The sequence below is a fragment of the Niastella sp. OAS944 genome (assembly GCA_024809215.1).
GTDB lineage: Bacteria > Bacteroidota > Bacteroidia > Chitinophagales > Chitinophagaceae > Niastella.
In genome coordinates, this window is sequence record JANUBW010000010.1 from 230,686 (window position 1) to 288,356 (window position 57,671).

Sequence of the window (57,671 nt, forward strand, 5' to 3'; positions counted from 1 at the left end):
ATAAAATCAATTGAAAAATACATAATCAACCGAAAATGAATTATTAATAAAGGGTATATGTATAGCTTTTTTTATGATACTATTTTCTTTGTTGTGGCAATTATTCCTGCCATTTCAATCCATGACGATGTAATTCTTTTTCGTATAATTAATTCAACTTTATAGAAATGAAATCATTTATCAAAAATCCTATTAGCTACCTTACCTGTTTCATCTTATTTTCGTTATGTTCTGTTGCTCAACAGCAACTTAGTAGTGTTACTGAATTTAAAGCACCTTCGAAACCAAATCTCGATACCAGTATGTTTGGTAAATGGCCGGCTCTTGGCCCAAAAGCGGTTATAAGTAATGATGGTAGGTATGTTGCCTACACCATCAATAACCCACTGTCATATGAAAGTACCTTATTCATTCAGAGTTTAGACCATTCCTTTCAAAAGCAATTTGCAGGTGCAAATGAGTCTTTCTTTTTTTGCACTGACAGCCGGCGGTTGATATTTCAGCGGGGCGATTCTTTAATGTTTGTAACATTTGACGGAGGAAGAGTAAACTCTATAGGAAATGTTGAATCTTTTCAGGTTCCCGTTGCTAATGTTGGGGAATGGATAGCGTATCGGTTGAAAGGCGATGAAAACAAACTTGTGTTATTGAATTTAATGTCGGGAAAAACCAATAGTATTTCTTTTGTTACTGATTACTTCTTTGATAAGGGAGGAAATACATTAGTTGTCAAATGTTCTAAAAGATCAGGCCAAGGCTCTGTTGATCAAATTCAATGGATGAACTTAAAAGATAGAATTTTCCACCAGATCTGGGAGAGAAAGCAGCTCGGAAATTCTTCTTTTCAGATCAGTAAGTTCATATATGATGATAGTGGCAAGCAATGTGCTTTTACTTTCAATGATTCTCAAGGTGTTCAAATTTGCTACTTTAAGAAAGGAATGGATAGTGCTGTGTTGAAGGTGCATAACGGATCTCCGGGAATAAACGCGAAGATGTTGGTATACAGCCTACATAGTTTCAGCAAAAACGGAAAGTATTTATTTTTTTATTTGCAAGAAAAGGAAAAGGTAAAGGAAAGATTACCCAATATCACTTATGCACAAGTAAATATATGGAGTTATAATGATATTGAGATTCAACCTGCCCAGAGAAATGATTTGGGTAATCTAAATACCTTTCTTTCTGTGGTCACTTGTCTTGATAACAATAGCCAGGTACTACAATTGCAGGATGAGGATGATGCCCCTGCACATCATCTTAACTACATAACCGGAGATTACGTTGTAATGACAAATAATCATAGAGGTAAATTACCTTACTGGTGGTCGAATTGTGAAAAGCCATCAACGTATTGTATTTCTTTAATAGATGGAAAGAAAAGACTGATTTGTGAAGGGGCAAGATTTGGGTATTTTTCTCCTTTAGGAAAATACTTTATCTATTGGAATAGCGATTCGCTTGCATTTATGTGTTTTAACATGAATACAAAGATGCTAAACAATATTACTCAATCCATTCCCGATAAACTTACTGAAGATTATGTGAAGCGGCTGGAACCGCAGCCTGTTTCAAGTGTTGTTGCCGCTTGGTACGAAAACGACAAATCTTTAATTGTATATGGGAAATATGATATTTGGAAAATTGACCCGGAGGGAAAGAATAAATTTATTAATCTGACCCATGGTTATGGAAGGAAACACAAAGTTATGTTACGGCTAATTAATGGAGATGATGGACAAGGAATTCCTTCTGTTTATTCAGATAAGAGTTCTTTGTTATTAACTGGAGTATCTGATCTGACTAAAGATAACGGGTTTTTCATAGCCGACTTAGATGGAAGTCATGATCCAACATTGTTGACCATGGGGAGATATGTCTATTATAAAGACTTTTCTCATCTTTTATCGGGTGGCGCCAGTATTGGTATGAAACCTATCAAAGCAAATAATGCTGCGTGTTGGATTATACGGAGGGAAAGCGCAAATGAATATCCAAATTATTTTGTTACGAGAGATTTTAAAACATTTACAGCCATCACCGATTTGCATCCTCAAAAACAATATAATTGGTTGACAAGTGAATTAATTACATGGAAAATGTTCGATGGGGAGACTAACCAAGGGACATTATATAAGCCTGAAAATTTTAATCCTCAAAAAAAGTATCCTATTATATTTCAGTTCTATGAAACTCGCGCGGAACGATTGAATGATTTTATTACTCCTTACTATTCGATGGCAGAAATTGACATTCCCTGGTTCTTGAGTAACGGCTACCTTGTTTTTACCCCAGACGTTCGCTTTGATATTGCCGCTAAAACGGGTAAACCTTTCGGTGAGTATACTTATAATTCTGTTGTGTCTGCTGCTGAGTTTTTGTCTAAAATGCCTTTTATTAATGGCGACAAAATGGCAATACATGGAGCTAGTTTTGGAGGAGCACAAGCATCCTATCTTGTAACACATACTAATATTTTTGCAGCGGCATGTGAGGCTGCAGGTTTTACTGATCCTGTTAGCGGTTACTTAAAACTATCAGCTAAAGGCCTGTATGATAAATTCGCGTCACGTGAGTCAACAGGGGGGTATGTTGTGGGACGTACAAGGTATGGAGCTACTCTATGGGAAAGACCTGATCTTTATATCAAGAATTCCGCTGTTTTGAATGTAGATAAAGCAACTTCACCGCTGTTAATCATGCACTGTCCATTAGATGATAATGTTCGTATGGAAGATGGTATTGCACTATATTTGGCCTTCCGGAGACTAGGTAAAAGATGCTGGATGTTGGAATATGATGAGGGAGGACATGCTGTTCAAGGTAATGATGCTGTTGACTATAACACTCGTTTAACTCAATTCTATAATCATTATTTGAAAGAAGAACCACCACCATTGTGGATGACAAAAGGAATACCAGCGAAATTAAAAGGAATAGAAACTGGTTTTGAACTAGATCCACAAGGTAGTTGTGGTTTAGATTGTAAAATATGCAAGTATAAACACTATGCTCATATAAATTGAGATAGTTTAAAAAAATACTACTGCGACATTGCGCTTAATTAATTTTTAAAAAAATGTCCCGTCGCTAAAAAGGTCAATTGAATGCTGCTGGGCCCAGCAACATTCAATTGACCTTTTATTTGTTTAACTACAGTAGTTAGCTTATGGCACGTCAACTACTGTTTCAAATATAAATTTGCAATCAGTTGCTGGAACTGCTGTTGGACAATTTAAAATTGGCCTAGTAGTAGCAAATTGGAATTTTGTCCCAGGGACAGTCGTTTCAATTGTTGCTACCTTAGGACATGTAAATGCTGTAGTTGTGTTCGTTGTATAGAGACAATATACTGGAGATTTGGCTTTAAATGCCAAAGCGCCGCCAACAACTGCCAACACAACCAGAGATGTCAAAATTACTTTTGCTCTTTTCATAATAATGGTTGCTTTTTTTGTTAAAAGCTAAACTTTATTATTTGATTAAAATATACCTACTCTTTTGTATGGTTTTCGGCTACCCCATTTTCAAACAAAATATAGTTCAGGTGGATCCTTGCCTTCCCTTTTACTTTGCTTGCTTCATATTCATTGCAACGAATATCTAATAAATAGAATTAAACAACTAAGGTTCATCAGTAACTATATTGAATGTAAATGTGCAATGTGATGTTGGAACTGCTGTTGGACAATTCAAAACTGTTCTGGTAGTTGCCCATTTAATATTCGAACCTAGTTCAGTAGTTTCAATAGTAAGATATCTAGGACACGTCGTAGTCCCGATTACAGTGTTCTTGGTATATAGACAATATATTGGCGCTTTGGTTTTGAATGCTAATGCGCCGCCAACAATCGAAAATACAATAAGAAATATTAAAATTATTTTTGCCTTTTTCATTATAATTATTTTTAAAAAAGAGATATTTATTTGTACACCAATACAATACCACATTATACCCAAAAAATATCTGTTCCTTCCACTTTGCGTTCATAATAATGTAAATGAACCTCTAACAATTAGAATTATGTTACTAATGTTTATTCATCAACAATTGTATTAAATGTAAATGTGCAATGTGATTTTGGAACAGCTGTTGGACAATTTAAAATCTGCCTAGTAGTGGCCCATTGAATTTGTGTGCCAGGTAATGTATTTTCAATTGTCGCTACTCTTGGACAAGTTACTGCTCCAACTGGATTAGTTAAATAAAGACAATATGCTGGCAGTTTAGATTTAAATGCCAACGCACCGCCAACAACAGCTAGCAGAATAAGGGATGTCAAAATTACTTTTGCTCTTTTCATAGTATTGTTGTCTTTTATCAAAAGACTAAGTTTTAATATTTGAGTAAATACGCCTACTCTTTTTTAATGGTTTTCGGCCACCCCATTACCTTTCAAAGCAATTAGTTTGAGTGTATCCGCATCCTTTCCTTTGTTTGCCGGATTTACATTCTTTGCAGTAAAAATCTAGACAGAAATATTCTACTCAGATTGATCTATAAGTACATTAAACGTATAAGTACAGTCTGATGTTGGAACCGCTGTTGGACATGCCAAAACCGGCCTTGTAGTAGCCCAGGATGTTGCGGCACCAGGTAGCGTTGTTTCAATGATTGCTACTCTAGGGCAAGTAATTGCCCCAACTGGGTTGTTCAATTTAAAAAGACAATACACTGGTAGTTTAGCTTTAAATGCTAATCCTCCACCAACCACTGCCAATACTAGAAGAGTCGTCAAAATTACTTTTGCTTTTTTCATAAAAATGGTTGCTTTTTTAATTTAAAAAGCTAAATCTGATTATTAAATAATATGCCTACTCATTTATTATGGTTTTCGGCAACTCCATTTCGTAACATAACGTCAGTTCGGGCAGATACTATCCCACCTGTCTATTATGCAGGAATTATAAACTTTGCAATGAATATTCAATAGAATAAACGTTTACTACTACTGTTCATAAATGATTATGTCGTAAGTAAATGTGCAAATTCATGTTGGACTCGATGTTGGACAATTTAAAATCGGTTTGGCAGTTTATCCATTCTTTGATGTGCCAGATTTCGTATTTTCAATAGTAAGGTTTAGGACAAGTCGTGGTCACTATATTATAATTGCTTTTGCTTTTCATAGCATTGTTACCTTTTTATAATAAGCCCAAATCTTACTATATGAGAAAATGCGCATACTCTTCTAAATTGTTTTCGACTACCTCATCTAATTTCAATACATAGGTTTACAGCGGTTCCTTTCTCCTTTCTTCCTCTTCGAAAGTTTTTTCATTTCAATAAAGAAATAAATAACAACACTATATTTACTATTCATCTACAATTGAGTTAAATGTATATACACAAAATGATGGTTGGAAAAGCTGATGGACAATTCAAAATAGGTATAGTGAAAGCCGATTTAAAATTTGAGCCAGCCAAAGTACTTTCGATGGTTCCTGCTCTAACACAAGTACCATTGACGGTATTCAGGTATAGAGACATTATACAGGCAGTTTGGTTTTAAATGCCAGTACACCTCCGACAAGTGATAATGTAATAAGGGATGCTATAACTACTTTTGCTTTTTTCATAGTATTTATTTTTCTATATAAACGTTGATGTTATTATTTGACTAAATATTCCAAATCGTTTAATATGAATTTAATGGTACATACCATATCAATCAGCAATCGATAACCTATTTCTGTAAAGCGTTATTTTTCTGCTACTTCTTTTATTTGTCTGCTGTAGATTTTGCCGACAAAGGCGCCACGCATTTTTTTATCCTTTCCATATATAACGGTGTATGGCACTCCAGGTACTGCGAAATATTCATCAAAGGAGTTCTTATAATCTAGACCAATTACGATATTAGGATATTTATTTAGCTGATAATGAGTATAAAATTGTTTCATTTGATTAAATGGAGATATCGTAAGAATATAAAACTGAATATTTTTTAAGTTGTCTATATCTTCAATTATTTCCTGCATTTGTGCATGAGAATAGGGGCAACTAGGTCCGAAAAAAAATAAAACTATTGGTTTACCCTCTACAGTATTACCGGTATTAACATGAGTAACGCTATCAACCGAAAGGAAATCGTATGATGGTAAGGCTTTTCCTTCTAAACCGGTTTTTTCTGGATTTCGACTATAACAACCCGCAATTAAAATTATTAATGCTACGGCGATAAGAGATTTCATATAAAATAAATTTAATTATACTATTGAGTTTTTTAATCTGTTCTTTATTTTTGCCATGGTTAGCACTGCTGTTATGATGAAATATTTAACTGTTTTGTGATATTTTCCATTGATGATGCCTTTGTTTCTCGTTGCATTGCCATTGTGGCTATATATTCAATATATAAACAAGCGAAGGTTATTGAAGTAATTATCGGAAAGAGCTGAAAACGCAAAGCAATTGGTGAGGCAAAAACACTAAAGCAAAAGTTTATCGACCATAAGGCCATTATTAACCATAAACCCTTTCGATATATTATTTCCTTGTACCCATTCAGTAAAAGAAATCCGATTATTCCAAACAGAAACACAACATTCAGAGAACCTGCGAGAATAGGAAGAAAGCCAAGGACCTCTACTTTAAACGTTCCGGTGCGGTTACTGATCTTTAGGCTTTTGTAGCCAAACCATGCTTTCGCTATCTGGTTCACACTATCTTTTCCGGTACTGTATTGTTCAAGAAACTCGACTGGAGGCGCATAGTATTTAACTGTGTTGGGCCATATATAATACCTAATAAAAGTTAGGGGATATTGCTTTATTAAAAACCAACCATAGTCGGCGTATAACGGCCCCAATGATGCCCATTGTTTCAGTTCAGTTGATGTACTGTCATTTTTAAACCTATTGGATTTGTATTTTTGAAGGGGCATATACCAGGTCCACATATATGCTGTACCGGCTTGGATCTGTTCCTCGGGGTATTTTCTTGGATTTCTGGTTGAATCAAAATATGTAGTTATCATTTTATCGATTACTTGGAATCTTGCAGGTACAGGTTTTCGATCTGCGCTGTCTACATACCGATAGGCATACATCGCATTATTAGCCATTTGCCATCCACTAAAAGGTGTAAACTGTCTAATTCCGGTAAGTCTTTTATATTTATTGCCTGAATGGATTATGAATAGCCCAATTAAAAAGATTCCTAAAGATGTACCAAATAGCTTAAGCAAAAGCTTTTGTTGCGATAACATAAATGCTAACGCAGTTACCAAAGGATAAAACAAGGCATTATAACGTACTGTAAAAGCCAAGTACATCACAACACCCTGAAAAATCACAATTTTTAATGTTGATCGATGGACTATCCATAATAATAGTGTGAACCATATCATACTTAGAGTTAAGAATAGTGTATCGCTGGAGACATAATTTGCGAGATACAAGAATACAGGGTTCAGTAGAAAAAAAACAAGTAAAATTATTTGTACAGATTTGCCGGGACGATAAAAATAGAAAATGGTGAATAGAAAAAATAGTATCGAAGTATGTAATGAAATATACTGGAAACCTACCAAAGCTGTATCTGATTTCGTAAACACACTGAAGAGTCGCAAAAACATGGAATAGCCGATTGGATATGTATTGATTGATAGATTATGATATGCTGTCTCTAAATACACATAAGAGTCGCCATTGATGAAACTGGCAAATGGATACAGATATTTAAATATGGCGAATTGAATTAATATAGCTGCTGCACTAATTAATAAGTAAATTCTGTTACGCTTATTGTGAAATATATAGTCCTTAAATGTCTCAGGCCCATTCAATATAGCTGGCTTAGGTGATATAGAATGCTCATCAGCTTCATTTATTTTATCCAATTGTCTTTCTTTTGTTTGTGATTCAGGTTGACCAGTTGAACCAGTCTTCGTTTCATGATACTCCTGTTCTGTATTTATTGACCAAATATTCTCTTTGCTCGTAACACCTTCACAAATGTTGTCAACCGCCACCATTGCTGTTAACATACTATGGTCGCTATTGTTATACTTATGCATTCCATTTCTACCCACAAGGAACAAATTTTCAAATTGATCCACATAATTGCGGATAGTATCAAATTGATTATAAGTGCCAAAATACGCGGGATATGTTTTTTCCATGCGCTGTACAGTGCTATCTAAAACATCTTCTACTTTTGCCAATCCCATTTTTGTCAATTCGATAATTGCAATGCGCTCTATTTCTTCATTGGTCAAACTCCAGAATTCATCCCCCTCGTTACAAAAGTATTCCATACCCAACCAAACTGTATTTTGGTCTTTAACCATGTAGGGGCTCCAGTTATTAAAGATTTGTAACCTTCCAACTTTTACATCTCTTTCCTGAATATAGATCCATGTGTCGGGTAGGGTCTTTTGATTATCTATTGGCGTTAATTTTTTCAACAATATACCTATGGTAATAAAATCACGATATTGTAAACCTGCCGCTATTTCTTTTACATCTGCAGGTACTTGGCCATTCATGCCCGCTATTAATTCCTGTACAGGCATTGTGCTAAAAAAGTAGTCTCCTTTGTATTCGGTCTGTTCGCCAGTTTCTTTATTTTCGGTGATAACGCCTGTCACTTCTTTATTAGTGGCGAGGATTTCTTTAACACTTTCGTGCATGATGATCGTTCCACCCATTTCTTGTACCTGTCGCGCTACTTCTTCCCACAACTGACCTGGGCCCAATGCCGGATATAAAAATTGTTCTATCAAACTCGTTTCCGTATCTTTCTGTGATATATCACTGCTCTTCTTTTTCTTCATAATAGTCTGTGTCGCATGTTGTATCGCCTTACTTATAGATACACCTTTTATCCGTTGAGCACCCCATTCTGCTGAGATCTCATTACAGGGTACTCCCCATACTTTCTCTGTATAGTCTTTAAAGAACAGTAAGTATAATTTAACACCAAATCGATTGATTAAAAAGTCCTCCAGGCTCTTTTCGGGTTTGCGTGGAAATAGTTGTGCTTTAATATAAGAAGTAAGTATGCCAAGCGTTCTTAGTGCTCCGAGTTTTCTTAGGGTGTCTATTGATAGCTGAATTGGGTAGGTGAAGAACTTACGTAAGAAATATATACGTGATAAACGTTTACGTATAAGCATCATCCTTCTCTCATCTTCCGGATTTACCTTTGAATGTGTTTCTTCCTGTTTTATGGTACGTTGATTGCGTTGATAGGTTATTGTAGTGTAGGTATCACCAGTTGGTTGGGTAGGCATGATATTACACCACCAGTTCATTACCCGGTCGCTCTTGGAAAAAAAGCGATGCCCGCCAATATCCATTCGGTTTCCTTTATAATTGATGGTTTTTGAAATGCCGCCTATGTCGCCTGACTTTTCTAAAACAATGGGTATTATATCAGTTCTTTGTAACAACTCGAATGCAGCTGTTAGTCCCGCTGGGCCTGCACCTATTATAATTGCTTTCTTTTTCATAATAGTCAATTGTGAATTATAAATTGGTCAATAGTGAATCCCCGAACTACGTTCTTAGTGAAATGTGCGTTATAGCTAAGTCGCTAAATGAAAAACCTCGAGCATAATTTTTGATTTAAGATTACTTTTCTTATTATTATGGAATAGGTGCAGGTGCTGCAGAAGCCATAGGCTCTCGTGCCGATTTTCGTTTCTGCTTTGCAATTCTATGAGTTGCTTTAATTAATGGCTGTTCAACCCATTTATAAAATCTTATCGATATAGTGGTAGCAATTGCTACTTGTACAATGATTGCCAGATCGGCCGGCATAAAAAAGCCTGCATATTTATACAGTATCCTGAATAATTCAAATACTGTTAGATGTATCAGGTAAATTGAGTAAGAGGCGTCACCACAAAGAAGGAGCCATTTGTTATTCCAGATCTTTCCAAAAAGATTGTTTTTTTCCATGAATATGCAGCCAAATGCAATGCATGCACTTGGCAACCCAAATAACAAAACACGTTTCATGCTTAACGTCCCGCTTAATACTCCTCCTAACTCAGAAACCAATCCAAATCCAAAAATGATGAGTAATATATAGCTCGCTAGTCCAATCGTTAAGAACGTGAGCGCGAGCGTGTTAGAAACTTTCGTGCCATTTAAATAAAGCTTGCAAATACAAACTCCTATTAAAAACTCTAACATAATAGAGTTGGTAATAAATAAATATCTGAAATCTGACCCTTGTAAAGAATATCCTAGCGCGACTAATGCCATAATTATGACAACAAATAGGAGAGCTTTATTTTTAGCCTTTGTCACAATAGCCAGGAAGAAAAGAATATAGAAAAACCATTCAAATGCCAGACTCCATCCAATTATCAAAAATGGAGAGTATGATAGTGGTAAGCCACTAAGCGGCAGAATGAAAACCGTATCAATTAATGAACTAATTAAATTTTGTAGCGAAATATTCGCCGCCTCGCCTTGCAATAATATCGGTATAACAATTACACCTAAGTAAATAAAACTGGCAATATAGTACACAGGATTAATTCGTCTAAACCGTTTTGCCAAAAAGTAAACACCGTCTTCTTTCCCTTTGTAATTATTAGCAACAAGTGTTATGATAAATCCAGATATTATAAAAAAAAGGTCTACACCTATTGCCCCAAAGTTTTGAAGATGATAGAAATTTTGCTGCTTGGAAACACCAAATTCCATTTGTACATCAATCGAGTGGACATAAACTACCAGGAGGGCTGCAACTGCGCGCAGGCATTGAATAGAATTGAGTTTCATTTTACGTTGAGTTAGTTGTTGCCTAATTTTAGTCTGATGGGATAGTGTGTTGAATGCTGTTAGAATGAATTTAATCGGTTTGGTAGACGACAATATTTTTTCTGTAAAGTATAATTCCGATTATGATTAATATAATGTACGAGATGTTAAATATTAAATGATCTTTCCAAGAAAGTAATTCAATTATACCTCCGCAACTACACGGCAGGTTTGTTTCGAAAATCATTAGGACGGCAACGTAGAGTGTAAATATTATCATCAAGAAAAGAGAAGCATATAGTCCTTTTAATCTATATCGAGGTGTTATCAGCAACAGTGAAATAATAAATTCTAAAAGTGGTAATCCCCATGCAATTAAAGGAGCGATTGGCTCTAAGATTGGGGATTCACCAATCTGCTTTCTAAAAATCGAAATATCTATTAATTTACTTAATCCGGTATATAGAAAGAGTATAACAACAAGTATAGAAATTATTTCAGTTATATTGGATTTTGATAGTATACTTTGCTTAAAGCCTTGCCCCATTCTTTTGTCTCTTTGAACAAATGATTTTTCCATCTTTAATAGTTGATAATGGTTAATGGTTGTTTAAGTCGCACCCGGAGGCGAAAGCTGGTGAAAAATGGTAGCGTCCATTTCTCCATTAAGTCGGAAACAGTTAATAAAAATTTCACTGACCCTCATTTAGTCAACAAACTGTCTCACCGGCTTTCAGCCAGGGTGTTATATTATGGCTTATCATGATTTTGGTTTGTACCTGCCGTCTTGGCCCCGGCTTAAAAGCCAGCGCGTACCGGCGGAAACCTTATCCGTTAAAGGATAGAAATTTGTAGCTACCTTTCGGTAGGGAGTTATAGTAATTTGTGTGCTTAGCTTCTTAGTAATTAAAATTCATTGCCAGAAAGTGATTATATCATAAGAATAGGGCCTTAACCAGTTTTTGCAATCTTCCGGAGGCAATCATCCGGAGCATCATTCATTCTGTATGCAAGTTACATAGCCTTATTGTCTATTTTTGTAAGATTGTTGTCGAAAAATGTTGAATTGTTGTAGAAATATGTGATATTCATGACCGTTATAATGAATATGTCGACTGCCATTTTGAAGGCGTCATTTTAACTCTTTCTTGTTAGCGGGGTGATTTTATCAGCTTTATGTGACCAGGTTACCAGTTTTCCCATAATCAGGAATTATATAGACAAACAGTCAGGATAGACCAGAAATTGCTACGTCAATTTTAAGAGAATGTTGCATTTATTGGGATGTGCTGTTCCTAAAAAAAGTTTCTTTTTTTTTAGGAGTAATTAGAGATTCGGTTTTAAAAAGTTGTTTTACGTTATGAGAACTTGGTCAAATTGGCCTTTATCAAAAATTATCGGAAAAGGAATGGTTAGACCCTATGCTTACTTCTATAATAAAAGAAGGTTTATATTATGAGATTTCTCAGAAGTCCTCAAGCAAAATTGAATAGATAATATGATCTCATCATAAAAATTCCTTAGTTGGATAATTGTAGTGTTGTGTTATGGTGTTGTATATTAGTAGACCGTGGGCATATTTAAAATGAAAAACTGATTATAATGCTTTATCGAATTTATGGGCCGATGGGGGTTTGTTTTTGCCTCCTAAATTGTCTTTTTGCGTTTGCTCAAACAATTAAAAATGGTGCAGATGTTGAGCTTTATAACGATAAGAAGGCTTTAAGTATCAATTCTTTTACTAAAGATTATTCTCAATTGCCGATCAAACCAGAACGTACTATTAAATTTACTACTAACGAAGGCTCGTACATGAATATTGACGTATCACCCAATGGTAAGCAGTTGTTGTTCGATCTGGTAGGTGATATTCATCTGGTATCGTCTAAGGGGGGGAAGACACGTCAATTAACTCATGGGTTAGGAGTAAAATCAAAACCTGTCTGGTCGCATGATGGTAAGGCTTTCTACTATATAAGCGATGACAATGGAGAGTTACGCATGTACAAACAATCAATCAGTGGAGAGATAATTACGATGTTGTCGTCTTCAGATATTTCAATTAAGGAAAGAACTGATCTCAGGTCTCCTAATGGGCGCTACTTTGCCTATGTAAGAGATACCAATAATACAAAAGTCCTGATTTTATATGATTCTGTAAAAGATTGTAAGAAGATCCTGATTAGCTCACTATTATCAAAACCTTATTCCTATACGAAGTATACAATTTTATCTCAGTTTGCCTTTTCTCCTGATTCAAAAAGTATTTATATCGGATATGGTGGAAAAATTCATCAAGTATTCATACAGGATGGAAAAAACCATATTATTCCATTTTCTGCAAATGTTAAATCGGATTTAGGAGCATTTGTATATAATAAGTTTCGCATTTCTTATGACAGTTTTGAATTGAAATATATGCGTTCAATAAATCGCCGCGCCGATGGTAAACAATTGGTTTTCTCAGGACTAGGAAAAGTTTTTGTCATGGATTTGCTAAAGGGTACCCCTAAACTTATTGCTCAGCAGGACGCAATGCAATTTCAACCAATATATTCTTTTGATGGCCAGTGGATTGCGTATGTCACTTGGAACGACAAATATGGCGGCCAGCTTTGGAAGGTCAATAGCGCTGGTGGTCCACCTGAACAGTTGACAAAAATTCCCGGTCATTATCAACGACCGGCCTGGTCACCAGATGGCAAGTGGATAGCGATTTTAAGGGGTAAACCTACATTAAATGACCGCGATGAACCCGGAACTGGAACTCTTGAACTGATACCGACAAGCGATGGTGAGCCAATAGTGATAGAGGATTCAGTTCCTTTATGGAACTGTATTTCTTTTTCGAGTGACAGTAAGAAAGTGATTTTCCAACCTAAGTTTAGAACTAAGGATGATCATAAAAACTGTGATATGTTAGTTGCAAAAAGTATCGATGGTTCATTATTAGAGGTGATTGCTGAAGGTCTCGAAGACCGTTATATTCAACAGCGGACATTGTCTTCAGATGGAAAATATCTCGTATATTCTGCAAGGGAAGACATATATTTACTTCCAATTGAAGCTGGTAAGGTATTGCAATTATCCACTAATAATCCTCAAGCAATAAAGATTGGCCCAGGAGTGGATCCAGTTTGGGAATCAAATGGTCGAAAACTTTGCTGGACCTACAGTAATCATTTTTATAGTATAGACTGCGAGCAAATAAAAAAGGATGAAAAAAGTATTAAAGCGACTGAAGATATAAAACTTTCCTTTGAGGTTCCTTCCAACTATGGTAAAGGTGTTGTTGCGATTAAGGGTGCAAGAATAATTACTCTGAAAGGTAAAGAAGTAATTGAAGATGGAACCATTTTAGTTAAAAATGGAAGAATTATAAATATAGGTAAAGTTGACGAGGTATTTATACCTGAAGGAATCACAATTCTTGACGCGAAAGGAAAAACAATTATGCCTGGAATTATCGATCTCCACTTGCATATGCGGTTATCTCCTGATATTTTTCCCCAACAATCGTGGATGTTTTTGGCTAATCTCGCTTATGGTGTAACTACCGCCCGGGATCCTTCACTTAATTTTGATTCGTTTGGCTATACTGAATTATTACATTCTGGAAAAATGCTTGGTCCAAGATTATATTCTGTAGGAAGGGCAGCTAGGATTGGCGACGGACTAATTAAGTTGGATAATTTGGAAGATGCACGGGCCTTTGCTAAAAAGCGTTCAGCCTTAGGTGGTACTGTTGTAAAACAATACATGCTTCATGATCGCCGACAAAAGCAATTGCTTTTGATCGCCTGTAGGGAAGCCGGTTTGAATATGACCAATGAAGGCCCATTAGATCCTTTGGATCAAATAGCTATGATAAAGGATGGAAGTACTGGCATTGAACACAATCCAGTATGGGGTGAAGTTTATAATGATGTGCTTCAATTGATTGCCCATTCTGGAGTTTTTTTCACGCCTACAATTCAAGTAACCTTAGGTCCCGAAGAACCAGCTAAAGAATATTTTAAGTATAAATTCTGGAGAGTGCCAGATGATAAAATGAAACAGTTTATAAAGAGCGACTCTGACCGTTTGTTTTGGTCAGGCAGTGGTGCTGAGTCTTTAGAGAATATTCAAAATACTGTTGCAAAGGATACGATCGGTATGACTTTCCTTGCACCCGCACGCATTAACGCGCGCATGACAAAAATTGGCGTAAAAGTAGGATTAGGAAGTCATGGAAATGATCAGGGTATTGGTGCGCACAATGAGTTATGGGCACTTCAAATGGGGGGGCTTACAAATCTTGAGGCATTAAGAGCTGCAACACTAACAGGTGCCGAAGCCTTAGGCATACAAGAAGATGTCGGATCATTAGAGGTGAGTAAAATTGCTGATCTAATTATACTCAATAAAAACCCATTAGATGACATTCATAATAGCCGAGAAATACAGTATATAATGAAAGACGGTATATTGTATGATGGTAACACCTTAAATGAAGTTTGGCCAAAAAAAAATAAGTTCTTAGGTTTTGGGAGATGAAACACTGAACTTATAAAAATAGCATCATGAGTACCTAAGTAATCAACTCTAAGGTCCGCTAATTTTGTTCACCCCCCCCTGTTTTAAGTAACAATTTAATGCAGGTATTTAATTATTCCGTGAGGCTGCCTCAACTGCTAATTACTATTTGTTAGTGTCATGCTGGTAAGTTGACCCACCTCAGGTAATAGCTGTTAAGTGCTAAAAAGTGATTTTTGCTTTCTCAAACAGATTAGAATGCATGTCCCAAAAACCTTTAGCGATGGAGCAGTTAAAACAAATTCTTCAACTCAGAGATGTTGGTGTTAAAATCCGGGGAGATTGTTCGGCGCACAGGCATCAGCCGCAATACGGTACGTAAATATCTTCAATCGATTGAAAATAATAATATACCATCTGAACTGCAACTTACCCATAAAGTATATTGCAGTGATGTATATGAACACGATCTGCAGCGATATACTCAGTTACAATTATATTTTAATCAAAGCGCTTCGGAGTTGTCGAAGACGGGTGTTATTGACCAGGCAAGCGGCGAACAATTACCTGCCAAGTATTTATTGCCCTACTTCCTTAAAGTGGATTATTTTTTTGTAAGGCGGTTCACTCACTGCAAACGACATAGATTATTGATAGTATTAACAGCATGCTGATTTATTTTACAGGCGCTCCTGCAAAGCGAAAATTTAAAGTCGGGCAATTCTCTTGGACGGTTAATTCACCCTGGTATTAAAAGGCGAACTGCAAGCTACTTAACTCAGTACTTGCAGTTCTGAAATGAGCCAATGATTATTACTCAGTTACTGTTTCAAATATAAATTTGCAATCAGTTGCTGGAACTGCTGTTGGACAGTTTAAAATTGGCCTAGTAGTAGCAAATTGGAATTTTGTCCCAGGGATAGTAGTTTCAATTGTTGCTACTTTAGGGCATGTAAATGCTGTAGTTGTGTTCGTTGTATAGAGACAATATACTGGAGATTTGGCTTTAAATGCCAAAGCGCCGCCAACAACTGCTAACACAACCAGAGATGTCAAAATTACTTTTGCTCTTTTCATAGTAATAGTTGCTTTTTTTGTTAAAAGCTAAACTTAATTATTTGATTAAAATTTACCTACTCTTTTGTATGGTTTTCGGTTACCCCATTTTCTAACAAAATATTAGTTCAGGTGGACCCTTGCCTTCCCTTTTATTTTGCTTAATTCATATCATTGCAACGAATATCTAATAAATAGAATTAAACAACTAAGGTTCATCAGTAACTATATTGAATGTGAATGTGCAATGTGATGTTGGAACTGCTGTTGGACAATTCAAAACTGTTCTGGTAGTTGCCCATTTAATATTCGAACCTGGTTCAGTAGTTTCAATATTTCGTATTTTAGGACAAGTTATTGCTCCGGCTGGGACGTTTGTTGTATAGAGACAATATACAGGAGATTTGGCTTTAAAAGCCAATGCGCCACCGACTACTGCTAGCACAACCAGAGAAGTCAAAATTACTCTAGCTCTTTTCATAATAATGGTTGCTTTTTTAAAAAAAAGCAAAAAATTTATTTGATTAAACTTGCCTACTCGTTTATAATGGTTTTCGGCTACCCCATTTCCTAACATAATGCCAGTTCGGGTACATACTTCCTATCTATCTATCTATCTATCTATCCATTATGTTGGAATTATAAACATTGCAATGAATATTCAGTGAAATAAACATTTACTACTACTGTTCATCAATGATTATGTCGTAAGTAAATGTGCAAATTGATGCTGGAACCGCTGTTGGACAATTTAAAATCTGCCTAGTAGTGGTCCATTGATTTGTGTGCCAGGTAGTTTATTTTCAATTGTCGCTACCCGCGGAGAAGTTACTGCTCCAACTGGATTTGTTAAATAAAGACAATATACTGGCAGTTTAGATTTAAATGCCAACGCACCCCCAACAGCTAACACAATAAGAGATATCTTATGACTTATTAAGATTTTGGTTTGTACCTGCCGTCTTGGCCCCGGCTTGAAAGCTAGCGCGTACCGGCGGAAACCTTATCCGTTAAAGGATAGAAATTTGTAGCTACCCTTCGGTAGGGAGTTATAGTAATTTATGTGCTTAGCTTATTAGTAATTAAAATTCATTGCCAGAAAGAGATTATATCGAAAGAATAGGCCTTAACCAGTTTTTGCAATCTTCCGGAGGCAATCGTCCGGAGCATCATTCATTCAGTATGCAAGTTACATAGCCTCATTGTCTATTTTTGTAAGATTGTTATAGGAAATTGTAGAATTGTTGTAGAAAAATGCAACATTCCTACACGTTAGATGGCATATGATAATTGCCATTGGGTAGGCGTCATCTTAAACTCTTTCTTAAAGGCAGCCGCGAACGAACTCTGCGAGGTATAGAAACATTTTGCTGCTACTTCTTTTTTTGACATTCCTTCTTCAAGAAACCTTTTTGAAGCTTCCAATCGCGTTTTAACCTGATACTCTTTGATACCTGCTCCGTATACTTCTTTAAAAGCCTTTTCAACTGTGGCTCTGTGGGGAATCGTAATGCATCCCCGTAATTCAGCAGCTGTTTTATACTGAAAGGGATTTTGATCGATAAGATCTTTGATCTTTTTAATGGCATTGACAATGTAATTAGAATAAGGTCTTTCTTTCTGGAACATAGTGGTCAATTTAAACGTACAAAATGAGTTTGATAATTGATACGGAATAAATGATTGTTTGCAGATGTATCAGATTCTTTATCGATGGATTCAATTGCCATCCTTGAAAGTACGGGCTGGCTGGGGTTTTATCAACGTACAAGTAAGAACTCAAATTTATTGGCAAGGATCATTAATGATAAATTTATTTTTCAATTTTATATACACTGATGAAATTCAGCAAAAAGGCGGTTAAATATTTTTGCCAAAAAGTTGAAAATGACACCTTTATTGAAAAACGAAATTTATTTTCAATGTCGGTCGCCTCGATTAATTCAAAAATAAAGATTAAAAAAGGTGCAACCTTTTGGAGGAAATGTAATTGTATTTAAAGTGAATACGAGAATATTTCTCCAGCATTTTTGCTGTAATGATTTACTGTAGTCGTTTATTATAAAAAAAAGTTGAGTTCAAATAGTATGTTCTACTCTTTTTACAGTTATATATAATAGATAATATAGTTGTTGATGACTGGAACTTAAAAAGTAATCAGAAAAAACTGCATGATCAGTCATGCAATGGCAACAAATTTCCCATGCACAAGCAGAATGAAAGTTTATGGCTTTCTAAGGACAGCCCTTATCCTAATTCTGCGTATAATTTGGTCAAGAAATATATACTATATGGGTTCGAAAATCGGACAAAAGCTTAAACAATTTCGAATTCGTACAGGAATCAAAATGCCTCAAATAGCCGGAGCAACCGGGATAAAAAAGGAAAAGTTGTACAAGTGGGAAAAAGGGACCCACCCTACAGACTTTGATGCGGTAGCTACGCTCGAAGAGTATATGCTAACAGAGGAGACCAGGTTGAATTTGGAAAATAACAATGGCAGTATGAAGGGGTTACCGCTTGTGCCTTCGGTTTCGGCAGAAAACACGACCCTTAAAGAAATTTTCGGATCGCCCTTGCATGATGTGGTAACCATAACAGAAGATGCTATGGTACCTGATTATAAACCCGGTTGGAAATTATGCATACGAAAAGTAGTACATAAACACCTGCTGATCTGGGGTAGAGCCTATTATTTTAAGATGCCGAATAGTAGCAGAGGGGTAATCAGAAGGGTACTGGAGGGTGAAAAGCCAGGACAAATTAAGTTGTTATCGAAAAACGAACCGGACTACCCACCAATTATTTCGACTATAAGTGAAATGGATATTTATGAAATTACAGGAGTGTTAATTGCTTTGTGAAGGATAAGCTTACAGGAACTGCTATATAAAAACCAAGGAAAGGTGCCTTCGTTACTAACGCCCTATTCTTCAAAAATGATTTATGCCCGTTCATATCGGAAAGGAAATTCAGAAAGAGGTAGAAAGGCAGAAACTAACCTATAAAGAGTTTGGTGCACTAATTTTCAGGAATGAAAAGACAATACCTGATATATACGATCGTGCATCTATGGCGATAGATCTGCTGGTAATAATTTCAATTGCCTTAAAAAAAGACTTTTTATCCTATTATTACGACGAACCTCCCATGAAATATTTCAGGGATGATGTAGTATCTAAGTTGAAAAGCGAAATTCAAACTCTAACTGACAAACAGAGACGCTTAGAAGAGGAATATGAGCAATTTAAGATCGTAACAGAGGCAAACATGAATACGCTGGCGATGGCCAAGGATTTAATAGGCGAATTGAAAAGTAAAATTGAGGCGATGCATAATACTACAGCTCCTGGTTCAACCAATGGATGATGATAAAGTGAAGGCCCGTTTTTAATCCAAACAATGAAATTTTGTGTAATGGTAACTTCTAAAAACAATCTTCATGAAGACAGAAAATAACCCAATTCAATGCGATGAACACTATCAAACTATACGTTTATCTGAAAAAGAGATGCAAGATCCTATTCAAGTCGTGAATGATTTTTTCAACAATTACGACTTGGTTCAATGTAGAAAATTTGTTTGGGAGTGGTTTAAAGCGGTGCTGAGCAGCCCGGAATTCGCAGACCAGGAAGGACATATACGCAATGGTCATGCTTATTTTTATGAGCAGGTGGAAGCGCTTGTTGAGGCCACTTATCTGTTAAAAGTAAATTTTCAATACACAAAGAACCAGGCATAGCTACTTACAGCACGGTATGAATTATTTATATTTTGTTATCGCTATTATCACGCTTGACTTTTTAGTACACCAAATGCTGGGCTTGTTAAATCTTCGTAATCTTCGATTCAGTTTTCCGAAAGAAGTCGAACGATTATATAATAAAGAACAGTATCGGATGGCTACTAAGTATCAAATAGAATGGACGAAATTTTTGCTGCTGCGCTCTGCCGTTCGATTTTTGTTTGTTTGGATCATCTTATTAACTAAGGGCTTGATAGTTCTTAACGATTATTTTATTCAGTACACTCAAGAACCTATCGTGCTGTCCCTTCTACTCTTTTGGTTATTGCTACTCTGTAACGAACTAACGATGGTTCCCTTTAGGTGGTACAAAAATTTCGTTTTAGATAAGAAATACGGGGTGGCCACCAGAAGTAAGAAATTCTTTATCATCGGGCATGTAAATCGATGGCTGCTAATATCCATTATTGGTGGGGCAGTTATAGCCGCGTCCGTTTATGCTATCCCAATCGTTGGCCCAGCGGTTTGGCTATTGTTTGCGGTTATATTTTCCGCTTATGAATTTATTACCAACTATCTGTACCCGATTTGGATACTTCCCCGGATAAATCATCTTACACCACTGGCGGAGGGAGCATTAAAATCGCTGATCATAGATTATTCCTACAAAGTCAGCTTCTCGATAGATAACGTATTTATCTTGGACAGTTCCAAAAGCTCGGATCGAGGAGCTGCATTTCTATGTGGCATGGGCAAAAATAAGCGGATAGTTTTAAGCGATACCTTAGTCAACGATCATAGCCACCAAGAACTAGTAGCCATATTCGCCCACGAAGTGGGTCATTATAAAATGAATCATGTAAGGCGGCTGTATGGAATAATGGTAATGAATACTACGTTACTTTGCTATATACTTTCCCTGTTTGTATTTAATGAGCAATTATCCATCTCCCTAGGTTGCTCCGGATTAGCGTTGGAAGTAAACCTGATGGTTTTTCTAATAACCCTTTCGCCCTTATCAAATTTTCTGAAGGTTTTTGTTTACATGACCAAACGAAAATATGAATTGGAAGCCGATCAATTTTCTAAACAAACCTTTTGTGGTGTCGCCCTGGCTAGTGCACTGGAAAAATTATATTCCACCAATCTCCTGAACCTATATCCTCATCCACTATATGTATGGTTTAATCACTCACACCCACCTTTGTTGAAAAGGCTTGCATTACTAGAACAGGTAGAAAACAAATAAATTAATCAACGATTTTTATGAAACTTACGCAAAAAGCATTGAAAGCAATAAACAATCCACCTATCCGTCGCCGATTAATGGACGTGCTGGGTTGTACAGAATTTACTATTGCGCGGTATATTCAAAAGAACAGCGATAATCTCACCAAAGCTGCCTCATTACAAGTAATAAGAGAACATACCGGGCTACCGGACAACGAGATACTCGAAGGAAAATAGCCTATATGTTCGTTCAACGGCCATCTGGATAATTGAACAGCTATAAGGCCAATCTGTTTAAACAAGTAATATATAGTTTATATGATCGCACTAGTTGCCATACAATGGTCACTTGTAGGAGTAAAAGCAGGGCAATTGCTGTTGTGCTTGACAATCCTTGTTCTACTTCATGAGCTTGGCCACTTTTTGCCGGCCAAATGGTTTAAATGCAGAGTAGAAAAATTTTATCTTTTCTTTGACGCCGGATTTTCTTTACTTAAGAGAAAAGTTGGCGAAACTGTATTTGGGATTGGCTGGTTACCTCTTGGTGGATATGTTAAAATTGCAGGTATGCTAGATGAAAGTCTGGATAAAGAACAAATGCAAAAGCCGCCTCAGCCTTGGGAGTTCCGCAGCAAGACACCCTGGCAACGCCTAATTATTATGATTGGCGGTGTTACAGTCAACCTGGTTGTAGGTTTTCTTTTATTTGGAATGACGGCATGGGTATGGGGCAAAGAATACCTGCCAGCCAAGAATCTCATATATGGCGTATATGTCGATAGCCTCGGTAAGTCAATTGGATTGAAGGAGGGAGACAAGATAATGGCAGCAGATGGTACGCAGATTAATGACTTTGCTGGACTCACTCAACTAATCCTGGAAAAAAAATGTAGGGTTTTGGCTATTATCCGGGAAGGTGAGCAAATGGATGTTCCAATTTCGGATCGAACAATCAGCCAACTGGTCAATCTGCAAGGGCACCTATTGGCTTATCCCAAGTTTCCGGCTGTCGTAAAAGGTTTACAGCCAGGTGCTCAATTTATATCAGGAAAACTACAGGTTGAAGATCAGATTATCGGGTTGGACGATCAACCTGTAAGCTCATTTTTTCAGCTACGAGACTTAAAAAAAGATTTGAGCAACAAAGAGGTTGCTTTAACAGTATTGCGTAATAAATATGATACTGTAAAAGTGCGTGTAAAGCTGGGTAATCGTTCTTACATCGGGTTCTATTGCTATTCGCCTGACAAGTTCCTAAAATATGAAGTAAAGAAGTATTCATTCTTGGAATCATTGCCTGCTGGCATAACCGAAGGTTGGGGTATCCTTGTAGAAAATGCCCAAGGGTTCAAGCTTTTGTTGACAAATAAAGATATAAAAGTGAATGAATCGTTAGGCGGCATAATTACTATCGGTAGCATGTTTAGCTCTGAGTGGGATTGGCGACATTTCTGGCATATCACCGCAATGATAAGTATTTTATTAGCTTTTACAAATATGCTACCTATCCCTGCCTTGGATGGAGGACACATCCTATTCTGTCTTTACGAAATCATCACTGGCCGTGCAGTGCAGTATAAGGTCATGGAATACGCGCAATTAGTCGGTATGGTTGTAATACTGTCTGTAATGATTTATGCCTTAGGCTTAGACATCTGGCGCTATATATTGAAAAATTAAAAGTCAAATAGTACCTTTCATTTATCAACTCATGTATTCTGAATAAACGCAATCCGTCTTTTCAGGTTATCGCGAATCGCCAGAATACGTATATACAGTAGCCTCCTGAAACATTTCTTCGGTAGAAAGTGCATCTGTTAACATAATTACTTGTTTATTAACTTGCTCAGAGGTTTTATAGTTTTCCACTTGACACTTTAAAACGTCTTTCAAGTGTTGTGTAAACAAGCTATTGAATTGAAATACTCGTTCGGTGATTAATTGACGCGTTCGAGTGGTAACGATTTTAAAACAAATATCTCCATTGTATGAGTGTAGGAGCTGATACATAGCGCTAGGAAGCAATTCAAAAGCGTTGAGATCAAAATCAAATTTCCAATCATCTATGGCAATGAGGAGAAAGGCTACATGATCATATTGGTACAGGCCGTATTCTACATTTCCCGATTGCAGCTTTGCAATTTCGTAGTCATAAAAAGCAGCATCCTCTGCAGTTACTGTTAATTTATTATTGAGAAATCGTACATCATACCCTGCAAAACATTTGTACAGTGGAAGATCTGTCATACTATTATGATTTTAAGTATTTGTGGGATTAAATTCAGCCGTGAAGTAAAATAAAATATATGAAAAAATGTATATAAAGGACAAATCATCCCAACAAAGTACAGAATGTATTTTCTCATTTTACATAGGCAATGAGTTATATTGCTTTGAAACTTCTCTCCCATTCACATTCTAATTTCCAGGAGGCGCGGTTGGGTGCCACCATTTTGCTGAGCGGATATTAATTTAATATTTCAACAACCAATAACCCTATGGAAAAATTACCTAAAATGCTGTGTTTTTTCTCATGGGGAATTTAATTATATGAACTAGTTTGTAGTTCCTAATCCTATAAGAAATGACTTTACTGCAAATAGAAATAGGGATTATCCGAGACGCATTAAGGCAATCATTTTATCCTGTATTGATAATGATTTTGCTAAATCTAGTTTTTTTGATTCTTGCAGTACGGTTCAAGCGTAGGTGCCGACTTTTTCAGGTGCTGATTGTATATGCTGTCATTACTTTACTTAATGATTTCCATGGCCTTCTTCAACCCATTCTCAACCCACCCAAACATAAAGGCATCAATGTCACGGTTGGGCCTTATCTTTTAGCTGAGTTCGTGCTTTTTTATGTTCTTTTTTATCTCCACTTCAAACAAAAAAGAATACAGCACATAATAATGTATACCACTTTTACATTTGGGGCCTTTTTCGTTGCCGCGACTGCTTATTATTTTTTTTATGGTGCTACAAGAGTTCAGGTTCGGCTATTTGAAGGCTATTGGTCCGCGAGTTCATCCTTGCTACAAATTGTAGCTACTATTTATTACTATTATACAATTTTAACTGAGCCACCCCTTGAAAACCTTACCAGGGAAAGCCACTTTTGGATATTTACAGGAATTTTTTGTGTACAATCCATCAATATTCCCCTTTTTTTAATTGAAACTTACTTACATAATACCTTCCCTTCGATATTCTATTATTTATATAGTATCAATTATATCGCTTATTCATTTTTATTCCTGCTTTTAATTCTATCAGTGGTTTGTAATATCCGTTTTTCCAAAAGCAGCGCTTCAACTCGTATTGTAGCAAACCAGCAGAAGTAATCCATAGCTTACCCCGCTGTTACCTGTATCTGGTTAGTAAATTTTAAAAAGCTTGCCAATTCGTCTTATTTACTAATGGCCCCCGCTTTGTCTCAATTTCCTTCCAGGATTTATAATGTAGTTTATACTTGTCATTGGTTAGATATTCATTCCAACGCCAAAATTTAAAAATATTAATCGGAGTAATTCTAAATAGCAATGTGTCTTCCTTGTGTACTGATTTAAACGCTTCAAAATTAACTATACATAATTGATAATTTCTTCCCGCATAGTTTAGTTCATTAAATGTAAATGAGCCTGACGCATTACTATATAAGATGTCATCAGGTCCAACAATCCATTTTAGTGGTGGCAAATTTGATAAAACCACGACAATAATGATTAAAATAATTACCTTCTTCATATAAGCTTCTTAGTTGCATTCACCATGAGATAAAGGAGCTTTTGTTTTCCCCGTGGTGTCAATTATAATGTTAGGCGATTCCGCGTCTTTTCCGTCTTTCATCGATTTCAATTTTTTAAACAGCATTTGAGGGGTTTTGGTTAGCTCTAGCAAGTTAGGACCTATGTGATTGACAGGTAAAAAAACGGTAAATTTTTCAACGACTATTGGTTTTATTCTCACAGAATTAAATAGATCCATTCCGAAATTGGTACAATTGTAACTATCCGCGGCGTATTTATTTTTAGCAAGGTCGAAAGCCTTTTGTCTCAATTTATCAAATTGATCCTGAGTTAAACTCATTTCGAGACTTGCGTTAATTTCTCTAAGTTGATTGTTTAGAATAATGGAAGGCATGGCCCGCCATGGAAAGAGATAGCCAGGGTGCTGTTTTGCATAAAACCCAAACACCTGCGTAATTGTTTTTCCTGCATTTGATTTTGTAATCACAATAAACGTATGGCCTGTTTGACTTCCTGTTTCCGGCGGAAGGGCCAGCGGATTTTTATTGTTTGGAACATCCAGGCATAGCTTTATGCTATACTTTGCCCCTGCTGACTGCACCTGGTTAAAACAGTTAAAAGCTTTTTTAAGGTCTAAGGGGGGCGGGGTAATCGTTAATTCCTCTTCAATAATCAAATGTCGTTCTCTATTAAACTGACTGTAGTCATTGAACTTATTTTCATACTGGTAATAAGGAAGTGGTCGATATTGGTTTTGGTGGGCAAATGGATGGTTTGGATCAAATAAGGAGAACGGTACTCCATTTGCACCTCCTGCTATGGTAATTTCAGCGTCAATGGCAATAAAATTTTTGGGAAGAATGGCCATAGGTAAAGGTTTGCGTGTAAAAAAATATTGAACAGGCTTAACCGTTAGTAGGGGTATATGCAATGTAATAAAAATTATTAAAAATTCATCTTTTTGCCGTTAGTATATTAAATTAGATAATCGTATAAACACCTTATCATTTATGGAGGCTCTTTTTAAACTACTTAATGACATTTATCCGATGAGTTCCGGATTGCAAGACTATATTTTTACTCACCTCAAAAGACGAGAATTAAAAAGAAAGGAATTACTGGTGAAAAAGAACGAAATTAACACAATAGGATCTTTTTTAAACGCGGGTCTACTTCACTGTTATTACCTGGGTGATGATGACAAAAAAGTCACCTCTTGGTTCTTACAAAAAGGACAAATGGCTATCAGCGTGGAAAGTTTTTTTTCACAAACTCCAAGTGTTGAGTGTATTGAAGCGATGGAACCTTGCGAAATCTTTTATTTAACTTATCAAGAGATGCAGACAGCCTATAAAACATATCTGGAATTTAATTATATTATCAGAGAGCTGATACAAAAGTATTATGTTATAAAGGCACAGCATACATATCAATTACAAAAGGGAACAACTACAAAGGAACGCTTTGAATGGTTTATGAATAGTTTTCCGGAAATTATCACTCGCGTTCCGCGGCGGCATATAGCCTCATTTCTTGGAGTATCTGAAGTAACTCTTAGCCGTATGGGTAGCCAAAATCTTAACAAACGTTAAACTGACAGTACCTGTTGTAAAGGTATCTTTACATAAAACAATACCAGAAAAAAGACATAAATGTATGTTCTATTTCTCATCGCAATTTACCTTGGATGAATTAGATTGTAATTCCTAAATCCCATCAAAATTATCTGACTGAATGTAGTTTACTTGCTGATGCAAAACACCTTTGGCCTGTTTGCGCTTGTAGCCATTTCTATTGTCACCTAAAACCTTACAATATGGAATTCCAACAGCGCGATGAAGTCTTTTGCGAAGGGCTTCTGAAACAACTTGAAGATGATCTACTCGCTATTTCGAAAGATGAATATGGGGAAATCGTACAAGCAAGGATGTCGATGGAAATTTGCTTACAGTATTGTGTGAATCTGCGATCTACACAACCGTCGTTTCAGTCCACTGAACAGGAGGTGAACTTTTTTCGTGAAGTGAAGCCCCGGTTCACTGCTCGGTACATTTTTTACGCTGAGTTGTACCATATTCTTCTCAACAATTTTACCATCAGCCCCGAAGTAGAGGAAAGCTACTATCGAAGGCATTTACAAAGGGTGAAAATATTTATGGAACGTTATGCCCAATTTTATCAATATTATAAAAGCGGGTTAAACTACCTAGATCATTCTTATTTTACCAGGCATTCGGATAACGGCCAAACTGCCCTGCAAGAATTTATAGATTTTGATCGAGGCTACTCTACGGGATATGACTACCTGCTGGCGAAAATCATCGCCTATGAAATGCTCTGCCAGGAGCTTAATCAGCGAATTACACGCCTCAAGCAGTCCGGATCAACCGACCACCAACAACAGCCGCGCTTCGTCCTTACCTGGACGGCACCAAAGGTCGCCATGATAGAATTAATATACGGACTGTATGCCAGTGGTGTGTTTAACCACTCACAGGTTGATCTTAAACGAATAGCGGAAGCTTTCTCTCAATTCTTCAATCTCCCCTTAAATAATATCTACAAGGTGTGGGAGGAAATCAGACTCCGACAAAAAAATAGAACTGCATTTTTGGACAATTTACGATCCAGTCTCTTACGGAAGATGGATGACGATGATCTGGCCGCCAAGTAAATTCTTTTTCCCATATGGGAAAAGATGTGAAGTGCCGCCTTCCTGTAATAGCATATTTGTGATGTGATTTGAACAAATAAAGCTATTACAATGGATACACTATTTGTTAATGCATCGTGGAAACAATACTTTCTAATTTTAGCTATAGTGCTTGGCGTTTTTTATCTGATACTTTTCTTTTTGTTCTCTCGGAAAAAGCGCCTTTCCACTGGCAACAGCAGTACATCAAATTTTCAGAGTAATATAGCGGCAAAAGCCGATCCCGATCGACAAGACTTTTCTGATGATACATCCGAACAAGAGAATGGGCCGAGATATAACACGAAGCAAGGCCATGAAGACCATATACAAGAATATGAGCCAGAGGATGATGATGGTGCGTTTGACAGCTTAGAAGAACTCGCGTCTCGTATTGAAAAAGTATTGTTACAGGGATTGCCTGGCACGGACAAAGCAACGCTTCTTACTGACTTGAAAAGTGTATTACAAGTTTACCCTCAATTAAATAAACTTCCCTTTCGTGTAGCTATTAATAATGTTATCATAAAACGAGCGAAACAACACTGTGGCATTGATGTTAGCGATGCCGAGGTAGAAGCTTTGTGGCTAGTCGCCTAAGTTGGCAATGTTCGAAGGATAGGATAGTGGTTAAGGTTGGATCTATGGGAACCCTGTGTGATGAATGGTTAATGGTGGGTTAATGAAACAGGGTTCCCTTCTATTGGAAAAATCGTGAAGTATGAATATGTGTAGAATGGTTAAACGGTTCAAAATGAACCGAGGTGGACGATGTATAGGATTTTTTACACTCGTGTTGTTAACGGTAAGACAGAAGCTACTTGCACAAGCTGCCGGCGAAGGGCTCACTGGCGCGACGACTGAAGTAACAAAATATTTCGGTTTAGGCGTGACGCTAATGTATAGTATTGGCGCCGTTGTGGGCATTGTCGGAGCCATTAAAGTGTATAATAAATGGAACGCGGGTGACCAGGACACGTCGAAGGTGGCGGCTAGTTGGTTTGGTTCATGCATTTTTTTAGTAGTAGTCGCAACCGTCCTGCGTGGATTTTTTGGTGTGTCTTAAAAAGCGCTTATGCAAAATATCAAGGAACGGAGTGTATTGCCACGTATCTCCCTGGCCGGTACAGAGTTTTACATTGACATTCGGTTGATGGAGATGCGGCAAGTAGACCAGTGGTTTAATCGCATTAGTCTTAACCAACTTGATGTTACCAGGGATGGAGAGCATTATCTACTATTCTTTAATAAAAAGAAGAATACATTATTTACCAATAATAGTAATGTTGAACTACTTCCCAAACATGTCGTTTGTTTAAAAATCCCCCATGAACTAGCGCTGGACCCGATAGTTTATGCGAGGAAAATGGGGCAGCCAGATAATGCGTTTTTACATCTTTTTCCGGCCGTTGATTTGCGGCAAGCTGAAGAAATTGATGTCAACTCCATCTTTCCGGGACGTAGACTGCGTCCCAAACAGGCACGTCTTGTACGGTCTGGTTTAAACAAGGGTATAAAGAAGTAATGGCAATTTGTTTTTACCGTAATCTTAATCTCAAATCAATAATTATGGAACAGGTATTAAGAAGAAAATTACACGCTTACCTGGTAGAGAATAATCCTGATCTACTTATCTCCCTTCAGGAAGAAAGTAAATTAGGGGATTACCTGGACACGCTAATCCAGTTGGTTCAGCCGACCATTGACCAGATGCTACTCGATGGCAAACCGCCCTATCTGGTGCAGGAATATTGCCTCGAAGAGGTAACCAAAGAACTCCGGCCATCAAAATTTCATTATATCCGATCTGTTCTTGAAGAGGAATTTGAGCCGCAACTACTGCAACTGCAAAATGAATCAGGCATTTTACTATATGAAATAATCAATCTCATCAACGCTTGTAATCCGGTTTTTGATAAATATAACTTTTCCTCATTAGAAGAAGAGAACAGGTATCTACATTATGAAATTACTGGTGCGATTAAAGAATATTTCGAAAGGAAGATAGCTTAAGTATAGGAGGTGTTATGGCATACAACGTGGCGAAGAAACTGAGTGATAATATTACCGCTTTACATACAGCTTTAAAATGGATGCCAGGTCAGACATTATCAGCGTCGGAATTGCACGTGCTAAAAAACTATTCTGGTTTTGGTGGTATTAAAGCGGTATTGTTACCTAACGCTTCGCAAGAGGAATGGGTTAAACATAAAGCATCTTCCGATGATATGCGACTGTATTACCCTGTTCAGGGTTTTCACGAGATGCTTCAAAACTATTTCAATGATGTAGCGTACAAACGAACGATTGATTCGCTAAAAAGTAGTGTGCTTACAGCATTTTACACGCCTAACGTAGTACCAAGAACGGTGTATAACATCCTGCAACAACAAGGCATTTCTCCTAAGCGAATATATGAGCCAAGTGCAGGTGCAGGTGTTTTTATCACCGAAGCCATTAAAGCCTTCCCGACACTTGAGCGCATTACGGCTGTTGAAAAAGATCTGTTAACTGGAACAATATTGAATGCCCTTTCCTCCAGCTGGCCAGTAGAAAGTAAAGTGCACAATTGTGGTTTTGAGGAAACGCCGACCGGTGATAACAACCAGTATGATTTAATTGTCAGTAATATACCTTTCGGTAATTTCCAGGTATATGATCAAACTTTTGCAGATAAATCGCTCACTTCGAAAATTCACAATTATTTCTTTGTAAAAGCACTCGAAAAAATTGGGGAAGGTGGATTGTTGGCTTTTATAACCACCAATGCATTTCTGGATAGCCCATCAAATCGAAATGCTCGTGAATACCTGTTTCAACGTTCGGATCTAGTTAGCGTCGTGGTCATGCCGGATAATTTGATGAAAGAAACAGGAAATACGGAAGCGCCCAGCCACCTGGTCCTCGTACAAAAGAATTCTTTCAAAACGAATTTATCTGCTTCTGAGGAACTGGTTGTCGAAACCAGTACCCGTGAAAACGAATTCGGCGTTTACACTATCAACAAATTTATTGCCCTCAGCGAGCAGCAACGATATGTTGGTAATGAAATGACGGAAGATAAAGATCAATATGGCAAGGCACATTTAAAGGTTTGGCAAAAAGGAAATATAAACGAGGTGGCGGATGCTTTATCAGCTTTATTAACCGACGATGTTGTTGCCAATTTTAACAAAGAAGCGTTTGATCGCCTGCAACGTTCTTTTGCACCAGGAATCAATGAAGAAAAAAAGTTATTTACGGTTCGGCCCATGCCTGACAGAAAACTGGAAGCGGTATCTTCTCAGATGGGACTATTCGATGCTGGGATGGCAGATAATTCCAACCGCGCCATTGATTATATTTCAAGCGATGATGAATTAGTGGTTAAAAAAGAAACGGCACGCCTGATTAGTAGTATAAAAACAACAGACCGCCCAGACCATGATGTTGTTGTACTGCTTACCGCAAAAACCAAAGCCGGTGGACAATATCTCTATAAGCTCTATGCGAATGTAGAGGAATTGCAATTTCCCCAGAAGTGGATGGATGCTGGTTTGCTGACCCATTGTTTAAAAGAATTGTCATCCTCCTTACGACAGTATCCTTATAATTTTAATTACCAGGGCGACAAGACCCTTGAGCACACTTTTAATCTGACGAATACAGATCCTAATGTTGTAGGTAGTGTAAAAGATTTTTATAAAAACGGGATCCTTGTTCTCTTTGATTCAAAGGTAGGAACGTTAAAAGATGTAGATAAAGAAAATGACCAGGCCATCTTTACTGCTTTTCCAGTAAGCGAAAAAGACCGTAAATTTTATGAACGTTATATCGCGCTGCGCGATACCTATTGCAACTTAATGGCTAATATCGAAGATGTTTCTTTGAGCCACCCATTAAAAATTCAGTTAAATAACAGTTACGATGAGTTCATTGGAGCATATGGAGAACTCAATGCTACCGGAAATAAAAGATTAATCTTAAAAGATGAGGCCTATGGTAACATTATCCTTTTCTCGCTTGAACGATTGGAAAACAGCGCCTACGTTAAATCAGATTTCCTAAAAGATGCCCTGCATGAACAACAGCAGAAATATACCACAGATGTTCCCACAGAGGCTTTAGCCCGATCGCTCAATGATAGTGGTAAAGTGGATCTTGAATTTATTAGTGAGGCAACCGGTAAAACGATTGAAGAAACAATTGCTGACCTGCGGGATCATATTTATCTGAATCCGCAAACCCGCAAATGGGAAACAACCGACCAATATCTCAGTGGAAACGTGGTCGAAAAGCTCGTAGTAGCACAGCATGCGGTGCAGGGCAATAAAGATGCGGAGGTTGTTCGAAGTATAGAGGCTATCCGCAGGGTACAACCGGAGACCATTCCCTTTGAATTATTGGATTTTAATTTAGGTGAGCGCTGGATTCCTGTAGCCTATTATAATTCTTTTGCCCAACATTTATTTGGACAGCGTGTTGATGTGAACTTCCTGCGTTCTGCTGACAGTTTTAGGGTTACGGCGACCAGTAGAAATGCAAAGATTACCGAAGAGTATGCAATTAAGCCGAAAAGTGGCCATGATATGTACGGCACGACTTTGTTAGAACACGCCATGGAAAATACTTCTCCCTATTTTACCTATGAAGTATCGGGGCCTGATGGCAGTAAGATTCGTGTACAGGATGCCGAAGCTATACAACTGGCCAACCAAAAAATAGAATCCATCCGTCAGCAATTTACGGAGTGGATGAGATCACTACCGTTTGAAGAGGCCAAAAAGCTGGAACGGCTATATAATGACACCTATAATTGTTATGTGCTCAGGGAGTATGATGGTAGCCATCAACAATTTCCTGGTTTAAATAGAGAAGGGTTGGGCATATCAGACTTGTATAGTTCTCAGAAAAATGCTATTTGGCGAATAGTACAAAACCGTGGCGCTTTAATTGACCATGAAGTGGGACTCGGAAAAACACTGACGATGATTGTCGCAGCCAGAGAGATGAAACGGTTAGGTATTATCCGCAAGCCTGCAATACTTGCGCTGAAGGCAAATGTCCGGCAAATTGTAGAAACTTATCGTAAAGCATATCCCGGTAGTCGTGTCATCGCTCCCGCTGAAGACGATTTTACACCTTCCAAGCGACAGCAATTATTTCTACAAATCAAAAATAATAATTGGGACATTATCATCCTCACGCACGATCAATTTGGAAAGATACAGCAGTCGCTGGAAATACAGGAGAAGATATTCTTAGCCGAAATAGACAACCTGGTAAAAGATCTTCAAACCTTAAAGGAACAAGGTCAGGACGTGAACAAGAGAATGCTTCGTGGTCTTGAAATACGAAAGGAAAACCTCTCCGGTAAACTCAAGGAAGTACAACATAGGTTAAATGAAAAACGAGACGAAGATATTTCGTTTAAGGATTTAGGCATCGATCATTTATTTGTAGATGAATCCCATAAATTTAAAAATCTCACTTTCACCACCCGGCATGATCGGGTGGCTGGTCTCGGCAATATGGAAGGTAGCCAGAAGGCACTCAATATGCTCTTTGCTGTGCGCACTTTGCAGGAACGTTTTCATTCCGATTTATGTGTCACCTTTTTATCGGGTACACCCATTTCCAATAGCCTAACGGAAATGTATCTCCTATTTAAATATTTACGGCCCAGAGAACTGGAACGCCAGAGCATAGAAAACTTTGATGGCTGGGCGGCAGTTTTTGCTCGTAAAACCACCGATTTTGAATTTAGCGTCACTAATGAAATTGTTGCCAAGGAGCGGTTCAGGCATTTTATTAAGGTACCGGAACTGGCCTTGTTTTATAATGAAATTACAGACTACAAAACAGCTGCACATATACGTTTGGATAAACCGGAGTTGGATGAAGAGTTAGTGAACATATCACCGACGCCAGATCAACGCAGTTTTATTGACAAACTCATGCAGTTTGCTAAAAACGGAGATGCTACTTTAATTGGTCACCGGCCTTTGTCCAAAGAAGAAGAGAAAGGGAAGATGTTAATCGCTACGAATTATGCGAAAAAAATGTCGCTTGATATGCGATTGATTGATCCAAATGTATATGGCGACCACCCCGACAGCAAGATTAATGTATGCGTGCGGAAATTTGTTGAATGGTACCATAAAAGCGCTGAACACAAAGGGACGCAGCTTATTTTCTGCGATATGGGTACACCTGGAACTGCCGGATTTAATATATATGAAGCGATTAAAAATAAACTCGTCACTGACTTTAATATTCCAGCACAAGAAATTCAGTTTATTCATGATTGGCAAGGGAAAAAGAAAGTAGAGTTGTTCCGTAAAATGAATCGAGGTGAAATACGGGGGCTATTAGGGGGAAGTGATACGCTTGGAACCGGCAATAATGTGCAACGCAAAGTGGTGGCCATGCACCATTTGGATATTCCGTGGAAGCCTTCTGAACTGGAGCAGCGTAATGGCAGAGGTGCCCGGCAGGGTAATTGGCTGGCAAAAGAACATTACAATAATAAAGTTAAAAACTTCATTTATGCCGTTGAGCAGACGCTTGATAATTATAAATTCAATCTGCTCAAGAACAAACAGACGTTCATCAGCCAGATGAAAAACTCTTCGCTTCACGTGCGTACTATTGATGAAGGAGGTATAGACGAACAGTCCGGTATGAACTTCAGTGAATACATCGCTATTTTATCAGGTGATAATTCCTTATTGGAAAAATCGCGCATCGAAAAGAAAATAGCCGTACTGGAGAGTTTGAGAGGTGTTCACTATCGGGAATTAAGTCAATCAAAAGGCAAACTGGAATTTTTAAAAATTCGTCAGGCAGAAAATATTGGTATTATTGGAAAATTAATGGAAGACCAGAAAACCTATCACAGCCAATTAAAGCATGATAAGGATGGTGCGAAATTAAATCCAATTGAGATACCCACCTGCAGTAGTAAAGATGCCGAGAAAATCGGCCAATATTTGATTCAGCTGTACCATAGTTCGAAAAAAACAGCTCAACCGGAGAGTGAAACAAAAATCGGTTCATTGTATGGTTTCGATCTATATATTCGATTAATTCCGATTTATCGATCCAAGAATGATGACCCCATGGTTTGCAACTTCTTCGTGCAAAGTCCGCAAACCTTAATAAAATACACCTATAACGAGGGCTTTATCAATATTGATAATCCCAAATTAGCAGCCCGGTATTTCCTCAATGCCATCGACCGCATAGATTCCTTGCTCGATCAGCATCAAAAGAAGTTAGCGGAAATCGAGCGCGACATTCCCTTATTGGAAGATCTTATTATGAAGCCCTTCGACAAAGAAAAGGAACTGGACGCTCTCCGGCTGGAATTATCCGGTATAGAACGCACTATAGCCACTAAAATAAAAGAGCGTAATGAAGCGGCTACAATAAAAGAGCAACCAGGTGATACTACTCCTGACCACCCAATAGAAAAGCAGCAACCGAAAAAGGAAAAGGTACCAGTAGCAGAAGATATTGCACTAGCGGTTGGGAGCGAAACGGCGGCAGTACACCGACAACCTATCAACCGAAGGGCGGTCGCGTCGCGGGTAATTGCTCCTGCTGTTAGTGATCATCATCAAAAGCCTAAAATAAAATAATATGTCATTAGTATTTGAAATCAATAAAGGCGTTAATAAAGCGATTGAATTCCGGGGCATCAAAGCACAGTATATCACATTCCTGGCAATAGGTTTGGTTGGGTTGCTCATATTATTTGCCGTCTGCTATTTCATCGGCATTCCAACTTATTTCACATTGCTGCTGGTGCTGGTTTTGGGATTTTTTTTGTTTTCATGGGTATCAAACGTGAGTCGCAAATATGGGGAATATGGGTTAATGAAACAAGCAGCATATAAAAGAGTACCGGTAGCTATTGTCTGCCGTTCTCGAAAGACATTTATCGGACTAAACAAACGGGAGGTGAAAGATGATAGTAGGGATAATGATCGCACTAGTCGTACTGGCAGGAGTTATTCTTCAGTTAAGGGTAAGTAAATCAGACGCTAAATCTATGGAAGCTATATTACCGATATTTAGAATAGAAAATGGGTGCATACTTTCAAAAAATGGTGACATTACTGTTACGTACAAACTGGAGTTGCCGGAAATTTTCACACTTAGCTCGGAGGATTATGAAAATATACATCACAACTGGACCAGGGCATTAAAGGTACTTCCAGCCAATACAGTTGTTCATAAACAGGACTGGTGTTTGGAGTCAACGTATTCCCCTGACATCGACGAGCAGAAGGACAGTTTCTTAGCGAAGAGCGGTAAACGGTTTTTTTCGGGTAGAAAGTTTTTGGAGCACCATACGCTACTGATGATTACCCGGCGTGCCAATGGCAGAAAACCTTCGACCTCTGTTTTCTCGAATCTCCTTCGCCCCTCTATCGTTCCGCAGGATTTAACCAACCAGGATCTGTTGCAGGAATTTTTGAATAAGGCAGGACAGTTTAAAAAGTTGCTGGCCGAGAATAACTACATTAAGGTTCATGAACTCAGCAATAATGATATAGTGGGTAATAAAGAACTGACAGGGATATTGGAGCAATATTGTTTTTTATTACCACCGACAAGCCAGCCTGTTGTAAAGGATATTTTATTTAAACCGGAACTGAGGATCGGTGAACATTACTTGCAAATGTATACCATGAGTGACATCGAAGATTTGCCTTCTCTATGCGGCCCCAGGATCACCTACGATAAATTCAGCACCGATAAATCAAAATTTAGCATTGGCTTTGCTGCACCAGTTGGTCTGCTACTATCTTGCAATCACGTCTATAATCAGTTTTTAGTGATCGAGGACACACAGCAAACCTTAAAAAAAATGGAAAGTAAGCGGAGAAGACTGCAATCACTCTCGGCATATTCCAGAGAAAATGCCATATCCAGGGATGCTACTAACGCTTATTTAAATGAAGCGTTTAGTCAGCAACGGTTGCCGGTACGTGCACATTTTAATATTATGGCGTGGACTAGCGATCCCGAAGAACTGAATAACTTACGCAATATGGCCTCAGCCGCTATCGCTCAAATGGATGCCGTACCTCGCCAAGAAATAAAGGGTGCCCCTCAACTGTTTTGGGCAGCACTACCCGGCAATGCAGGAGATCTGCCCGTAAACGAAACCTTTCTTTCCTTTGCTGAACAGGCCGCCTGTTTCTTTTTGGCGGAAACCAATTACCGATCAGCTGCACCTGGTACCGGCATCCGCTTTGCCGATCGATTGTCCAGCGTGCCACTAGAAGTAGATCTATTCGATGGGCCACGTCGGGAAGGAATTTCTTCAAATATGGGTACCCTGGTTTGCGGAACGTCGGGTGGGGGTAAGTCGATGACGGTCAATCATATCCTAAGGTCTTTGTATGATCAGGGAGCGCACTGCGTTACCCTAGACATTGGCGGTAGCTACAAGGGACTATGTGAACTGCTGGGCGGCTACTATTTTGCTTATAATGAAAAAAAGCCCATAAAATTCAATCCTTTCTATTTGCCCACTGGCGAAAAATTGGATACTGAAAAAAAAGAAAGCCTTAAATCACTATTGGTTGCACTGTGGAAGCAGGAAGATGAACGTTTCAACCGGTCTGAATATGTGGCTTTATCCAATGCACTACAAGGCTATTACCAATTTATCGAAGAAAATAAACACATATTTCCATGCTTTAATACCTTTTATGAGTATTTAGAACAAAAATATGTCGAGGTGCTTAAATCGCATAAAGTAAGTGAACGGGATTTCAGTGTTGACAACTTCTTATATGTTTTAAGACCATACTACGCCGGCGGCGAATTTGATTACTTATTGAACGCCACAGAGAACCTTGATTTATTGAGTCAGCGGTTTGTTGTCATAGAGATGGACAATATTAAGGACCACCCCATTTTATTCCCGGTTTGCACGCTATTGCTCACAGAATTGTTTCTAAGCAAAATGCGTAAGCTGCACGGGATCAGAAAAGTATTAACCATTGATGAAGCGTGGAAGGCTATTGCTAAATCAGGTACCGCTGAATTCATCAAGTATGCGTTTAAAACGATTCGTAAATTCAATGGCATCCCTATTGTCATCACGCAAGAACTCGACGACCTGGTTAATTCACCAATTATAAAAGATGCGATAATCAATAACGCAGACATTAAAATATTGATGGATATGCGTAAATTTATGAACAAGTTTGACAAGCTACAAGAGACGTTAGGAATGTCAGAGAAAGGGAAAAATATTCTCTTATCGGTCAACAAAGATAATCGCGAAATATACATTGAGATAGGCGGGCAGATCATGAAGGTGTTCAAGAATGAACTATGTCCCGAAGAATATTTTACTTATACCACAGAAGGACGTGAACGAGTGAAAGTATTGGAATATGCGGAGAAGTTCGGTTCCATGCAAAAAGGGATAACCGCATTGGTAGCCGAGCGGCAGAATAATAAAAATTAATTATTCACCATAAAACCTATCACTTATGAACAGACTTATTGCTGTATTTTTTATGGGATGGCTCTTGGCATCCTGTTCATCGGGAAGTACAACAGTGGAGAGCGCACTTCCCGGACAGTATTTTAGAGAAGGCGGCGATAGTAGCGCTTCGTTTAAACAAACGCTTACCATCGCTAAAAATCCCGGACAAGCTGACAACGTATTTACTGTTGAAAGTAAAAGTTTGGAAAGGCGACTGGATGATAATAACAAACCTATCGAAAAGCCTGAAGAAACGGAATCGTTTACCGGCATCTACCACGCGGATAAAAAGTTATTGGAGTTAGTAGAAAAAGGGAGTTATTATTCTGTTGATCTTGAAAATGGGAAATTGACGAATGGTAAGGTGACTTTTGACCGTGTGAAGTAACAATTGATGGATTTGTGATAGATTGGATTTATTGTGAGATTGGAAAAGTAGTGTAGTATGGAAAGTGGAGTTAGGAGCCTGATTTGTTGCATGTCTTTTGTGCTGCTTGTATTTGTACCATTAGGCAAAGCTCACGCACAAGACCCGATTAAAGAGGTTATTAAAGCGGCTGTTATCAAAGTAATAAAAGCCGTTGATTTGCAGATACAACGTTTGCAAAATGAAACGATTCGCCTGCAAAATGCGCAGCGAGCGGTAGAAAACACACTCAGTAAATTAAAGCTTGAACAGATTACCGAGTGGGTGGAAAAGCAACGGGCACTATATGCCGATTACTATGACGAATTATGGAAGGTTAAACAAGCGATAACGTATTACCGTCAAATTAACGGTATTGTCCAACAGCAGCTCCAGCTGGTGGAAGAATATAAACGCGCCAGTGCGATTGTTCGGCGCGATAAGAATTTCACACCGAAAGAAACCAACTACATCAGTCAGGTGTATGCTGGCATATTGGATGCCAGCATACAAAACATCGAACAAATATTTTTAATTGTCAATTCCTTTAAGACACAAATGAGTGATGCCAAACGTTTGGAACTCATCGCTCATGCTGCTGATGATATTGATAAAAATTTAATGGATCTACGCCGGTTTAATAATAGCAATACTGTCTTGAGTTTACAGCGCGCAAAAGATGCTGCCGAAATCAACATGGTGAAAATGATGTATGGATTAGAATAAAAAATTGGAAGGATATGTTAAACGTAAAGGAAATGTTGGCTCGACATAAAGATGTCTTGTATGCCAAAGGATATTCAGAAGATCAGGTGAAATCAGGTTCTCCACCGGGTGCTCTTATGAATGACCTGGAGAAAAAATTATCCGAAGCTATAGGCGCGGTGACGGATAGTAATCCTTCTAAATGGTTTCGCACGGAATTAAAGGGTAAACTATATATAACGGATGACATCACTTATAATTTCAATTATTGCTATGATAAACGTATCAGTGAGCTGTCGCTCGGAAGTGTGGAAGCGCACTACAAAGATCTCTGGAAAGTGATGGTGTTCATTAAGCCCCAAGATTGTCCTTCCGAAAAGGAAATGAATGCACTGGTGCGTCCAAAAGCTATAAAGCGGCGGCCGCGAATGATTCGTGATGATGTAGGTGTTAAAAATAAAATTGGTTTATGAGTAGCAGGGAAATGATGAGAAAGATCGTAATTCGTTTTTTGCCGGTTGTTGTTTTTTCAATGTCGTGTTCAATAACATTCGCGCAAACCTGGGATGAATGGTTTCGCCAAAGCCGCACGCAGATCAGGTATCTGGTGACGCAGATTGGTGAATTGAAAGTATATGCCCATTTACTACAGCAAGGATATACAGTTGCCAAAGATGGCTGGCAACTGGTGGGTGATATAAAGAATGGAGAGTTTTCTTTACATAACCAATATTTTACTTCTTTAAAGCAGGTTAATCCGTTTATCACCGAGTTTGCACATGTGGCAGAAATTGCTGCCCTACAAGCCTCTATTTACAAAAGATATCGAAAAGTGTGGGCCGAGGCGCAGTCTTGTGGTTTATTTACCAGCTCAGACCTGCAACTTTTTCAGAATACATTTTCCGCATTTATTGATGATGTTACGCACACGGTCGATGAACTCGTTCGCGTCACGTCTTCCCATAAGCTGGAAATGTCCGATGATGAGCGCATTAAACGTATTGAATTATTAAAAGCAAACGTTATGCAACAGGTCGCCGATTTGCGCACTATGGAAAAAGACATTAGGGGTACAGCAAATATGCGGGTGATGCAGCAGGCTGAAATAGAACTAGCCAGACGGTTATATGCAAAGTAGTGAGTAGAAATGTTCAGGTGTATCAAAGAAAGGAGGTGTTATGAAGAATTGGACAGTCGTCGTGGTAATCGTTAGTTTATTGTTAATGCAATCCCCGCGGGCAAGCGCCCAGCAACACGAAATTCAGCAACTCTTACTGAATGTAGAAAAGCTGGCCGAGTTAAAGAAGATTTTACAAAACATGTATGAAGGGTATCGTATTCTGGAACAGGGGTACAATAAGGTGAGAGATATTGCTAACGGTAATTACAAATTGCATCAGGTATTCTTGGATGGCTTATTGTTGGTTAATCCAGAAGTGAAAAAGTATTATAAGGTAGCCGAAATCATTCAATTCCAATTACTGCTCGTTAAAGAATACAAAGCTGCTTTTAAGTCCTTCACAGACTGCAATATGTTTACGACAAACGAATTGCAATACATTTCCGATGTCTACAATAAATTATTTAAAGAAAGCACTGAGAATTTAAATGCATTATTAATGGTGGTAACGGCTGGTCAACTACGCATGTCCGATGATGAACGGTTAACAGCTATTGATCAGTTATATGATCAAATGCAAACTAAGTTATCTTTTTTGCGGCATTTCAATAAGGATAACCAGGTGCTGGCACTTCAGCGGTTAAAAGAATCCGGTGAACTGAACAGCGTGAAGCGGATGTATGGTATAGAGTAAGAAAAATAAAAGATGAAGTATGGAAAGAGGAAGATGGTTGTTGATGATGATGGTGATGTTATGCGTGCCCGCTATTACATTTGGCCAGGATACGGCTACAGAAATCAAAGGACTGCAGCAGGTGTTGAACAATCTTTACAAAGAGCTGCTGCCATTGTGCGGCGAGCTTAGAGACGTTGGTCGTGCACTGGCAGGGTTTGCAGCGATATTTTATATTGGCAACCGCGTGTGGCGCGCCATAGCGGCGGCTGAACCTGTTGATTTTTATCCTTTGTTTCGGCCATTCGCTACCGGTATGGCTATTATGCTCTTTCCCTCACTCCTGCACACTTTTAATTCAGTATTAGAACCAACCGTCGCTGGCACCAGTGCTTTAGTAAAAAATTCGAATAAAGCGGTAGAAGAATTATTAAAACAGAAGGAAGCAGAAATTAAGAAATCAAAAAAATGGGAAGCGCTTGTCGGTGCCACCGGTGAAGGTGACCGAGATGTTTGGATGCGTTACTATCATCCCTCTGAAGTGAACGATGAAGGCATCTTCGGGAAAATAGGCAATGATGTTGAGTTTGCTTTGGCAAAAATGTCTTACAATTTTCGGAACTCTATTAAAAAAGTCATTGCTACTATTCTTCAGATCTTGTACGAAGCCGCCGCTTTATGTGTCAACACCCTGCGCATTTTTAAACTCATCATTTTAGCGATTATTGGTCCGCTGGTTCTTGGCTTGTCCGTATTTGACGGCTTTCATCACACACTGCAAGTTTACCTGGCGCGATATATCAACGTGTTTTTGTGGTTACCCATCTGTAACATTCTTTCTGCGTTACTCGGTAAAATACAGGAGAACATGATTAAACTTGATTTGTCGCAGATTGCTAATGCTGGTGATACTTTTTTTAGTTCTTACGATTTGGGTTATATTATTTTTATGATCATCGGCATTATTTGTTTTACTACTGTTCCGTCGATCGCGGATGAAATTGTTTTTGTAGGTGGTGGCATCGGTATGCAAAGTAAAGTGACGCAAATGTTTTCAAATGCAAGGAATACTGTTACCTATGGTACTTATTCTACGGCTTCTGGCATGGCCGGCGACATTTATAGTGACATCCGCAGTAACATGGCAGGAGGAATGGCTAGAAGCAGTTCAGGGGATTATTTTTCGGATGCCAATAGCTCTATGCGTGGCCGCATATCTGGTAAGTAGGAAGTCGATAAAACAAATAAGATTGAAGAAATTGATAGTAAGACAATTGAAGATGTAAACGAAGGATATGTTTAAACAATTGAGTAATATCGAAACTGCATTTAAGCATGTTAGGCTGTTCACTGTAGTGATTATTATTGCCTGCATGACCATCACCTGCTTTAGTATTTATAAAGGCTATTCCTTTTCAGAGAATCAACGGCAGCAGGTGGTCATCTTTCCTGACGGAAAAGCCATTCTTGCCGTTTCCGGTACACGTAAAGATAATATTCCGGTAGAAGCCCGGCGTCATGTAAAGGATTTTCATGCTGCATTTTTTACACTGTCGCCAGACGATAAAGCAATTTCTGAAACGATGAAAAAAGCCATGTACCTCGCTGATGAATCTGCTAAACGGGTGTATAATGATTTGAAGGAAAACGGTTTCTTTTCTCAGTTAATTAGTTCCAATACCAGTCAGCATATCATTGTTGACAGCGTAAATGTCAATATCACCTCTTACCCGTATTATTTTAAGTTCTTTGGAAAGGTCCGTATCATCCGTCCGATGACCACCACTTTACGCAGCCTGATTAGCGAAGGATATTTACGCGATTTACAAGTGAGAACCGATAATAATTCCAACGGTTTTCTAATTGAACGTTGGGAAATACTAGACAATAAAGATCTCGAAGTACAAAAACGATAGTATGCGGTTGTTTAGAAGAAGAAAACATCCTCACCAGGTACAACAGGTGACCAGTAATTTGTTTCGCGTTGCATGTTTATCATTACAAAGAAAATGGGTACATCTCATGCAACGTTTGGATAATAAGTGCACGCTGCGTCAGAAAAAAGTGATATTAATTATTTTTTGCACTGCCGGATGTATTTATTGTATTTCACTTGGACTACACGCCTTTAACCGTCAACCACATCCACACTCTCCAATACCTACTACACCGCTTATCAAATCCGGGCAGCCTGATCCATTGTCCGATTCGAAATTGTCTGCCGCAGACACTGTAGCCATCCGTGGCTTTCGGTCAGCGATAGACAGTATGCTGAAAACAAATGCGGGTAAAGCTGCGCTGGATAGTTTGCAAGCAATTAGGCCCGGATTACTGGACAGCTTTTACCAAATGGAAAGAACGATTCAATAATTAAAAAACGTGATGTATGAATTTGACGAAAGAGAAACAAAAAAAAATAGTGCTATTTGTTGGATTGCCTGCGATTATTATCCTACTGTTAACCGTGGCATACTTTGGTATAAATGGATTTGAAAACGGTAAAAGTGATCAGGCACAGGCGCAAGGGATAAATACCAAACTGCCGTCGCCTGCCATCGAAGATCAACGTCCGTTGGATAAGCTCAGTATTTATTTACAAGCTGAAAAAGATTCAGCAGAAAAGGCGCAGCAAATCATCAAAGATCCATTTTTCCGGAATTTATCGGATTCCAATCCGCATGTATCACGCGAGGTTAAATTTCCAAACGCTGAGCCAGATGATATACGTTCTTTTTCCTGGCAACAAACACAAACCCAAAATGAACGGTTATTGCAGGATAAACTAAACTTGTTACGTGAACAACTCGACAATAATTCGGCTACCTTATCCACTAAGCAGCCGGATAAAATTTCACTGAGTAATTTACCCGATGAATTTCCTACAGCTGCGCATCATTATGAACAACCGCCCGCTGCGAACCCTGACCTGGTTCAAATAGACAGTGTACTCAACAAAATCCTCGATATTCAGTATCCGCAGCGCATAGCAGAAAAATATACCGGCCCCATTACTAAAAATGATATCAAACCATTATTTGTCAGTAATCGCTCGGGTGCAGATAGTTTATTATGGCATACAGATTTTGGTGGTGTTGAAAACAGCAAGCCTTTACCAACACGTAATCGCTTTTATGAATTGGAAGATTTTTCTATAGAAGACACCGCCAATGTTATCGCGGCTACCATCTATGGTACTCAAGAGGTGACTAATGGAATGACAGTAACCCTCCGACTTGACCAGGAAGTGTATTTGGGTCATCAAACCATTCCGGCAGGAACCTTGGTTTGGGGAGAAGGGCATTTAGTGCAGGACCGGTTTGCGGTGACCATTAAAAATATCAGTTTTAAAAACTCCTTCTTTCCCGTTGATATGGAAGTATTTTCTCGGGATGGCATTTCCGGGATACCGATTTCGGGTGCTATGAGTCATCAAGCCGCGAAACTGGCCATGGACAGAGGCGCGCAAAGCCTGCAAATTACCAGCTTATCTCCTTCACTGGCGGCACAAGCTGCATCAGCTGGAATTGAATCTGCCAAATCTTTATTGAGTAAAAAAGCCAAATTAATTAAAGTCACCTTGAAGGATGGACATCCTGTTTTGCTGAAAAATTCCAGCAATGGTAAATAGCTATAACCCAATTCTCAAAAATTAAAAATGGATATGTGTATGAAAAGGTTTGTGAGTGTATTGGCCCTATTATTATTTGCTGGCTTAGTAGTTAGCCATGCGCAGGACACTGCCCGATCTCCTGCAAATGTTGAGGTTTGTTACCGAAAGACGAGTATGTTGGTTTTCCCATCCGGTATTGAAGCAGCCGATTTTGGTTCTTCGGACATACTGGGAAAGGTGGTGAAGAAAGGGTCGAATGTGCTCAAAGTAAAAGCGGCTAAACAAGCATTCGACCCCACGAATCTAACTGTCTTTACCAGTGATGGTCGATTGTATAGTTTAAATGTTCAGTATAACAATGAGCCTGGGCAACAGGTATATCTGTACGCTGACCCTGCCACTATACCTGCTATAGCATACCATCCCGATACACTTTCGCCGGCCAATGTACAAATGAAAGCTGATTTTCTCTCCAAAGTGAATCATCGTGACATTGTTGCCAAAACAAAAAGCCAAAGCATTTATCTATTGTTACGGCAGATGTATGTAAGTGCCGGTAAAATGTATTTTGTTTTTCAATTATTCAACTCATCTAATATTCCATTTACTATCCAGTATACGCGCTTTTTCCAACAGGATGCCAAAGCCCAAAAATTGAGTTCTCGCGCACAACAGGAAATGCCGCCGCTGCTTACCACTGCTACACCAGGTTGTAAAGTCATTCGATATCAGCCGGTCACTTTTGTAGCGGCATTTAATCAGTTCACCATTGCCCATAAAAAGCGGTTTGTTATACATATTGGCGAAATGGGTGGAGACAGGCGACAACAATTGGTGCTGAAGGGAAAGAAAATACTTCGCGCAAAAAAATTGTAAGTAATTATTTAAATAACAAATTATGGAACATCATACTGATAACAGAGGTATCAATCGAATTGATGCTGCCTTAGCGCAGTGGGATCAACAAAACGATAAATATATACAACGTTATGGAAGGGACGTATTGCAGGACCGAGATTATCAAAAGGTCAGAAGAGATGTGCTGATGCAGGTATATAATGACAACAAGAATAAAAAGAATTTGACAACTGCTGAAAAAATGGACCTGCGCGTGCTTAAGGGGCAGCTCAACCAGATGGATCGACAACTCTATTCGCGGCCGGTACGTGCAATAAGAAATATGTATGCAGTATTAAAATCGATAGTCAATGCCCTGACAAAGTCTATCTCCTCTCCCGTCAAGTCGATACAACCAGCTGCCAGTCGTCGCCCAGCTGCGAACAATAATGCACTTTCCCAGCCACGCGAACCGGCACTCGCACATTCAGCAACGATGACTATTGCTGGCCATGGACAGCAACAGTTAACAAATGGGTCCAACCATATGGCTAATGGCACGCAGAATAACGGTCAGCAATCCACTGTTACCAAATCAGCTGCCCCAGCAAAAGTGATTCAACGCAACTTTAGAAATAATGTACGTAAAGTGCTCCAAGCTGAAAAAGGAAAAGGAATAAAGAAGTAATTATTATTTAAGCAAAAAAATACAGTGAGTTATGGAATCGATGGAAATTACGAGTAAGCTTTTAACAAAAGTGGAAAATTTAGGGTATGGCCAAGAGGTAAAGGATCAGATTAACGAAGCGAGAGCAAAGGGGCTTTTGGAGTTTTCTGCTGGTGACATCAGAACCTTTAAAAACCCTGATAACATAGGGAATTATGTGGTAGAATACCAGTTAAATTTTGCTCCTTCTGCCAACGATAACAATTCCTCGTACTTGCAAACGATTGAATCGCTTTTAACCCGCGACATTTTTATTCCGCATAGGGTTATTGAAGGGGTAAATACGCGTGAAGTTGAATCATTCATTGTTGAAACGTTACAGTCTACAGCCAACAAACAACAGTTACCGGAAGCAGTAGTTAATCAGATCGATGAGCGCATGAAATGGGCGCTTGAACATGCACCTGATACATTTAGCGCGCTACTCATTCAATACAATCCACCTATCCATTTTACCATTCCCGATGCTATTGTAAAGGAAGCCGAAGCGCTTCAACTGGACAAAAACAGGTATAATATTTTTTCCAGCTACTATAATTTGACGGCGTTGGAAATAGCCAATACCATGCAAGGCAGATTTGCCCGCAAGAACCTGTTTAAAAAAGCATCTGCTGATCGCGATACGGTAGGTGCGAACCATGTCCAGAAGTCCAACCAAGTCAGAAAGCTCAATGATATGTTTACCTCATGGGTAGAAGTCGCCTTTGATCGGCCCAGGCGGCCCGATGGCGCATGTGAAATCATATTGCATTCCGATTTTGACATACGGCCCACGCTCGCACAACTCAATTTTATTGAACTACGTAATATGTATGATCGGGGCCGCATGATTGACTTTTTAGAAAAAGGAAGCCTTGTTCTATTTAACAATGGCAATCAAAACGGGGAAAGCCAAGTGCTTGGTCAGGTAAATCCAATTTACCGAGGTATGGATCTGTTCAAATTGGATGGTGAGCCTATCACTAACCACCGGCTTTACTTGAAGGACCGCCGCATGGAAGTTGGTGCATATGTCGAATTAAAAAAAGGGTCGGTTGCGCCGCCTCAGGAAGAAAAAAAAACAATTGATCCTCCCGACGAACGAGCTAAGAAATTTAACAACTCCAAGAAAGAGGCAATAGCTGCTTCCCTTAAGGACAATCCGACCCATAACACAAAAAACGTCGTGGACAAACCGGCGGTTCCTGAGCATAAACGTTCAGCCGATAACACCGCTGGCATCAATAGACGAAATGCCCGTACCGTACGGGAGAATGGAAGTCGCAAAGGACAAAGGAGATAAAAATTATTTAGTCAGCGTCGCTACTACTATTACACTGCAATGGCGACGCTCCGTTCAGGATTAGTAATGCTATGAAGCGATCATCAGGTGATATTGCGAACAAAAAGGGAAAATACGTACTGCATAGTCTATCAGAACTCATGCTTGATCCTGGAATGGAGCGGGCAAAACCTTACTGGCTGCATACGCCCTTTGACAAGTTTAAGGATGCCTTTCAGATATTGTGTCGAAGGGATCACCGTGAATTTTTTCATGATCTTGGCTGGAACAGCGGTCATATATGGATGTCTCACGTCAAATTTATCACCTCTCCCAAAAATGAAATCGTGGCAGTTAGGTATCCAAGGTCTCAGGATGATGGGCCAGAGTTTCCTGCCGGCGTTTATCTCTATTTTAACCCGAAAGTGATTTCTTTTAAAAGGTTGGAAGAAACCGGATTATATCTTTCTTGTTATAAGCGGTTCGGGGAACATGGAGAAACACTGCTTCTAGCCACAAAACGCGAATTAGAAAAAAAAATGCTGAATAGAAAACCGTTCAATGATCACCAACGAGTAGAATATGTTGATGAATGCAGTCCAAAGAAAATGAATTGTCGACCCCGTAGATGAATAATCGGTCCATTACAGCGGTAGGTATTATGTGAGAAAGGAAGCCTGTAGAAGATGAATAATTATATCGTAAAAGTGAAATACCAATTACTCTTTGATCAACAGCCGCGTGATAATCAACCTTGGTATAAAACTGAAAAACCTTTTGATTATCTAGTGGACGCATTTCACGCCATGAACATGGATAACCGTATGTACTTTAAAGATCTTGCCTGGCACCATGGCTTTTTCTTTACGATCGGAAGTGCAGCAATTCTATCAAAACAACTCGGCTTGGTTTGTCGTAAATACGCGATAGACAAAAATGCTGCTCTTAAGTTTTCTGCCGGTACCTACTTGCATATTAACACCGCTGCTATTTCAATCAGGGAATTTGAAAAACGAGCTGGAATCGATCTATCGCTGTATGAACCTAAAAAAACATATGGTGCGCTCTATTTGCTCGCCTCTAAAAGTAACCTGGGAATAGTAAACATCGATGGACAGCTATATACGCCCAGGATAAAAAAATATAACAGACAAACCCAACCTACTTTTCCAAAGGGATTATCCCTGTTGCTTTGAAGCGTTCGAAATTATTGTTAGTCGCTTGCTTGATGCCAAATAAGCAAGAACCAAAAATATGTGTATGAGTCAGCAAGATAAAAAAGAATATATACTGTCCTACGAAAGTATTGAACTATCAGGATGGGACCCGAAAATGAATTCCCGACCTATGCGAATAGCGGTGATGAAATATTTTCCATCGCTCAAGAAAGCATTTGATGAATTAAAATTACTGGATGCCAAAGCATTTAATGAAGCGCTTTGCCTAAAGGAGCTGCGTCCGCGTGTGTATACTAAAGCATTCATCATGGAAGATGACAAAATGCTGCTAATGAACAGGTATATTGAAGATTACAAACATAGTAACCTTCGTGACGGCCTATATATTGAACTCAATAATAAATTAATTTCTAAGGAAAGCTTTGAAAAAGAGACGGGGCATGAACTGGGCAACCTCGTCTTAAAAGGGCCTTTATTGGATTATTATCTGGTACCCAATACTTCTATTGGTCAATCAATTCCATTAGATGGGCAGCAGCGGGAACTACAACGCAGAATACATTATGGTTCCAAAAAGTTAAGAGACGATAAAGAAGGTGGATTGAAAATATAAAGGTTAATTAAATTACTACAGCGCATGGTTAGTGGATTGAACTATAGATTACAGATACTTGAAGAAACGCTGCTTCCTGTTCGCAGACTGGGTGAGCAATACCAGCACGAAACACATTATCATAACAGCCTATCGGATGCATTTCTGTCGCTATTGAGATTGTCTATCGAAGAAATGGATTATCGATTTGCCAAGCATATTGGGCCAGAGTTTGCGCGGCATATCAAAGAAGCTGCTATTATCGAAGAGAACCATTCAGAAAGTATATGCGTGCAATTGCAAAGGACCGCACACGACATCAATTTACCGGAAAATATTGATCGACCTTTATTTTTGCATTTTCCCAGAGGTATTAAACATTTTGAAGAAATTACCGGTATACCGCTTCAAGAATATGTAGGCTATCAGCCGGACGCTAAATGTTTGCTATATGGATATTTAAGTACAGAGAACCAGGACATGTACTTTTCCGACGGAATAACATCATTACGATTCTCTTTAGAACGACAAGGCCAATTGTGGCCGAAAAATAATGCCCAAAATTTCGCCGTATATGTTCAAGGATATAACAATCCAGACCTGATGAGCGATGCCAGGAATCGGTTAGGCTGGCAATTTTCGTCGGTTTATCATTATTCTTCCATAGCAGATGCCTTTGCCTATTTGATGCAAACTAATATAGCTACCTGTCATCGTTATATAAGTTTTTCAAACGCTTTAGATCAGCACATCACCGATGCTTATATTACCGGCCCGCATATGTCGAAGATAGTAGGCATTGAAATGCAAGATCAGTCTCAATTTGTGGGTTCCCGTTCAGCAAACGAAGACCTGCATCTCCAATTTTATAATGGTTCTAGTGAATATAAATATCAGCTTAACCATTTCTTGAAAAACGCAGGCTTTGATATCAATACAAATACCCACCTGTTGGCTCAATATGATGATTTGACCAAAACAATACGGCTCCAACCGGCGTATCAAACTTGTAAAAGGTTAGCAAATCAATATCATTCAGCTCAATTAAAAGGCTTGCCGCAAGGTTATCAGGTATCTATGGAAAGGGAAAGCCTCGCAGGAAACGATCACCTTTCCGGTTATCAGGACAATCACCGTTCGTTTGCTACTATTGAAAATGCGGTGCAATATATCATGGGTTTACATGATGCTTTATTTGACAGGCAGCAGGCGGTTGCCCATGGTGCATTCATTCATATAAAGAATGTGGTGCTAATGGATAACAACAGTGGCTGCGAGGTACTTCGCCGGTTTGCTGAGGACAAACAGGATTTGATAAAAGTAAATATGGCTGCTGCTTCATTTAAGGCATTACGAGCGATAGAACGTCATACCACACCGCTGGAACATTTGGGATCGCCGCATCACTATATCGCCCTGGTTAACAAGCCTCTAGGACACATAAAACGAAAAGCTAAAGCCAAGAATCCTGCCTGCCGGGACAATGAACCGTTAAAGAAAAATTCTTTTGGCATATAAAATTAAGAGAAGCCATGGCTTACTTGTCGTATACGATATATACTAAATTCCGGCCACTAGGCTACACGCCAACTAACGATGTGATTAAGGATAATTGTTCTACGCTGCGCGTATCGCGTTTTCAGAATTTGGAACATGCATTGGCATATTTCTGTGCAACTAATATGCAATACTTTATAGAAAGCAGGGCTATTCAGGATAAAAGCAATGAACATTTTGAAAGTATGCGATTATTTAGAATGGTAGGAAATAGCTATGATCATTTACCCATGCTGGATGTTTTTGTGAAGGCCGATGTTAGATTTAGTCATTTCCCTTCCGGCATGTATTATATATCGGGACGGCGGCTTGGGCTATTAACAGAAGAAAGTAATTTTCCGCTGAACAGGTGTAAACAGTTTGATCCGCAAAACATTATCATGCAGGTCGGAAAATATGATCAACAAACCGGCGAGGTAATGCCGGATGAAAGCTGGCTAGAACTACACCGTCACTCCCTAAATTATATGGATGAAGTAAATCAACATACACCCATATTTAAAATTGCAAAATATTCCGATGCTTTTGGACAACCCGTATATAGCGGATCGAATTATTCCGGGTCGTTGATAGAGGAATATTTTCATTACGGCTGGGAAAAAGTTATTCAACATTTATCATCGTTTGATTTGAACGAACTTGATTATGCGCGGATGTATGGTAAGCATGTCCATGAACTCATCCATCATATTTCAGTAACTGATCAAATAGGAAATGAATTGTTAACTTTAAAAGCCAATCGTGGCCTTACTATGAACGGCGACCCTAGCCAACTGGGTATTTATCTATATGTCAATCAAACCCAACAACCAAGTGCCGATTTTGCCAATTATCTGCAATTATCTCCTACAGAAGAATCTTGTCAAGTGAGAATGTACAACAAAAGCTGTTTTGCAATTACTCCCACCGACGCTTGGGATTTGTTTGTTAAATATGGTAATAATATTAACGCCCATATCAAAGCCCCCAAGCGAACTATCAAAACTAGATCAGTATTCAGTGATACAAATAATATATGTAAACGCATTAGAAGAGGCTAGCCCGAAGAGGAAACAGGCTCTGCAGGAGTGCAACCTGTCAGCAATACGGCTAGACACGGGGATAACCCAGGGCTTTCCATTGTGGAAGGCCCTTTTTTTTATCCATGTGTTGATGGCTAAAAAACTCATGGTATACTAGCATTGATGTGTGAGACAAATCTGATGCAGTGTACAGCTCACAGAAGCTCCTGGAATATTCGGCCTGCCGGAAGGCAAAGTTATTTGCTCACACAGGGGAAAGTCGAAAAAAATCTCCACCGCAAAAGGCCATGGCCGCCGTAGGGCATCGGCGACAACACACTTTCCACCTCAGTTCAACACTTATATTGAAATACATTACCCGTCTTTGTCAACAGCTGCCCTACGGCGGCCATGTTCACCAATTTTTGGCGGTTGTATTTTTTTGACGTTTCCCGCCCACGCGCGATAAAGGTTGCCTATCGGCAGGCCGAATGAGGCGAAGCCGAATTATTCAATAACAAAAATTCATTTCGTTATGGCAACATTTAATTATCGCGCAGCAAACGCAGACCACAAAGACATTTATTCAGAAGTAAACGATTACGTTATTGCCGCCCTTGAAAAAGGAGATATTATTTGGCAAAAGCCATGGCATGGCTATGGCTTGCCCCGTAACATTACCGGAGAAACACCATACCGCGGATGGAACGCGTTCCTACTCAATTTCGTTTCGCTGTTCAAAGAATATGCAACACCGTACTATATCACCTTTTTACAAGCGCAGCAGTTAGGAGGTAGTATTCGTAAAGGAGAAAAAGGTTACCGCATTATTTTCATGGCACCCGTCAAAAGTAAGTACCACTCCCGTACCGTTAGGGATGAAGCGACCGGCATAGAAAGACAAGTACCTGAAATGATTCGCGTACCTAAGATGCACACCGTTTTTAATATCGCGCAAACGGAAGGTATCGAATTTCAGGTCGATAAACCCACCGAACGCACCCACATACAAAAGATCGCAGCCTGTGAAGAGATTATTGCAGGTATGCCTAAGCGCCCGCCCATCACACACAAAGGTGATCAGGCGTGTTATGTTCCTTCACTCGATGAAGTATTTATGCCCGCCCAATCCTTATTTCACAACGACGAAGGTTATTATAGCACTTTGTTCCATGAGCTGGCACATAGTACCGGGCACATCAGCCGGTTGAACCGCGAAGAATTAATGACCGACGATAGTTTCGGCGGTAAAAATTACAGCAAAGAAGAATTAACGGCTGAATTGACAGCTGCCTATTTGTCTGGAGTTACCGGCATTCAACAAGCCACTATTGATAACAGTGCGGCATATATCAAAGGGTGGCTGCATAAACTGCGCGATGATAAAAGATTTTTTTTAAATGCCGCTTCACAAGCACGAGCAGCTTGTGAATTTATTCTCAATAATTGCGGGCAAGCAGTGCTCACGCTATCTGAACATCAATCTACAAATGCTTAATTAAAATTCATTTTTATGTTACCCACCATTCATATACATCATGACCTTGTATTGCCCGATAATGAACAATGGCAATTCCGTTTCCACATTCAAAGCCAAACGTCCAACCGTCTGTACACCATTGCCCAACACAAAAGAAAGAAACACTGGGGCTGCGATTGCCCCGGATGGAAAAGGCATCGCCATTGTAAACACCTGCAAGCTATGGGCATACTGGGCAACGAACAACCTTACGAAGTAAATTTTATAAAAGACTAAAATATGGCTAGAGGATTTTTAGACGGTTACAAAACCTACGACACCTCAAAGGGCTTTGGCAACGCCAAGCAATGGAATAATGCTTTCCGCGAACGTATGAGTAAAGAGGATGCAACGGCTATCCTACAGGAGCAGCAGGAAACACCATGGGCTATCTTAGGAGTAAGTACCAGCGCCACAAAAGCAGAAATCAAAAAGGCGTTTCGTCTAATGATTATACAGTGGCATCCTGACAAAAATCAACATCGTTTGCCGGAAGCAGAAGCCATGAGCAAAAAGATCATTGCCGCCTACACCATGTTAAGCTAACGATCTTTTATAAGTATACCTGTGCTTGACAAGTAGCGCAGGTATACTTCCAGGGAAGCTAAATGAAGGCTCAAAAAATAATTCATCACCATAAAATAATTTATCATGACAACAAAAAATCAAGTCAACGGAAAACTATTATATACTAATGGATTTATTAATCCATCGCTATCCTTAGCGGAATTGTTGCAATTTGATGTGGAGAGTAAAAGACTGGCTATTGACAGAATTCAGGTATGGGGACGACACTCACCTTATAATAATGATATTGATAGAGATCTTTTTGAACCACTTACTGACTATTATAGTTATGATCAACTCAATAGCCTAACCACGGAAGACCAAATTGATGAAGCGCTGAAAACGGTATTTACCCGGTTAGTGGAGCATCACCAACAGATGATAATTAAAACAGACGCCCATCATTATGAATTAGGTGTTCAGATTTACGTAGCCAGCAAGCAATTGAAGTTTAGTGGTGAATTATATCTTACTAAAGGTCAGTTGTTAGGTTTTATTGCTGTTCGTCATCACTCCAATGATTTTGATGTGACCAAAGTATCGCGTGCCATCAACTTTCTTCATAATAGTGCGCCACGTAAAAATTACGGCATTAACAATTCAAATACAGGTCAAATCATGCACAAATGGAGCATGGAGAGTGACTACATCTACATGCGCTTTGAATATTGCCATGAGCAGCAACTGAAAGCTATACAACTGTGGTTCGAGCAGGTAAAGCATGTACAACAATCTAGTAATGCCTACACTTTTAGACTGCAAATAGATGCCCTACCTGACGGCGCCTTTAACATTCGCTTAGTCATGTGGTGGCAATAATAGCTATCAGTTCTCATTCTATCATGCACTGCTCTTACTATATCATTCATTACTCATCTAAAAATATATTGTATGGGATGGACAACATTCAACTTTAAAGGCTCACGAACCGACTTTATCAAAGAACATCTTTCATACGATCCTGACTGGGCTACGCTCGTCGATCATGCAGTAGTAGGCACCGTTATTTATGCAGCCGTAAGGCTAGGGAAAAAGCATGGCCCTGTACAGGGTAAAGTAACCTGCTTGATTTATCTCACTTCAATCGACAATAAGGCCCACAACAATTTTGGGTATAAGGATATGAGCGAGGAAGTAGGGCCTTACGAATGCAACTGCCCGATGCGAATACTCAACCTATTATCTCCAGTCGAAGAAATATTTAGCGAAGGCTCCAATGGCAGGAAGTGGGCCAGTGAATGGAGATCGCGTTGTGCCGCCGGAAAAAAAACGAACGGTAAAAACTGCCAACAGCACCTGTATCAAACTTTTTAACTAATAGCAATTAATAAGCGCATATGGCACATGCTGAGGATATATCCCGCACCATGTTATGGGATGCAATGTATGAAGCCATTCAGGCGGGCATGGCCGCCGGGATGCAAAATATTAAAACGATAGAGGGAAAGACAATCGAAGATTGGATAAAGGAATATATCGTCAATCTGATAGGGACAGAAGAAGACAACGATAGTCAGTAAATCTACCTACGTAAAGGAAAGAAATTATTCACCTAAAATATCACATTATGAAACCAGTAAAAATTGTGATTGAAATTAAAAATCACACCATTCAATTTGTTTTTGCAAGTGCAGCTATTCAATATGTCATTATTAATTATGATGATTTAGATAAGGGGTTACATCCAATATCGGTGCCGCTGGAACCAGAGATCATACAAGAACCTTTGTTTTCATGTTATGCAGCTAGTGCCGAGGAAGATGCTCAACAAGCGGAAGTAAGAGAATCATTGAAACGCTTAAACTTTTAATTTCTCGCTGCCGGTTGTATAGAGCCGGCAGCCTTTTTATCTGCTTCGAGTGATCTATTGTATAATAATTAAAAATTAAAACTATGTTACACCATATATGGGAAACCTTATTTTCATCCAAAGAGTATGCGCCATGGTTGATATTTGGCGGATTAGTCATTCGTTTTATAGTGGGAGGTAATCGCTTTGCCAGGCGAGGCGCTGGCGGTTTACAGCATTTTAGTTCCTATCCAGTAGCACTTTTCGTCAGGTTTTTTGAATTCATTGCCTCAGTTGCAGGATTAATATTGATTGTTAAGGGGGGATTGCAGCTTATACTTTAATTTCCAGCTTTCAATAACGTCAATTAGAAATCTGTTAGTTTTTTTAAGGGAATGTTTAAGGCACCGGCAATTGCGCATAAGGTGCTCAGCGTAGGGTCATTTTTTGCGTTTTCTATGCGCTGAATGGTGATTTTTGATAATTCAGCAGTATCAGCAAGCTCCTGCTGAGACATTCCGGCTTTCTCCCTTAGCGCCCGTAGGTGCGGTCCAAAATTTTTAATAATCACTTGATTTTTCACCGCGCCAAAAATCGGCTACTAAAAATAAGATTTGGATACATATATGTATCCAATTTCGTATATTTGTTAGTAAAGTGATGAATTTATTTGTTTTTAAAGAGCGTTCCGGACTAAATCACCGGTATGCCTTTATTTGCCTTTCGGCTATTGTATCACAAAAATAATTCATAATAAACCCATCCTGATGAAACAGCTTTCTAATGAACTGCTGGTTAGCTTTAACGCGGGTAATGCGAATGCTTTTCAAATTGTTTTCGACCATTTTCGCATGCGGATATTCTATTTCGTGAAGAAATTAGTGAATGACCAGCAGGTCGCCGAGGAAATAACCGCAGATACCTTTGTAAAATTGCACCAGCAGGAAAGGTATTTTTCATCTTTTGACAAAATTCAAGCGTTTTTATTTATTACTGCGAAAAATGGTTCGTTTGACCTGTTGAAATCTCGTAAAAGAGGTTATGCACTGGAGAAAGAATATATGCTTCTAAATGGCGATGAAGTCGAAATACCAGTATTTCCTGATACTAACATCGAAGCGGACGTGCTACAGCATATTTACGATGAAATAGAAAAATTGCCACATCGTGCGAAAATTGTTTTCAAGTTGTTTTATTTGGAGGGATTGAGTCTGGCCGAAATTGCGGGGTTGATGGGGATAAGCGCCCAAACAGTAGCTAATCAGAAAGGGACCGCCTTAAGAATGCTGCGCATGAAAGTACTGGATATTCGGGCCTTGGTGATATTCCTAATACTTTGGCAAAGCAAGAACTTATTGGGCGGTAATTAATCGAGATACCTGTATCACTTATCATCATCCTGCTCCATTCGCTGAAGCAAACACAGCTTTAAATGGTCCAGGAATGGTGTTCTATTCTTTTTTCTCAGTCTAATTTCTTCGAACGTTTTATGTATAAAACTCAGGTGAACGTTCCAGCATTTACATATCATGTCTGTTAATACCATCGTATTTACGTTACCAAACGCCTTTATACTGTCCAATGCATAAATTAATTCTGCCAACTGAACTTTTTGAGCCGCCCAGACGAGATTAGTCGCACCCAGTTGCCCTGTATTAGCGGAAGGCTGAAGAAATTCCATTAACATATCGTATGCTTTGAATCGAGCAAACCGTTGACTCATCGGTGTAGAAAGCCGTGAATCGAGCAAGGCACAATTATCTGCGAGATATTGTTCCTGATGGATGGGCCTCATAAAATACTTATCGTCCAAATAAGTCAATCCTAAACGATAATATCGATATAAGTGCAGGTGGCGTTCAAAATAAGACTGAATTCTATGTTTTTCTTTTTCATGGAACTGGGCCGACATTAGCCCCCCAATGG

59 protein-coding genes (1 of these 59 running past the window's edge) are annotated in these 57,671 nt (G+C 38.8%); 44 read left to right on the forward strand and 15 right to left on the reverse strand.

Translation table 11 applies throughout. The features are described from left to right. Nucleotides 1-167: 167 nt before the first annotated feature. The gene (locus tag GGD38_RS30970) at nt 168-3,026 is read left to right on the forward strand and encodes an alpha/beta hydrolase family protein (protein WP_375303370.1); all 2,859 of its coding nucleotides are present in this window, start codon (nt 168-170) and stop codon (nt 3,024-3,026) included. Between the two features lie 141 nt (nt 3,027-3,167). Here GGD38_RS30970 and GGD38_RS30975 read toward each other — a convergent pair whose 3' ends face one another. The 7 genes from GGD38_RS30975 to GGD38_RS31005 all read right to left on the reverse strand — a co-directional run bounded on the left by GGD38_RS30975 (nt 3,168) and on the right by GGD38_RS31005 (nt 11,302). Then, nucleotides 3,168-3,437: a hypothetical protein gene (locus tag GGD38_RS30975; RefSeq protein ID WP_375303369.1), complete on the reverse strand. Its 270-nt coding sequence runs from the start codon at nt 3,435-3,437 to the stop codon at nt 3,168-3,170. A gap of 600 nt (nt 3,438-4,037) precedes the next feature. Further along, complete coding sequence (locus tag GGD38_RS30980) at nt 4,038-4,304, reverse strand: hypothetical protein (RefSeq protein WP_375303368.1); 267 nt, start codon at nt 4,302-4,304, stop codon at nt 4,038-4,040. Between the two features lie 180 nt (nt 4,305-4,484). After that, entirely contained in the window at nt 4,485-4,760 is a 276-nt protein-coding gene (locus GGD38_RS30985; protein WP_375303367.1) for a hypothetical protein, read from the reverse strand. Nucleotides 4,761-5,703: 943 nt separating this feature from the next. Next, entirely contained in the window at nt 5,704-6,195 is a 492-nt protein-coding gene (locus tag GGD38_RS30990) for a TlpA family protein disulfide reductase (RefSeq protein WP_375303366.1), read from the reverse strand. Between the two features lie 71 nt (nt 6,196-6,266). After that, nucleotides 6,267-9,458: an NAD(P)-binding protein gene (locus tag GGD38_RS30995; RefSeq protein ID WP_375303365.1), complete on the reverse strand. Its 3,192-nt coding sequence runs from the start codon at nt 9,456-9,458 to the stop codon at nt 6,267-6,269. A 136-nt stretch (nt 9,459-9,594) separates the two neighbouring features. After that, on the reverse strand, nt 9,595-10,743 hold the full coding sequence (locus GGD38_RS31000) for an acyltransferase family protein (protein WP_375303364.1): 1,149 nt from the start codon (nt 10,741-10,743) through the stop codon (nt 9,595-9,597). A gap of 70 nt (nt 10,744-10,813) precedes the next feature. Next, nucleotides 10,814-11,302 carry a MauE/DoxX family redox-associated membrane protein gene (locus GGD38_RS31005; protein WP_375303363.1) on the reverse strand — a complete coding sequence of 163 codons (489 nt, stop codon included), beginning with the start codon at nt 11,300-11,302 and terminating at the stop codon, nt 10,814-10,816. A 1,022-nt stretch (nt 11,303-12,324) separates the two neighbouring features. Between GGD38_RS31005 and GGD38_RS31010 the strand changes: the two genes are divergently transcribed. Both GGD38_RS31010 and GGD38_RS31015 read left to right on the forward strand, forming a co-directional pair. Then, the gene (locus tag GGD38_RS31010; RefSeq protein ID WP_375303362.1) at nt 12,325-15,258 is read left to right on the forward strand and encodes an amidohydrolase family protein; all 2,934 of its coding nucleotides are present in this window, start codon (nt 12,325-12,327) and stop codon (nt 15,256-15,258) included. A 296-nt stretch (nt 15,259-15,554) separates the two neighbouring features. After that, nucleotides 15,555-15,911 carry a hypothetical protein gene (locus GGD38_RS31015; RefSeq protein ID WP_375303361.1) on the forward strand — a complete coding sequence of 119 codons (357 nt, stop codon included), beginning with the start codon at nt 15,555-15,557 and terminating at the stop codon, nt 15,909-15,911. A gap of 139 nt (nt 15,912-16,050) precedes the next feature. Here the strand turns inward: GGD38_RS31015 and GGD38_RS31020 are convergent, their stop codons facing one another. The 3 genes from GGD38_RS31020 to GGD38_RS31030 form a co-directional block, all read right to left on the reverse strand. After that, on the reverse strand, nt 16,051-16,314 hold the full coding sequence (locus tag GGD38_RS31020) for a hypothetical protein (protein ID WP_375303360.1): 264 nt from the start codon (nt 16,312-16,314) through the stop codon (nt 16,051-16,053). Nucleotides 16,315-16,501: 187 nt separating this feature from the next. Next, complete coding sequence (locus tag GGD38_RS31025; RefSeq protein ID WP_375303359.1) at nt 16,502-16,870, reverse strand: hypothetical protein; 369 nt, start codon at nt 16,868-16,870, stop codon at nt 16,502-16,504. 695 nt (nt 16,871-17,565) lie between these two features. Next, on the reverse strand, nt 17,566-17,922 hold the full coding sequence (locus GGD38_RS31030; protein WP_375303358.1) for a helix-turn-helix domain-containing protein: 357 nt from the start codon (nt 17,920-17,922) through the stop codon (nt 17,566-17,568). Between the two features lie 542 nt (nt 17,923-18,464). Here GGD38_RS31030 and GGD38_RS31035 point away from each other — a divergent pair. From GGD38_RS31035 to rseP, 6 genes are all read left to right on the forward strand, one after another. Further along, the gene (locus GGD38_RS31035) at nt 18,465-19,157 is read left to right on the forward strand and encodes a hypothetical protein (RefSeq protein WP_375303357.1); all 693 of its coding nucleotides are present in this window, start codon (nt 18,465-18,467) and stop codon (nt 19,155-19,157) included. Between the two features lie 82 nt (nt 19,158-19,239). Beyond that, nucleotides 19,240-19,662 carry a hypothetical protein gene (locus tag GGD38_RS31040; protein ID WP_375303356.1) on the forward strand — a complete coding sequence of 141 codons (423 nt, stop codon included), beginning with the start codon at nt 19,240-19,242 and terminating at the stop codon, nt 19,660-19,662. A 73-nt stretch (nt 19,663-19,735) separates the two neighbouring features. Next, nucleotides 19,736-20,035 (forward strand): hypothetical protein, encoded by a 300-nt coding sequence (locus GGD38_RS31045; protein ID WP_375303355.1) that lies wholly within the window; start codon nt 19,736-19,738, stop codon nt 20,033-20,035. A 16-nt stretch (nt 20,036-20,051) separates the two neighbouring features. After that, nucleotides 20,052-21,287, forward strand: coding sequence for a M48 family metallopeptidase (locus GGD38_RS31050; protein ID WP_375303354.1), 1,236 nt, complete (start codon nt 20,052-20,054; stop codon nt 21,285-21,287). A gap of 17 nt (nt 21,288-21,304) precedes the next feature. Continuing rightward, entirely contained in the window at nt 21,305-21,505 is a 201-nt protein-coding gene (locus GGD38_RS31055) for a hypothetical protein (RefSeq protein ID WP_375303353.1), read from the forward strand. An 81-nt stretch (nt 21,506-21,586) separates the two neighbouring features. Beyond that, the gene (gene rseP / locus GGD38_RS31060; protein ID WP_375303352.1) at nt 21,587-22,948 is read left to right on the forward strand and encodes an RIP metalloprotease RseP; all 1,362 of its coding nucleotides are present in this window, start codon (nt 21,587-21,589) and stop codon (nt 22,946-22,948) included. A 66-nt stretch (nt 22,949-23,014) separates the two neighbouring features. On the opposite strand, the gene GGD38_RS31065 is transcribed toward rseP, so the two are convergent. The 3 genes from GGD38_RS31065 to GGD38_RS31075 all read right to left on the reverse strand — a co-directional run bounded on the left by GGD38_RS31065 (nt 23,015) and on the right by GGD38_RS31075 (nt 25,884). Continuing rightward, on the reverse strand, nt 23,015-23,515 hold the full coding sequence (locus tag GGD38_RS31065; protein ID WP_375303351.1) for a hypothetical protein: 501 nt from the start codon (nt 23,513-23,515) through the stop codon (nt 23,015-23,017). Between the two features lie 1,139 nt (nt 23,516-24,654). Next, nucleotides 24,655-25,014 carry a hypothetical protein gene (locus GGD38_RS31070; protein WP_375303350.1) on the reverse strand — a complete coding sequence of 120 codons (360 nt, stop codon included), beginning with the start codon at nt 25,012-25,014 and terminating at the stop codon, nt 24,655-24,657. A 9-nt stretch (nt 25,015-25,023) separates the two neighbouring features. Continuing rightward, nucleotides 25,024-25,884, reverse strand: a complete 861-nt coding sequence (locus GGD38_RS31075) for a hypothetical protein (RefSeq protein WP_375303349.1) — start codon at nt 25,882-25,884, stop codon at nt 25,024-25,026. Between the two features lie 142 nt (nt 25,885-26,026). Between GGD38_RS31075 and GGD38_RS31080 the strand changes: the two genes are divergently transcribed. The 34 genes from GGD38_RS31080 (at nt 26,027) to GGD38_RS31245 (ending at nt 56,089) form a co-directional block, all read left to right on the forward strand. After that, on the forward strand, nt 26,027-26,608 hold the full coding sequence (locus GGD38_RS31080) for a Crp/Fnr family transcriptional regulator (protein WP_375303348.1): 582 nt from the start codon (nt 26,027-26,029) through the stop codon (nt 26,606-26,608). 224 nt (nt 26,609-26,832) lie between these two features. Continuing rightward, nucleotides 26,833-27,690: an RteC domain-containing protein gene (locus GGD38_RS31085; protein WP_375303347.1), complete on the forward strand. Its 858-nt coding sequence runs from the start codon at nt 26,833-26,835 to the stop codon at nt 27,688-27,690. Between the two features lie 90 nt (nt 27,691-27,780). Further along, nucleotides 27,781-28,308 carry a hypothetical protein gene (locus GGD38_RS31090; RefSeq protein ID WP_375303346.1) on the forward strand — a complete coding sequence of 176 codons (528 nt, stop codon included), beginning with the start codon at nt 27,781-27,783 and terminating at the stop codon, nt 28,306-28,308. Between the two features lie 154 nt (nt 28,309-28,462). Next, a complete protein-coding gene (locus GGD38_RS31095) occupies nt 28,463-28,774 on the forward strand; it encodes a DUF4134 domain-containing protein (protein ID WP_375303345.1) in 312 nt (103 codons plus the stop codon). Between the two features lie 9 nt (nt 28,775-28,783). Beyond that, entirely contained in the window at nt 28,784-29,233 is a 450-nt protein-coding gene (locus GGD38_RS31100) for a hypothetical protein (protein WP_375303344.1), read from the forward strand. A gap of 44 nt (nt 29,234-29,277) precedes the next feature. After that, nucleotides 29,278-29,721 carry a DUF1896 family protein gene (locus tag GGD38_RS31105; protein ID WP_375303343.1) on the forward strand — a complete coding sequence of 148 codons (444 nt, stop codon included), beginning with the start codon at nt 29,278-29,280 and terminating at the stop codon, nt 29,719-29,721. Between the two features lie 14 nt (nt 29,722-29,735). Then, nucleotides 29,736-35,330 (forward strand): Eco57I restriction-modification methylase domain-containing protein, encoded by a 5,595-nt coding sequence (locus GGD38_RS31110; protein WP_375303342.1) that lies wholly within the window; start codon nt 29,736-29,738, stop codon nt 35,328-35,330. Between the two features lies 1 nt (nt 35,331). Beyond that, nucleotides 35,332-35,727, forward strand: coding sequence for a DUF4133 domain-containing protein (locus GGD38_RS31115; protein ID WP_375303341.1), 396 nt, complete (start codon nt 35,332-35,334; stop codon nt 35,725-35,727). Continuing rightward, nucleotides 35,675-38,182: a TraG family conjugative transposon ATPase gene (locus GGD38_RS31120; protein ID WP_375303340.1), complete on the forward strand. Its 2,508-nt coding sequence runs from the start codon at nt 35,675-35,677 to the stop codon at nt 38,180-38,182. Before GGD38_RS31115 ends, GGD38_RS31120 begins: the two co-directional genes overlap by 53 nt. A gap of 25 nt (nt 38,183-38,207) precedes the next feature. Then, complete coding sequence (locus GGD38_RS31125; RefSeq protein WP_375303339.1) at nt 38,208-38,591, forward strand: hypothetical protein; 384 nt, start codon at nt 38,208-38,210, stop codon at nt 38,589-38,591. 57 nt (nt 38,592-38,648) lie between these two features. Further along, nucleotides 38,649-39,335 carry a conjugal transfer protein TraI gene (locus GGD38_RS31130; RefSeq protein WP_375303338.1) on the forward strand — a complete coding sequence of 229 codons (687 nt, stop codon included), beginning with the start codon at nt 38,649-38,651 and terminating at the stop codon, nt 39,333-39,335. Between the two features lie 14 nt (nt 39,336-39,349). Then, nucleotides 39,350-39,787 (forward strand): hypothetical protein, encoded by a 438-nt coding sequence (locus tag GGD38_RS31135; RefSeq protein WP_375303337.1) that lies wholly within the window; start codon nt 39,350-39,352, stop codon nt 39,785-39,787. Beyond that, nucleotides 39,784-40,452 carry a hypothetical protein gene (locus GGD38_RS31140; RefSeq protein ID WP_375303336.1) on the forward strand — a complete coding sequence of 223 codons (669 nt, stop codon included), beginning with the start codon at nt 39,784-39,786 and terminating at the stop codon, nt 40,450-40,452. The genes GGD38_RS31135 and GGD38_RS31140 overlap by 4 nt, the downstream gene beginning before the upstream one ends. A gap of 40 nt (nt 40,453-40,492) precedes the next feature. Further along, complete coding sequence (locus GGD38_RS31145; RefSeq protein WP_375303335.1) at nt 40,493-41,128, forward strand: TerB family tellurite resistance protein; 636 nt, start codon at nt 40,493-40,495, stop codon at nt 41,126-41,128. Between the two features lie 19 nt (nt 41,129-41,147). Continuing rightward, nucleotides 41,148-42,335, forward strand: a complete 1,188-nt coding sequence (traJ, locus tag GGD38_RS31150) for a conjugative transposon protein TraJ (protein ID WP_375303334.1) — start codon at nt 41,148-41,150, stop codon at nt 42,333-42,335. Nucleotides 42,336-42,402: 67 nt separating this feature from the next. After that, entirely contained in the window at nt 42,403-43,023 is a 621-nt protein-coding gene (traK, locus tag GGD38_RS31155; protein ID WP_375303333.1) for a conjugative transposon protein TraK, read from the forward strand. Nucleotide 43,024: 1 nt separating this feature from the next. After that, nucleotides 43,025-43,477, forward strand: a complete 453-nt coding sequence (locus GGD38_RS31160; protein ID WP_375303332.1) for a hypothetical protein — start codon at nt 43,025-43,027, stop codon at nt 43,475-43,477. A 16-nt stretch (nt 43,478-43,493) separates the two neighbouring features. Beyond that, complete coding sequence (gene traM, locus GGD38_RS31165) at nt 43,494-44,735, forward strand: conjugative transposon protein TraM (protein WP_375303331.1); 1,242 nt, start codon at nt 43,494-43,496, stop codon at nt 44,733-44,735. 39 nt (nt 44,736-44,774) lie between these two features. Further along, nucleotides 44,775-45,593, forward strand: a complete 819-nt coding sequence (locus tag GGD38_RS31170; protein ID WP_375303330.1) for a DUF4138 domain-containing protein — start codon at nt 44,775-44,777, stop codon at nt 45,591-45,593. A 22-nt stretch (nt 45,594-45,615) separates the two neighbouring features. Continuing rightward, nucleotides 45,616-46,242, forward strand: coding sequence for a hypothetical protein (locus tag GGD38_RS31175; protein ID WP_375303329.1), 627 nt, complete (start codon nt 45,616-45,618; stop codon nt 46,240-46,242). Nucleotides 46,243-46,273: 31 nt separating this feature from the next. Continuing rightward, nucleotides 46,274-47,563 carry a hypothetical protein gene (locus tag GGD38_RS31180; protein ID WP_375303328.1) on the forward strand — a complete coding sequence of 430 codons (1,290 nt, stop codon included), beginning with the start codon at nt 46,274-46,276 and terminating at the stop codon, nt 47,561-47,563. A gap of 71 nt (nt 47,564-47,634) precedes the next feature. Next, on the forward strand, nt 47,635-48,174 hold the full coding sequence (locus GGD38_RS31185) for a hypothetical protein (RefSeq protein ID WP_375303327.1): 540 nt from the start codon (nt 47,635-47,637) through the stop codon (nt 48,172-48,174). Nucleotides 48,175-48,228: 54 nt separating this feature from the next. Further along, the gene (locus GGD38_RS31190; protein WP_375303326.1) at nt 48,229-48,738 is read left to right on the forward strand and encodes a hypothetical protein; all 510 of its coding nucleotides are present in this window, start codon (nt 48,229-48,231) and stop codon (nt 48,736-48,738) included. A 64-nt stretch (nt 48,739-48,802) separates the two neighbouring features. Further along, a complete protein-coding gene (locus tag GGD38_RS31195; protein WP_375303325.1) occupies nt 48,803-49,333 on the forward strand; it encodes a hypothetical protein in 531 nt (176 codons plus the stop codon). 24 nt (nt 49,334-49,357) lie between these two features. Then, entirely contained in the window at nt 49,358-50,830 is a 1,473-nt protein-coding gene (locus GGD38_RS31200) for a hypothetical protein (RefSeq protein WP_375303324.1), read from the forward strand. A 164-nt stretch (nt 50,831-50,994) separates the two neighbouring features. Next, the gene (locus tag GGD38_RS31205; protein WP_375303323.1) at nt 50,995-51,909 is read left to right on the forward strand and encodes a hypothetical protein; all 915 of its coding nucleotides are present in this window, start codon (nt 50,995-50,997) and stop codon (nt 51,907-51,909) included. Nucleotides 51,910-52,405: 496 nt separating this feature from the next. Further along, complete coding sequence (locus GGD38_RS31210; protein ID WP_375303322.1) at nt 52,406-53,368, forward strand: ArdC family protein; 963 nt, start codon at nt 52,406-52,408, stop codon at nt 53,366-53,368. Between the two features lie 15 nt (nt 53,369-53,383). After that, complete coding sequence (locus tag GGD38_RS31215) at nt 53,384-53,626, forward strand: hypothetical protein (RefSeq protein WP_375303321.1); 243 nt, start codon at nt 53,384-53,386, stop codon at nt 53,624-53,626. A 3-nt stretch (nt 53,627-53,629) separates the two neighbouring features. Beyond that, nucleotides 53,630-53,935, forward strand: a complete 306-nt coding sequence (locus tag GGD38_RS31220) for a J domain-containing protein (protein ID WP_375303320.1) — start codon at nt 53,630-53,632, stop codon at nt 53,933-53,935. A gap of 105 nt (nt 53,936-54,040) precedes the next feature. Continuing rightward, on the forward strand, nt 54,041-54,775 hold the full coding sequence (locus GGD38_RS31225; RefSeq protein ID WP_375303319.1) for a hypothetical protein: 735 nt from the start codon (nt 54,041-54,043) through the stop codon (nt 54,773-54,775). Between the two features lie 72 nt (nt 54,776-54,847). Next, nucleotides 54,848-55,270, forward strand: a complete 423-nt coding sequence (locus GGD38_RS31230) for a hypothetical protein (RefSeq protein ID WP_375303318.1) — start codon at nt 54,848-54,850, stop codon at nt 55,268-55,270. A gap of 23 nt (nt 55,271-55,293) precedes the next feature. Then, the gene (locus tag GGD38_RS31235) at nt 55,294-55,476 is read left to right on the forward strand and encodes a hypothetical protein (RefSeq protein ID WP_375303317.1); all 183 of its coding nucleotides are present in this window, start codon (nt 55,294-55,296) and stop codon (nt 55,474-55,476) included. 47 nt (nt 55,477-55,523) lie between these two features. Further along, nucleotides 55,524-55,766, forward strand: a complete 243-nt coding sequence (locus tag GGD38_RS31240; RefSeq protein ID WP_375303316.1) for a hypothetical protein — start codon at nt 55,524-55,526, stop codon at nt 55,764-55,766. Between the two features lie 83 nt (nt 55,767-55,849). Continuing rightward, nucleotides 55,850-56,089: a hypothetical protein gene (locus GGD38_RS31245; protein ID WP_375303315.1), complete on the forward strand. Its 240-nt coding sequence runs from the start codon at nt 55,850-55,852 to the stop codon at nt 56,087-56,089. Nucleotides 56,090-56,112: 23 nt separating this feature from the next. Here the strand turns inward: GGD38_RS31245 and GGD38_RS31250 are convergent, their stop codons facing one another. Then, on the reverse strand, nt 56,113-56,328 hold the full coding sequence (locus tag GGD38_RS31250) for a helix-turn-helix domain-containing protein (protein WP_375303314.1): 216 nt from the start codon (nt 56,326-56,328) through the stop codon (nt 56,113-56,115). Nucleotides 56,329-56,512: 184 nt separating this feature from the next. Here GGD38_RS31250 and GGD38_RS31255 point away from each other — a divergent pair, with 184 nt between their 5' ends. After that, the gene (locus GGD38_RS31255; protein WP_375303313.1) at nt 56,513-57,115 is read left to right on the forward strand and encodes an RNA polymerase sigma factor; all 603 of its coding nucleotides are present in this window, start codon (nt 56,513-56,515) and stop codon (nt 57,113-57,115) included. A 14-nt stretch (nt 57,116-57,129) separates the two neighbouring features. Here GGD38_RS31255 and GGD38_RS31260 read toward each other — a convergent pair whose 3' ends face one another. Next, on the reverse strand, nt 57,130-57,671 hold the 3' portion of the coding sequence (locus GGD38_RS31260; protein WP_375303312.1) for an RteC domain-containing protein. The gene runs 433 nt beyond the window's last position; 542 of the gene's 975 nt are visible here — the last part of the coding sequence; its start codon lies off the right edge, out of view — the gene reads right to left on this strand; its stop codon occupies nt 57,130-57,132.

Coding starts and splice junctions, on each gene's coding strand:
- GGD38_RS30970 (WP_375303370.1), top strand. CDS start 168: ATGAAATCATTTATCAAAAATCCTATTAGCTACCTTACCTGTTTCATC.
- GGD38_RS30975 (WP_375303369.1), bottom strand. CDS start 3,437: ATGAAAAGAGCAAAAGTAATTTTGACATCTCTGGTTGTGTTGGCAGTT.
- GGD38_RS30980 (WP_375303368.1), bottom strand. CDS start 4,304: ATGAAAAGAGCAAAAGTAATTTTGACATCCCTTATTCTGCTAGCTGTT.
- GGD38_RS30985 (WP_375303367.1), bottom strand. CDS start 4,760: ATGAAAAAAGCAAAAGTAATTTTGACGACTCTTCTAGTATTGGCAGTG.
- GGD38_RS30990 (WP_375303366.1), bottom strand. CDS start 6,195: ATGAAATCTCTTATCGCCGTAGCATTAATAATTTTAATTGCGGGTTGT.
- GGD38_RS30995 (WP_375303365.1), bottom strand. CDS start 9,458: ATGAAAAAGAAAGCAATTATAATAGGTGCAGGCCCAGCGGGACTAACA.
- GGD38_RS31000 (WP_375303364.1), bottom strand. CDS start 10,743: ATGAAACTCAATTCTATTCAATGCCTGCGCGCAGTTGCAGCCCTCCTG.
- GGD38_RS31005 (WP_375303363.1), bottom strand. CDS start 11,302: ATGGAAAAATCATTTGTTCAAAGAGACAAAAGAATGGGGCAAGGCTTT.
- GGD38_RS31010 (WP_375303362.1), top strand. CDS start 12,325: ATGCTTTATCGAATTTATGGGCCGATGGGGGTTTGTTTTTGCCTCCTA.
- GGD38_RS31015 (WP_375303361.1), top strand. CDS start 15,555: ATGTTGGTGTTAAAATCCGGGGAGATTGTTCGGCGCACAGGCATCAGC.
- GGD38_RS31020 (WP_375303360.1), bottom strand. CDS start 16,314: ATGAAAAGAGCAAAAGTAATTTTGACATCTCTGGTTGTGTTAGCAGTT.
- GGD38_RS31025 (WP_375303359.1), bottom strand. CDS start 16,870: ATGTTAGGAAATGGGGTAGCCGAAAACCATTATAAACGAGTAGGCAAG.
- GGD38_RS31030 (WP_375303358.1), bottom strand. CDS start 17,922: ATGTTCCAGAAAGAAAGACCTTATTCTAATTACATTGTCAATGCCATT.
- GGD38_RS31035 (WP_375303357.1), top strand. CDS start 18,465: ATGATCAGTCATGCAATGGCAACAAATTTCCCATGCACAAGCAGAATG.
- GGD38_RS31040 (WP_375303356.1), top strand. CDS start 19,240: ATGCCCGTTCATATCGGAAAGGAAATTCAGAAAGAGGTAGAAAGGCAG.
- GGD38_RS31045 (WP_375303355.1), top strand. CDS start 19,736: ATGAAGACAGAAAATAACCCAATTCAATGCGATGAACACTATCAAACT.
- GGD38_RS31050 (WP_375303354.1), top strand. CDS start 20,052: ATGAATTATTTATATTTTGTTATCGCTATTATCACGCTTGACTTTTTA.
- GGD38_RS31055 (WP_375303353.1), top strand. CDS start 21,305: ATGAAACTTACGCAAAAAGCATTGAAAGCAATAAACAATCCACCTATC.
- rseP (WP_375303352.1), top strand. CDS start 21,587: ATGATCGCACTAGTTGCCATACAATGGTCACTTGTAGGAGTAAAAGCA.
- GGD38_RS31065 (WP_375303351.1), bottom strand. CDS start 23,515: ATGACAGATCTTCCACTGTACAAATGTTTTGCAGGGTATGATGTACGA.
- GGD38_RS31070 (WP_375303350.1), bottom strand. CDS start 25,014: ATGAAGAAGGTAATTATTTTAATCATTATTGTCGTGGTTTTATCAAAT.
- GGD38_RS31075 (WP_375303349.1), bottom strand. CDS start 25,884: ATGGCCATTCTTCCCAAAAATTTTATTGCCATTGACGCTGAAATTACC.
- GGD38_RS31080 (WP_375303348.1), top strand. CDS start 26,027: ATGGAGGCTCTTTTTAAACTACTTAATGACATTTATCCGATGAGTTCC.
- GGD38_RS31085 (WP_375303347.1), top strand. CDS start 26,833: ATGGAATTCCAACAGCGCGATGAAGTCTTTTGCGAAGGGCTTCTGAAA.
- GGD38_RS31090 (WP_375303346.1), top strand. CDS start 27,781: ATGGATACACTATTTGTTAATGCATCGTGGAAACAATACTTTCTAATT.
- GGD38_RS31095 (WP_375303345.1), top strand. CDS start 28,463: ATGAACCGAGGTGGACGATGTATAGGATTTTTTACACTCGTGTTGTTA.
- GGD38_RS31100 (WP_375303344.1), top strand. CDS start 28,784: ATGCAAAATATCAAGGAACGGAGTGTATTGCCACGTATCTCCCTGGCC.
- GGD38_RS31105 (WP_375303343.1), top strand. CDS start 29,278: ATGGAACAGGTATTAAGAAGAAAATTACACGCTTACCTGGTAGAGAAT.
- GGD38_RS31110 (WP_375303342.1), top strand. CDS start 29,736: ATGGCATACAACGTGGCGAAGAAACTGAGTGATAATATTACCGCTTTA.
- GGD38_RS31115 (WP_375303341.1), top strand. CDS start 35,332: ATGTCATTAGTATTTGAAATCAATAAAGGCGTTAATAAAGCGATTGAA.
- GGD38_RS31120 (WP_375303340.1), top strand. CDS start 35,675: ATGATCGCACTAGTCGTACTGGCAGGAGTTATTCTTCAGTTAAGGGTA.
- GGD38_RS31125 (WP_375303339.1), top strand. CDS start 38,208: ATGAACAGACTTATTGCTGTATTTTTTATGGGATGGCTCTTGGCATCC.
- GGD38_RS31130 (WP_375303338.1), top strand. CDS start 38,649: ATGGAAAGTGGAGTTAGGAGCCTGATTTGTTGCATGTCTTTTGTGCTG.
- GGD38_RS31135 (WP_375303337.1), top strand. CDS start 39,350: ATGTTAAACGTAAAGGAAATGTTGGCTCGACATAAAGATGTCTTGTAT.
- GGD38_RS31140 (WP_375303336.1), top strand. CDS start 39,784: ATGAGTAGCAGGGAAATGATGAGAAAGATCGTAATTCGTTTTTTGCCG.
- GGD38_RS31145 (WP_375303335.1), top strand. CDS start 40,493: ATGAAGAATTGGACAGTCGTCGTGGTAATCGTTAGTTTATTGTTAATG.
- traJ (WP_375303334.1), top strand. CDS start 41,148: ATGGAAAGAGGAAGATGGTTGTTGATGATGATGGTGATGTTATGCGTG.
- traK (WP_375303333.1), top strand. CDS start 42,403: ATGTTTAAACAATTGAGTAATATCGAAACTGCATTTAAGCATGTTAGG.
- GGD38_RS31160 (WP_375303332.1), top strand. CDS start 43,025: ATGCGGTTGTTTAGAAGAAGAAAACATCCTCACCAGGTACAACAGGTG.
- traM (WP_375303331.1), top strand. CDS start 43,494: ATGAATTTGACGAAAGAGAAACAAAAAAAAATAGTGCTATTTGTTGGA.
- GGD38_RS31170 (WP_375303330.1), top strand. CDS start 44,775: ATGAAAAGGTTTGTGAGTGTATTGGCCCTATTATTATTTGCTGGCTTA.
- GGD38_RS31175 (WP_375303329.1), top strand. CDS start 45,616: ATGGAACATCATACTGATAACAGAGGTATCAATCGAATTGATGCTGCC.
- GGD38_RS31180 (WP_375303328.1), top strand. CDS start 46,274: ATGGAATCGATGGAAATTACGAGTAAGCTTTTAACAAAAGTGGAAAAT.
- GGD38_RS31185 (WP_375303327.1), top strand. CDS start 47,635: ATGAAGCGATCATCAGGTGATATTGCGAACAAAAAGGGAAAATACGTA.
- GGD38_RS31190 (WP_375303326.1), top strand. CDS start 48,229: ATGAATAATTATATCGTAAAAGTGAAATACCAATTACTCTTTGATCAA.
- GGD38_RS31195 (WP_375303325.1), top strand. CDS start 48,803: ATGAGTCAGCAAGATAAAAAAGAATATATACTGTCCTACGAAAGTATT.
- GGD38_RS31200 (WP_375303324.1), top strand. CDS start 49,358: ATGGTTAGTGGATTGAACTATAGATTACAGATACTTGAAGAAACGCTG.
- GGD38_RS31205 (WP_375303323.1), top strand. CDS start 50,995: ATGCAATACTTTATAGAAAGCAGGGCTATTCAGGATAAAAGCAATGAA.
- GGD38_RS31210 (WP_375303322.1), top strand. CDS start 52,406: ATGGCAACATTTAATTATCGCGCAGCAAACGCAGACCACAAAGACATT.
- GGD38_RS31215 (WP_375303321.1), top strand. CDS start 53,384: ATGTTACCCACCATTCATATACATCATGACCTTGTATTGCCCGATAAT.
- GGD38_RS31220 (WP_375303320.1), top strand. CDS start 53,630: ATGGCTAGAGGATTTTTAGACGGTTACAAAACCTACGACACCTCAAAG.
- GGD38_RS31225 (WP_375303319.1), top strand. CDS start 54,041: ATGACAACAAAAAATCAAGTCAACGGAAAACTATTATATACTAATGGA.
- GGD38_RS31230 (WP_375303318.1), top strand. CDS start 54,848: ATGGGATGGACAACATTCAACTTTAAAGGCTCACGAACCGACTTTATC.
- GGD38_RS31235 (WP_375303317.1), top strand. CDS start 55,294: ATGGCACATGCTGAGGATATATCCCGCACCATGTTATGGGATGCAATG.
- GGD38_RS31240 (WP_375303316.1), top strand. CDS start 55,524: ATGAAACCAGTAAAAATTGTGATTGAAATTAAAAATCACACCATTCAA.
- GGD38_RS31245 (WP_375303315.1), top strand. CDS start 55,850: ATGTTACACCATATATGGGAAACCTTATTTTCATCCAAAGAGTATGCG.
- GGD38_RS31255 (WP_375303313.1), top strand. CDS start 56,513: ATGAAACAGCTTTCTAATGAACTGCTGGTTAGCTTTAACGCGGGTAAT.